Genomic DNA, 57,174 nt, shown 5'->3' with positions numbered 1-57,174 from the left:
GATTTTTCTTCTTCATTTACTTGAACATCTAAAACTTTCGAAGGACTAAGTGCATTTGCAACGAAAACAATAGGATCTTCTGACCATTCAACAATGTCAATTTTTTCTCCACTTAGTTCGTTTACAATCGTTTGAACACGAGCACCTTTCGCACCTACACATGAGCCAACCGGATCAATTTCTTCGTTATGTGCAAACACAGATATTTTTGAACGATCTCCAGCTTCACGAGCGATAGATTTAATCTCTACAATACCTTCGAAAATTTCAGGTACTTCCATTTCAAATAAGCGACGAAGTAATCCTGGATGTGTTCTTGAAACAAACACCTGTGGTCCACGAGTTGTTCGTTCAACCTTTGTAATATACACTTTGATACGATCATGGGGACGATATGTTTCAGTTGGAATTTGTTCGTTTACTGGTAAAACAGCTTCCACTTTCCCTAATCCTACATATATATTACGCGCATCTAGTCGTTCAACGATACCATTTACTATATCATCTTCACGATCAACATACTCTTCGTATATTAATCCTCGTTCAGCCTCACGGACTCTTTGCGTTACAACTTGTTTCGCTGTTTGTGCAGCAATGCGACCGAAATTACGTGGAGTAACCTCTTCTTCCACTACATCTCCAATTGCATAATGTGGATTAATAGCTTGTGCATCCTCTAAAGAGATCTCTAAACGACCATCTCCTACTTCTTCCACTACATCTTTTCTTGAATAAACGATCATCGAACCATTCGCTAAATTAATGTCGACGCGAACATTCTGAGCTTGATTGAAATTTCTTTTATAAGCCGTAACTAAAGCAGCCTCGATTGCCTCGATTAATACATCTCTTGAAATCCCTTTTTGTTTCTCTAGCGCTGTTAACGCATCTAATAACTCACTACTCACAGCCACCACTCCTCAATATACATTATGCAGAGAAATCGATTGCTAAACGAGCTAGCGCAATTTTCTCTTTTTCAATTTGAATTTTTACTCTTCTTGTTTTGATGCGAATTTCTATTAAAGCGCCTTCTTCTGCAGTATAAGAAAGTAATGTTCCTTCAAACTCTTTTGCACCATTAATCTGCTCATAAGTTTTAATAAAAACATATTTCCCTACAGCTGCAATAAAATCAGCTTCTTTTTTCAATGGACGCTCTGCCCCTGGAGAGGAAACTTCTAAAAAGTAATTTTCCTTAATAGGATCTTCTTCATCCAGCTTTTCGCTTAGTTTGTTGCTTACTTGTGCACATTGCTCAATATCGATTCCACCAGTTGGTGTATCGACATACACACGTAAAAACCAATCGCGACCTTCTTTTACATATTCAATATCAACGAGCTCTAAGTTCATTTCTTGTAAAATCGGTAAAACAAGCTCTTCCATTTTACTAGTTATATTACTCATAAAGGCCTCCTTACAAAACCGTGATTTTCTATATAACAACAGAAAAGAGCGGGAAATCCCACTCTTTCGTCACAGAACTATGAAACATTGGTAGATTTATCTTACCATACCATAGGTTTGTTTGCAAATTAGTGACTAAAACAACGAAAGCTGATTTGCTTCAGGAAGCCCTTCTAGGCAACCCATTGCATCTAAATAATCAATGATTGTTTTGGATACTTTTCCTCTTTGCTGTAAATCCTCTTTAGAGAGAAATTCACCATTTTTGCGAGCATTAACAATTTGAACTGCTACATTTGTCCCTAACCCTGGTACTGCATCAAAAGGTGGTATTAATGTATTACCTTCTATAGTAAACTCATGCGCCTTGGATTTATAAAGATCAATCTTTTGCATCTTAATTCCACGCTCTGACATTTCTAGGGAAAGCTCTAGCACAGTAGCTAAACTTTTTTCTTTGTTAGATGCTTCTAATCCCTTAGCATTAATCTCATCTAACTTAGCTCTTATCGTATGAGAGCCATTTACAATAGAGATCAAATCAAAGTCTGACGCTCGTACTGTAAAATATGCCGCATAATATAGTATTGGGAAATGAACTTTAAAATATGCAATACGAACAGCCATTAAAACATAGGCAGAGGCATGCGCTTTTGGGAACATGTATTTAATCTTTTTACACGATTCAATATACCAGTTGGCTACGCCTTTCGATTTCATCTCTGCTTCAAACTCAGGTGTTAAACCTTTCCCTTTACGCACAGACTCCATAATTTTAAAAGCAAGTGATGGCTCAAGTCCCTGATAAATCAAATAGACCATAATGTCGTCACGACAACCGATAACATCAGAAAGCTGACAGGTGCCTGCTTGTATAAGCTCTTGAGCATTGCCTAACCAAACATCCGTCCCATGGGACAGCCCGGAAATCTGAACAAGCTCGGAAAAAGTAGATGGCTTTGTTTCTTCAAGCATTTGTCTAACGAAACGGGTCCCAAATTCCGGGATACCAAGGGTTCCAGTTTTACAATCGATTTGTTCTGTTGTAACACCAAGTGACTCTGGCCCACTAAATATTTTCATCACTTCAGGATCATCTGTTGGAATTGTCTTAGGATCAATTCCAGATAAATCTTGGAGCATACGAATGACCGTTGGATCATCGTGACCTAATATATCCAGCTTAAGTAGATTATCGTGAATGGAATGGAAGTCAAAGTGTGTTGTTTTCCATTCAGAATCTTGAGCATCTGCTGGGAACTGGATTGGTGAAAAATCATAAATATCCATATAGTCAGGTACAACAATAATACCGCCGGGATGTTGCCCTGTAGTTCGTTTTACTCCTGTACATCCTTGTACGAGGCGATCGATTTCAGCTCCACGTAAATTTATATTGTTATCATTCATGTAGCCTCTGACGTACCCATAAGCAGTTTTCTCTGCAACAGTTCCTATCGTTCCCGCTCTAAAAACATATTCTTCCCCAAACAGTTCCTTCGTATAATTATGTGCGATTGGTTGATATTCTCCACTAAAGTTTAAGTCGATATCTGGTACCTTATCGCCTTTAAATCCTAAGAATGTTTCGAATGGAATATCTTGTCCTTCTTTTACATAAGGTGTATCACATTTTTCACAGTTGGCATTTGGTAAATCGAATCCAGAGCCGACTGAGCCGTCTTGGAAGAACACTGAATGCTTACAGTTTGGGCAGACATAATGAGGAGGCATAGGATTGACCTCTGTTATATCCATTAATGTTGCTACAAGGGACGAGCCTACAGAACCACGAGAACCAACTAAGTAACCATCATCTAAAGATTTCTTTACTAGCTTATGAGAGATCAGATAGATAACGGCAAAGCCATGTCCGATAATTGAGGTAAGTTCTTTTTCTATACGAGCTTCCACAATCTCAGGTATATTCTCTCCATAAATTTCTCTTGCTTTGGTATAGGTCAGTTCTCTAACCTCTTCATCCGCACCTTCAATTTTTGGAGTATATAAATCGTCTTTAATCGGTTTTATGTCTTCGATTGAGTCCGCAATTTTATTAGGGTTTGTTATAACTATCTCTTTTGCTAGCTCTTCCCCTAAGAAGGAGAAGGCATCAAGCATTTCATTTGTCGTTCTAAAATGTACTTTAGGAAGCTCATGCCTATTAAGCGGGTTTGCCCCCCCTTGTGAATTGACAAGGATTTTTCGGAACATTGCATCATTCTCATGTAAATAATGTACGTTACCTGTCGCTACTACTGGTTTTCCCAGCTTTTTCCCTACTTTAATTAATTTACGAATAATATCTTCTAGATTCCACTCATCTCTTACTAGTTCCATTTCTATTAAATGAGCATAGACTTCTTTCGGATGAACCTCCAGATAATCATAGAAACTCGCAATCTCCTCAACCTTTTCTAACGGCTTTTGCATGAGTCCCTCAAATACCTCACCTCTATCGCAGCCAGAGCCAATGATCAATCCAGCTCTATGCTTTTGTAGTACTGAACGCTTAATACGTGGAACTCGATAGAAAGTTGTTGTATGTGACAAGGACACTAGCTTAAATAGATTTTTAAGCCCCTCATCATTAACAGCTAAAATTGTGCAGTGAGATGGTCTAGCTCTTTTGTATGAATCACCTTGACCGATGTGCTTGTTAAAGTCATCATGATAATGAATATTCTTTTCTTCAGCTTCTTTTAGTAGGTGAAGAAGTAAATAGCCAGTTGCTTCACAGTCAAAAATTGCTCGGTGGGCCTGTGTTAATTCAATATTAAACTTTTTGGCTAGAGTACCTAGTTTATGTGTTTTCATCTCTGGATGTAAAAACCTAGCCAGCTCTAACGTATCAATTACTGGATGATCAAAGTGATCAATGCCACACTTTCTATACCCCTCGTATAAAAAGCCCATATCAAACGATGCGTTATGGGCAACAATTATGCCGTCTCCAATAAACTCATGAAAATCCCGTATAACGTCTTCTATTTCTGGTGCATTGCGAACCATATCATCTGTGATACCTGTAAGCTCAATTGTTGTAGCTGATAAAGCATGATGTGGATTCGCAAATCTTTCAAACTTATCTATAATATTGCCATTTTGCATTTTAACTGCAGCAAGCTCAATGATTTTGTCATATGTGGCGGATAAACCGGTTGTTTCTACGTCAAAAACTATATAAATTGCATCCTCAAGTGGGATATGCTGCTCGTCATAAGCTATTGGAACACCGTCATGAATTAGATTAGCTTCTAGTCCATATAAAATTTTAATGCCATTCTTTTTACCAGCAGCATACGCTTCCGGAAATGATTGCACATTCGCATGGTCCGTTATGGCTACTGCCTGGTGGCCCCACTTTGCTGCTTGAGAAACTAACGCCGATACAGAAGAAACCGCATCCATTTGACTCATCGGAGTGTGCATATGTAACTCGACTCTTTTTTCTTTTGCAGTATCATATCTTAGTACAGGGTTAATCTCACACATATCTTGAGCCATAATGATTAAATCACGCACAAATGTATCGTTTTGAACTGATCCTCTTACCTTTATCCACATTCCTTTTTTAAGGCGCTCCATCATTCCAGCGTCTTCTTTGTCGCGAGAGAACATTTTTACAAGAATAGAATCTGTGTAGTCAGTGACCTTAGCCGTCAATAGAGATCTACCACTTCTCAGCTCTTTCACCTCGACATCAAACACAAAGCCTTCGATCGTTACACGACGCTCTTCATCTTGGATAGAACGTATCTCCACACTTGCCTCTTCTTTTTTCAGTGGAGTACCTAGCTGGAATGGACCATCTTCGCTGGCTTCACCACTATCCTGACGAGAGTCTCTCTTTTGCATATCTTCTAAAGCCTTTTTCCCAAGTTGCTCTTCTTCCATTCTTCGTTGTTCTAAAAAAGCTACCTGTGCTTCAGCTAAAGCCTCTGTATCCTCGACTAACTTAAAATCTATCGCAAGTTTAGGAAAACCAAAGCTCTCATATACACTTGCAATTTGATCAATATATTTCTTTTTAAAAGTACGTTGTTGTAATTCTTGTCCGCATGTCAGCTGAATCATCTGACCATTCCACTCGGGCTCTTGACCAAGTAGACAATCTTTTAAAGGAGGAGCCATGTCGCTCAATTCTTTAAGTACACTTGTCCAATAAGCTTTTATGAGCGATTCTGTTACTTCTGGATGCTCACAATTGATTTCTAAATATATTGTAGCAATCCCTTGAAATTTTTCTTCTAGTCTTGATTGGAATTGGTTATAGACATCGATAGGAAGAACGGCAGCTATATTGATTTGAAAATGCCATTGTCTTTGTTTTTTATGAACTGTAAATCTTGTAATAGAAGCATTTTCGAAATGCTTAACAACAGTGTCTTCGGTCAACTCTAGCTGTTGCAACAATAGATGCATTCTCATTTTGCCATCTTGCATATTACCTATCCCCCCTTATTTTAAAAGTTATTCTATATATTTTATTTGTTATGTTGAATGAGATTAATCTATAAGACATCCTATACATTAACGATTGGTATGGTACCCCAACGAAAAAGCATTTCGGGAGAGCGGAAATCAATTCTATTTCCTTTGAATTGCATTTAGATTTCATTAATTATTCTTTTTCTTAATTGAGTTACTTTTATAAAAAGTACCTTACTACTTAAACCAGATTACTTTCTCCGTGTTTATCGTAGCGGTAGGCGGCGACTCCTACGGGATGAGTGAGACAGATAAGACATCACACCCAAGCGCGTAAGCAATGGCTGATGGCTTATCGCTCACCCCGCGGAAAGCGTCCGCCAAAAGCGGAATCAACTCTACTTTAAGCATATTAAACATTATTATAGATAAAACTCAACCATTAACAGAAAAAGAAAGGAAGTTCAGCTACTCGAACTCCCCCTCTTACATATTCTATCAAATCTATAAACAAAAAGATTACCCAGTATTCACCAAGTTATTCTATAGGAAGAATCTTTGTATATCATTCCAGGTAACTACTACCATCAATACCATTAGAAGCATGATTCCGACAAAATGAACCATTCCTTCCTTCTGTTTATCAATTGGTTTTCCTCTTACTGCTTCAAATAGGAAGAACAATAATCTACCACCATCCAAGGCAGGTAATGGCAACAAGTTCATAATCCCTAAGTTTATACTTAACAGTGCAGCCCAATGCATTAACTTAAATACGCCTAATTGTGCTACTGTATCAGTTGCTTGATATATTCCAACAGGACCAGACAAGTCATCTATACTAAACGATCCAGTTATTAATGTACCTAAAATAGTAAATATTTGTTTCGTCATCTCATAGGTTTGTTCAGCTCCAAAGGCTATTGCTCCGATTGGATTTTTCTCTAAAGGACTCGAATACATGACGCCGATTTGTGTGACTTTCCCTTCTTTTGTAGATACTTCTATTGGGGTAATCATCAATTCTTCCGTCATACCATCTCGTTCTACGACGAAAGTCATCGGCTCATTCGCACTTTCTCTCACAGCATTTGATAGTTGCTCCCATTCTGTAATTTGCACTCCGTCGATTTCTTTGACTAAATCGCCGTCTTTCATGCCTGCCATTTCAGCTGGGCTATCATCCACTACTGTCGTAATAATAGGCTCATTAGTTGGAATACCTTGTATCAGTCCTAGAGCTAAAAATATAAAGAAAGCTAATATAAAGTTAAACAAAGGTCCCGCAAAAATCGTTAGAGCACGTTGTCCAACTGTTTTTGAACCAAATTGTCGATCGTAAGGGGCTATAAATGTTTCTGTATTATTCTCAATGATAACAGCGTTTCTTGCCACTTGATAACGAACTAAACGCTCTTCTTCATCATAGCCTTCAATATACATGTCCTTCATCAAATCTGATCTTTCTACTTCTAAAAAGAGCATATCAGGAAACTGTTTATTTTGGTTAAGTACGATTTGATCGATTTTGTTATCCTTGTTTACGCGAATACCTAGACGATAACCAGGCTGCAATTCAACAGAATCTAAATCTTCTCCAGCCATCCGTACGTAACCACCCATTGGTAATAAACGGATTGTGTATAGAGTTTCGCCTTTAGTCATACCAAATATTTTAGGCCCAAAGCCAATAGCAAACTCTCGAACCATTATTCCAGCTCTTTTGGCAAAAATAAAATGCCCTAGCTCATGAAAAAAAACAATACTTCCAAATATGATTATAAACGCAATGGCTGTTTCCATTATACCCCACCTTTTTCTCCTGCTTATCTTTCCTCAATACATTATTTTACCATGTTTTGAACAGTTTTTCTCGTTTGGCTATCAACAAATAATATAGTATCTAAATCTGGTGAAGAAATATTAGAGTGCTCGTCCATTGCCCGTTCGATTAATTCGTCAATTTCTAGGAATTTAATCTTTTCTTGTAAAAATAGACTTACTGCAGCTTCGTTAGCAGCATTCAAGACAGTCGTCATTGTACCTCCTGCTCGGCCTGCATCTATCGCAAGCTTTAAGGCGTGGTATCTCTTATAATCCATCTCTTGAAAGTGAAGTTTTCCAATTTCCGCTAAATTTAATCGTTGAGCATTTGAACGCTTCAATCGATCTGGATAGGACAAGGCATATTGAATTGGTACTCGCATGTCCGGTGTTCCGAGTTGAGCTATCACACTGGTATCTTTGAATTCAATCATGGAGTGTATGATGCTTTCTCTATGCAATAAAACCTCAATGTCATCATAAGAGATATCAAAAAGAACGTGCGCTTCAATTACTTCAAGGCCTTTGTTCATCATCGTTGCTGAGTCAATTGTGATCTTAGAACCCATCGACCAGTTTGGATGGTTCAATGCTTCTTTTACAGTGACGTTTTTTAAATCCTCGCGTGTACGGTCTCTAAAGCTACCACCAGATGCAGTAATGATTAATTTAGATACTTCAGATTTTTTCTCTCCATTCATTGCTTGAAAAAGTGCTGAATGCTCGCTATCCACTGGTAATATCGGCACATTATGTTCTTTAGCGGCCTGCATTACTAAATGACCAGCAGTAACTAATGTTTCTTTATTAGCGATCGCTATAGTAATACCTTTATTAATCGCTTCTAAAGTAGGTCTTAAACCTACGCTTCCTAGAACAGCGTTCACTAGAACATCTGCTTTCGTATGAGCAGCCACTTGTATTAAACCTTCATCGCCAAAAACAACTTCTACTTTTGGAAACTCATGTTGAAGTAAAATAGCATCCTCCTCTTTTTGGACAGACACAACCTCTACCTTGAACTCTTTTAGAATCTTTTTTGTTTCTTCTATATTTTTACCAACAGAAAATGCAACTAATTGAAATCTATTTGGATGCTCCCTTATTATATCTAATGTTTGTATCCCGATAGAACCTGTTGCACCTAATAAACTTATTCTTTTACTCATGAAATAATGTCGTCTCCCTTATATAAAATGTAAAAAATGCAATAATGGCAAGACAAAAAGAAGACTGTCGAAACGGTCTAATATACCACCATGCCCAGGAAGAAGATTACCTGAATCTTTTACATTAAAATGTCTTTTAATACCTGACTCTACTAAATCCCCAAGTTGCCCGAATATAGAGGCTACGATTGTAATCCCTATCAATATTATGTATGAAGATGTAAGCGGGCTGATCCATTGGATAATTAGTGCTGTTACTATTGCCCAAACTATACCCCCAACAAAACCTTCAACCGTCTTATTTGGAGATATTTCTGGCCAAAGCTTTCGTTTACCTAACTTTCTCCCTGTAAAATAAGCTCCAGAATCCGTGGTCCAAACGATTAATAAGGCAAAAATGACATATGCCAAACCACCTTCTATTGCTCGTGTTTCAATAAAGTAATAAAAGCCAATCCCAACATATAACGTACTTAATAGCACAAATGATGCATTTTCGAATGTAAATTTATTTTTCGTTAATACGGTAAATATTAATAAAATGAATACTGCTACGAATATCCATTCGAGCTTTGTATGCCCAGTAAGACTAACTATTTTCTCAGTATACGCAGAAGGGAATAATAGTAAGAATAAAAGAAGAATTGATATAATACCTGGAAAACTGATTAAGCTTATACCCTTCATTTTTAATATTTCATATAATCCTATTGCAGCAATCGCATAAATTAGAACAGTAAATACAGGTCCTCCTAGCAGAACAATAGGAAGAAAGAGCGCTAAAGCCACCGCACCCGTGATGATTCTTGTTTTCAATTTGTTTCTTCCTCCTTAATTCCACCATATCTTCTATTACGTTTTTGAAAAGTTTCAATCGCATCTAGTAAACAGCCTTCATCAAAGTCAGGCCATAATGTGTCTGTAAACCAAAATTCAGTATAAGCAAGCTGCCAAAGCATAAAGTTACTTAATCTAACCTCTCCACTTGTTCTAATAAGTAAATCCGGTTCGGTCAAGTCCTTTGTCATGAGATAATCATTGAACTTACTTTCTGATATATCTTCTACTGCCATGTTTCCTTTTTGCACATCACTAGCTAATTTCTTTATAGCTTGAACAATTTCATCTCTACTTCCATAATTTAAAGCAAAATTTAATATTAGGCCATTATTATTTGCTGTTTTTTCCATAGCCTTAGTTACTGCCTTTTTAGTATGCTCTGGTAGTAGTTCAATATTACCCATCATTCGTACTTGAACATTTTGTTCAATCAATTCTGGTAAATACGTATTAAGAAATTCCTCAGGCAATCGCATTAAAAATTCAACTTCGACTTTCGGTCTTTTCCAGTTTTCTGTCGAAAATGCATATAGAGTGAGCGTTTTTATTCCAACATCGTTTGCAAACCTCGTTATTTTCTTAACCGTTTGCATTCCTTCATGATGACCCGCGATTCGTGGTAGAGCTCTTTTTTTAGCCCATCTACCATTCCCATCCATTATAATGGCTATATGGTCTGGCAATTGTTCTTTTCGGACATTTTCAATCCGTTCATTTAAACAGTTACTTATCGCTTGATCATTTTTACGCATAAGTTTTTTTAGCATGCATTAACCTCCACTTTAAACCTTATCGAAGCATATATCTTATCATAACAAATAAAGACGAATATAAAAAGGCGTCCTACTAAAAGGACGCCTTCCTCGAATAAAAGTTCAACTGTAAGACTGGCTAGAAGTGCTTAAACTTCTAGAATTTCTTTTTCTTTGTCTTTCGTGATTGCATCAATTTTTTCAATATTTGCATCTGTGATTTTTTGAATTTCTTCAGTATAGCTTCTTAAATCATCTTCTGTGATTTCTCCAGCTTTCTCCAACTTTTTCAAGTCGTCATTTCCATCACGACGTACGTTACGAATATTTACTTTAGCTTCTTCTGCTTCTTTTTTCACTTGTTTCACTAAGTCTTTACGACGTTCCTCTGTAAGTGCAGGAATAGCGATACGAATTAGATTACCATCGTTTGTTGGTGTAATCCCTAAATCTGACTTCATAATCGCTTTTTCGATATCTCCTAATATGGATTTATCATATGGCTGAATCGTTAGTAAACGAGCTTCAGGTGTTGAAATACCAGCCATTTGGTTAATTGGAGTTGGAGCACCGTAATAATCTACAGTTATTTTGTCTAATAATGCTGCACTTGCACGACCAGCACGGATAGAAGCCAATTCTCTTGTATACACTTGAATAGTTTTAGCCATTTTATCTTTTGTTTGCTCTATTACTTGTTTCGGCATTATGAATTCCTCCTAACGACTGTACCGATAGATTCACCTAGGACAGCCTTTTTAATATTTCCGTTCTCCATAATTGAGAATACAATAAGTGCAATATCATTGTCCATACATAGCGTGGACGCTGTTGAGTCCATTACTTGCAGACCTTGTTGAATTACTTCCAAGAAAGACAATTCATCATATTTCACTGCTGTTTTATCCGTCTTAGGATCAGCAGAATACACACCATCTACATTATTTTTAGCCATTAAGATTACATCTGCTTCAATTTCTGCCGCTCTTAAGGCTGCTGTAGTATCAGTCGAGAAGTATGGATTTCCTGTTCCCGCTGCAAAGATTACTACACGTTTTTTCTCCAAATGACGAATAGCTCTTCTTCTTATGTACGGCTCTGCCACTTGACGCATTTCAATGGAAGACTGTACACGAGTTTCAACTCCACATTGCTCTAGAGAATCTTGTAGCGCCAATGAATTCATTACCGTAGCTAACATGCCCATATAGTCAGCATTCGCACGGTCCATACCCATCTCACTTCCAATTTTACCTCTCCAGATATTGCCTCCACCAACTACAACAGCAACCTCTACACCAAGATCCACTACCTCTTTCACTTGCTCAGCTACTGATTTGATAATTTCAGGTGACAATCCGAATCCTTTTTCTCCAGCTAATGCTTCGCCACTTAGTTTTAAAACGATTCTTTTATATGGTGTGCTCATAGATATCCTCCATCTCTTTTCTTGAAAAATAGGGAACACAAATTACGTGCTCCCTAGAGTTTTTCTATAAAATAAGAACTTAAAGTTCTTATTATTAGTTATTTCCTTTAACTTGGCTCATTACTTCTTCAGCAAAGTTGTCTTCACGTTTTTCGATTCCTTCACCAACAGCATAGCGAGTGAATGAAACTAGTTTACCACCAGTTGATTCAACAAAAGCACGTACTTTTTGGTCTGGATTTTTAACGAAAGATTGGTCTAATAAACACACTTCTTCAAAGTATTTACCAAGGCGACCTTCTACCATTTTTGCAACGATATTTTCAGGTTTACCTTCGTTTAATGCTTGTTCAGTTAAAATTTTACGCTCATGTTCTACTTCTTCAGCAGATACTTCATCACGAGAGATATATGATGGGCTTAATGCAGCAATGTGCATAGCAACATCTTTAGCTGCTTGATCATCAGTAGATCCTTCAAGAACAGTTAGAACACCAATGCGTCCTCCCATGTGTAGGTACGGTCCAAAAGCGTCTGCATCTGTTTTTGTTTCAATAACAAAACGACGTAGAGTAATTTTTTCTCCGATTTTTGCTACTGCATTAGAGATAGCATTTTCAACTGTAACGCCTTCTTGAATGTTAGAAGCTAATGCTTCTTCAACTGAAGCAGGTTCAGTAGCTAATAAGTGAGAAGCTACGTCTTTAACTAATGTTTGGAATCCTTCGTTTTTAGCAACGAAATCCGTTTCTGCATTCATTTCTAATAATACAGCTTTGTTTCCATCAATATGGATGTAAGTTGTACCTTCCGCTGCGATACGGTCAGCTTTTTTAGCTGCAGAAGAAAGACCTTTTTCACGTAAGAAGTCAATTGCTGCTTCTAGGTTTCCGTCTGTTTCAACTAAAGCTTTTTTGCAATCCATCATACCTGCGCCAGTTTTTTCACGCAATTCTTTTACCATTTGTGCTGTAACTGCCATTATAAATTCCTCCTAGTACGAATCATGTCGTTTCTCAAAAAAAGGTGATAAGTGGTTTGGCCGCTTATCACCTGTACTTACATGTGTCTTACTCAGCAGCAACTTCAGCTGAAGCTACTTCTGCATCTTCACCTTGTCTTGCTTCAAGTAATGCATCCGCCATTTTAGCAGTTAATAATTTTACTGCACGGATTGCATCGTCATTTGCAGGGATTACATAGTCGATTTCATCTGGATCACAGTTAGTATCAACAATTCCTACTAATGGAATGTTCAATTTACGAGCTTCTGCTACTGCAATACGCTCTTTACGTGGGTCAACTACGAACATTACATCTGGAACAGCTTTCATATCACGGATACCGCCTAAGAATTTAACTAGACGTTCGTGTTGTTTTTTAAGTTGAACAACTTCTTTTTTAGGAAGTACAGCGAAAGTACCGTCTTCTTCCATTTTTTCGATTGCTTTTAAGCGTGCAACACGTTTTTGAATAGTACCGAAGTTTGTTAAAGTACCACCTAACCAACGTTGGTTGATGTAGTAGTTACCTGAACGTTCAGCTTCTTCTTTAATAGCTTCTTGAGCTTGTTTTTTAGTTCCAACGAAAAGAACTTTCCCGCCATCTTGACCTACTTGGCGCATGAAATCATAAGCTTCTTCTAATTTTTTCACCGTTTTTTGAAGATCGATGATATAGATTCCGTTACGTTCAACAAAAATGTATTTTTTCATTTTTGGATTCCAACGGCGAGTTTGATGACCGAAGTGTACACCGGCCTCAAGTAGTTGTTTCATAGAGATTACTGACATTTTATTTCCTCCTGGTTTGGTTTAGTCTTCCGCATCCATCATTTGTCATTGGCTACTCTATTTCTAGAGCACCTGCCAAGTTCATCCGTAATGCGTGTGTATTCATACCGTATTGTAATATACCATAGTTATTTTATACTTTCAACTATTTATTACTTAAACTTTAAGAAAAGTTCTACTTCCGTCTTTCCTATTTGAAGTAATTTGGCTATTTCCATTGGACTTTTTCCTTCTTCACTATAATATAGTACCTTCTCTTTCATCGTAACTGGCTGTTTTTTTTCTGGCAAACTAGCAGCCTGGACATAGCTATTTGCTACCTTATGTTTGGATACGAGTGGTCTTGAAAGCACAAAGGACGGATCTATATCATTTTTTATAGTAGTAGAAACTTCTTCTTGTGCGGAAGCATGTTCCTTTAGAGGAGGAACAAAACTGTTTTCCTTTAATTCATATAGAAGGCGATCATTTTCATCCTTCATGTCTGCTAGATAAGCACTAAATGAATCTTCTATTTCTTTCATAGTTTGTTCTTGTCTGTCTTCCAAATCTTTATATTTTGATAATTTCATATTTAATAATGCAATGAAATAAAAGCTAATAATTTGGAGAAGAAACAGTGCTATTATAATAATTGTTGTCATTTTTTCTCCTATCCATTATAGTCCACAAAGTTCCCTTTAAAAGGATGCTTTATACTGTTGTTATCTTGTCCTTTTTTCCTATCTTTCTTCTCTTGCTCATCCTGCTCCTGTTGGTTTCCCTTTGCGTCTGCTTCTATATGATTAGATTTTATAACAGTTTCCCTGTTTTTTTCTATTTGCCTTTCTGTCGCAGCTTGGGCGTTGGCTTGGTTAACTAGGCTTTGCTGCTGCATCTGATCAGCCATTTTCCCTGCGTCCACGGTCTTTGGGATAGCTATTTGTAATTCCAAACCTTTAAGACTCATCTGTCCGCCCTCCACCCTTTAGGTATTCATCATTTCATTTACTAATAGCTTCCGAAGCTTAAAAAGTGCCTTAGAATGTATTTGAGATATTCTCGAGGTGGATAAGCCGAGCATCTCCCCGATAACAGTTAGGGTTAATTCTTCTGTATAAAATAAACTTAATACTAATTGCTCATTTTCATTTAAATGTTGGATTTGATTGACAAGGTCATTAATTAGCTCGTCCTTTACCAGCTTTTGTTCAGGCGTAGTTTGTGTATCGTCTCGAATCACAAAGGATTTGCTATCCATTTCATCCTGATCATGTAATTGCTCATCTATAGACAAAACATTAGAAAAGAAGTGTTCTTGGACAGTCTGATATACATCCTCTAAAGGGATTTCTGCAAAATCGGCCAGTTCTTCTGGTGTCGCATGTCGCATTAGTTTTTGCTCTAATTCTTCTATTTTCTGATCTAGTTTTTTAGCTTTTTCACGAGATGATCTAGGGAGCCAGTCTTCTTTTCTTAGCCCATCTATTATAGCCCCTCTTACCCGGAAGGATGCATACGTATCAAACTTCAAATCTCTAGAAGGGTCAAACTTATTTAATGCATCAAATAAGCCCATCATACCAAGGCTCTTGAGCTCATCTCTCGAAACATTTTGAGGTATACCCGCACCGATCCGTTGCACATGATACGTAACTAGTGGAGTATATTTTTTTAGAAGTAAATCGCCCGCTTGAGGATCCTTGCTTTCAGTCCATCTTCTCCAAAGGAGCTGCTCCTCTGTCAAGTTTTGTTTTGACACAAATATCCTCCTTTCGACACTGCATTCTATTATTTATGGATATTATACCAAAATTTCGTATAAAAAGGGGAGACGAAGAAAAATCGCCCCCCACTTAAGATTCCTCATTTATCATACCTTTTATAATTTCAGCGTACTCTTTTGATCCGACAACCGTTGTTTGAGAACTATCCTGGGTAAAAGGAACCTCGATTTCTATTTTTTTCATTCTATCGTCTAGGACATAAGATAAAATTGCACGTCCCCCAAAAGTTATAAAGAAAGATAGGATAGCCCACAAAATAATCGGTATAAGAATAATTGCCCCTTCTATAAATGGGTAAGAGAAGAGAAAAAGAATGCTAAATGTTAGCAACGCTATCCAAAAATTAGACATAATCGTTCCAACCATTAAATATTTTTCACCCCTTGGTTAACCGTCCGTACATTTAACAGCTTGGTTAGAGGATCAAACTCAATTGTTCTCCCGCTATTCCCTCCAGTATCTTCTGAAATTATTCGGATGGAGTATTTTTTTAAATATTCTTTTACTGCTTCTACGTTTCTAGGACCTATTCTCATCGTGTCTCTACTGGACGAAAATTGAAACATTTGTGCACCGCCAGCTATTTTAGCTCGTAGTCTATCACTACTTACCCCTTCAAGCTTTAAGAGGTTAATAAGCGCTTGAATACCCGTATCAGCAAACTTGGCCGCATTAATGTTTTCACCTCTACCTAAAGAAGAGTTAGGAAGCATTATATGAACCATACCAGCTATCTGAGATTTATCATCATATAAAACTACTCCAACACAAGACCCCAAGCCTGTGGTCCTTATAATTTGAGGAGCCTTTACAATGTTCATATCAGCAATTCCTACCTTCACCACCGCAGCCATTTGAGCTTGTTCCATCATATTATTCTACTCCTAAGGCTTGAAAAATCGTCTGAAATGATTCTGGATCTGGAAGTAAGAAGAAATGTCCGTGGACACTTTTTCCATTTTCCATTTCTTCCTCATTAATAGCTGTATCAATGACAATAACATAATCACTTATTTGTGAAAGCTCTACAAGACCAAAACTGATGATTGCTCCTACCATATCTACACACAATGCAGGAACAGATGGATATATATTTAGCTTTGTAAAATCAGAGAGAGCGGATAAATAAGAGCCTGATAATATGTTACCTAGTTCTTGAAGAGCAGATGCGCCAATCTCAGTTACTTGAGCCTTTTCGAAATCTATTTGGTCATCTTGAACTAATCTTCGAATAAATTGATTTGCTTGCTCCACTGGTAATACAAAGAACATACTCCCATTGACATCTCCAGCAATTCGAAGATATATACCTGCCACAACACTTTCTGCTCCGCCGGCTAGCTCCATCATTTCATCGAAGGTCACCATTTCTACCTTAGGAACATTCATGTCTATTTTTTTGTTTAATAGCATGGAGAGTGCAGTAGCAGCATGAGCTGCTCCAATATTCCCAATTTCTCGTAGGACATCCAGATGGACGGAAGTAATTTGCTTTTCAAACATTAGACTAAGCTCCTGTCTTAATAGGGTTTAAAACTAAATCTAGATGCAGCAATATTAATAGACGCTTGTCAATTTTAGTAACACCTGCTATAAAGTCTTGTTCTAATCCTCCAACTACTTCTGGCTGTGGTTCAATGGAATCCTTCGGAATATCTAATACATCATTTGCAGAGTCTACGATGACCCCTACATTCATATCATCTAATGAAATTATAATAATTCGAGAGGAATCATTTAAATTACTTTCACCTAAACCAAATCTGCTTTTCAAATCGATAATAGGTGTAACTACACCACGTAAATTTATGACACCCTTTACAAAAGAAGGAGTCTTGGGAACTCTTGTTATATGAATCAGTTTCTCAATTCCTTGTACTTGGCTTACTGGTATTACGTATTCTTTGTCTGCTAATTGAAAAACAACTACTTTTAAGTTTTCTGTTTCTAAAGCCTCTGTCATTATTTTTCCCCCTACCTTATTAAAGCGTTACAATCAATTATTAAGGCTACTTTCCCATTTCCTAGAATAGTTGCTCCTGAAATAGCAAAGACACTAGACAAGTATGTTCCAAGAGTTTTTAATACAATCTCTTGTTGGCCAATAAATGAATCAACAACTAAGCCAGCCATTTTATCTCCTTTTCTTACAAGCACTACGGAATGAAATTCTTCCTTTAGACGCTCATGAGGAACTTCAAATACTTCTTCTAAGAATACAAGCGGCACAACTTTGCCACGGAAATCGATGACCTTCTGATTGTGAGCATTTAAAATATCGGAAGAACGAATGATTGCGGTCTCAATAATAGAAGAAAGAGGGACAGCGAAAATTTCTTCTCCTAGTTCCACTAACATGACTGAAATAATAGACAGCGTTAAAGGTAACTGAATAGAAAACAAGGACCCTTGTCCTTCAGTAGAAGAAATCTCAATAGATCCTCCCAATGATTCAATCGTTGTTTTTACTACATCAAGACCTACGCCACGTCCTGATACATCAGAAATAACTTCCGCCGTCGAAAAACCAGATGATAATATTAACTCCGCAACCTGTTTATCACTCATTGCCGTTGCGGCCTCTGGTGTAACAATGTTTTTAGCTATTGCTTTTTTCAATACTCTTTCACGACTAATCCCTGCACCATCGTCCTCGATTTCAATAAAGACGTGATTACCACTATGATAAGCTCGAAGTATAACAGTACCCTCTTCAGGTTTACCTTTTGCTTTTCGAATTTCAGGACTTTCAATGCCGTGATCTAAAGAGTTTCTAATAAGATGAACAAGTGGATCTCCAATTTCATCTATTACCGTACGATCTAATTCTGTGTCTGCACCGATAACTTGTAGATTAATCTTTTTGTTCAAGTCTCTTGCCAGCTGTCTAACCATTTTAGGAAATCTATTGAATACTGTATCTACTGGTACCATACGCATTGTGAGAATAATATTCTGTAAATCACCCGTAATTCTTGCCATACGTTCTACCGTTTCCTCTAATTCACTATCATGAAGATTTTCAGAAATCGATTGAAGCCTACCTCTATCAATTACTAACTCTTCAAACAAGTTCATTAAAATGTCTAATCTCTCGATGTTAACCCGAATTGTTTTGTTGCCGTGGGTCTGGTTATTCTTTGTAGCTACTTGTTTTTCGCCGGAAGCCTTGACTTCTGTTGTTGGTTTCTCTTCTGTCTGTAGTTCTATGACAGTGCTTCCTTCTTTTTCAAATGCTTCACTTTGTCGTTTCTTTAATTGTTCCAGACTAACCGTGTTTACGATTACCTCCGTAACCTCTGATACTTTCATCAGCTTCTTCTGTACATCAGCTTGCGTCTCCGTCGTAACGAAGGCTACATAGAACTGCTCATCAAAATCCTCATCTTCGAGCTTTTCAACTGAAGGAGAAGATTTAATAACATCTCCCATTTTTTCAAGTAGCTCAAAAACCATATACACACGGGCAGCTTTAAGCAAGCAATCTTCACGAAGTTTGATAGAGATCTCATATGAAAAATAATTTTGTTCTGCAGATTGCTGTATGACAGTCATTTCATAATCGTCATAAGTTAAATAATTTTCTAGAGAGGTTGAAGAAACATTATTTACAACAGTAGCAGCAACTTCTATTTCTCCGGTTTCAATCTCATGAAGCTTTCTTACAGTCTCTTCTACATTCAGTTTTCCATCTCCGCCTTCAGCAATGTTAAAGACCATTTCTTCTAGCTGGTCCACCGCTACGAAAACTACGTCAAGAAGCTCTGGAGTAACATTTAAACGGCTATTTCGTATTTCGTCTAGAACGTTCTCCATCTTATGAGTAAGATTAGCTATGTCCTCGTACCCCATAGTTGCAGACATACCTTTTAATGTGTGAGCAGAACGAAATACTTCATTAACAATAGAAAGATCCTGGGGATTTTTCTCTAGTTCTAGTAAATGATCATTACATGCCTGTAAATGCTCCTTACTTTCTTCTATAAACATCTCTAAATATTGATTGATATCCATGAACTTAACTCCCCTTTAAGGTAAATACCGTGTGATTGTGTTTGCAATTCTCTCTAAATCTACGACTTCGTTCACTAATTTTGTCTCTACTGCTGCTTTAGGCATGCCATAAACAATACATGTATTCGAGGATTCAGCAATTGTTACTACATTACCAGCCTCAACTAACCGCTTCAGGCCTTTAGAGCCGTCCGAACCCATACCAGTCATAATGATTACGATTTTATCAAAGTCATTATAGCTGCTATTGTCTTCCAATAGAACGTCCACAGACGGTCTATGTCCTCCTCTAGGGGGCTCTACGTCATCTAGTTTTATCGTATAAGCGGTTCCTACTTTTTTTATGCGCATATGATATCCACCTGGAGCTATATAGGCATGTCCATTCCGAATAATATCTCCTTCACTTGCTTCCTTTACCTCTATCTCGGATAGTTGGTTTAAACGATCCGCAAGTGATTTAGTAAACCCAGGAGGCATATGCTGGACTATTAGAACAGGAGCCTTTAAATCTCCTGGTAAATTGGGTAGAACCTCTTGTAAAGCTCGTGGTCCCCCTGTAGAAGTACCAATCAATACCATCTTTTTTTTGTTTAGCAGCCTATGTGTAACAGATTGGTTCACCGCTACCTTTGGCTCTTCTCTTGTTGGTAGTTTTACTTTTTTTAATTTACTTATCGTGATTCTTGAAGCATGTTCTACTTTTTCAACTAATTCATCTTTAATCTTATGTAAATCTAAAGATATGGTGCCGCTAGGTTTAGCTACAAAGTCTACTGCACCATATTCCATAGCTAGTAAAGTACTTTCCGTACCCCGTTGAGTAGTACTAGAAAGCATAATGATTGGAACAGGAGAATCAATCATTATTTGTTTTAGTGCTTCTATCCCATTCATCTCTGGCATTTCTACATCCATCGTAATAACATCAGGACGTAGTGTTTTAATTTTTCTGAGGGCATCTGATCCATTTCGGGCTATACCTACTACTTCAATTGTTTTGCTTTCCTTAAAGAAGTCTCCGATTAATTTACGCATAAAAGCTGAATCATCCACGATAAGTAATTTTTTCTTTGGTCCCATCCTACTTACCGCCTCCTTTAAATAAGCTTTTCAATTTATCAATAAACTTACTCGGATTAGAAGGAACTACTTCCAACTGTTCTTCAGTAAACTTGCTAACAATAGAGGAAAGCTTTTTAGAGATTTCACTTTGCGGATATAAAATGGAAAAAGGTACCTGCTGTTGGACTGCTTTACGTACGGTGGGATCCTCTGGTAAGCTCCCTAGAACAACAACATCCTTAGAAAGGAATTTGGACATAGCCAACTTCAATCTAGCCGTCGTATCTTCTCCCTCTTCTTTTGAAAAAGCTCGATTGCATAAAAGAAAGAAGCTTTTCTGTGGATCTTTAAGATATATATATTTCATCATAGAGTAGGCATCCGTAATTGATGTAGGCTCTGCCGTTGTTATGACGATAATGTCATCTAATGCAACTAACAAGTCTAATGTTTGAGATGTTGCCCCAGCACCCATATCGAAGATAATATAATCATAGGACTTTTGAAGAAATTCAAACGCTTCAATTAGCCGTTCAAACATACTGTCCGACCACTCTAAGACTCCATTTAGCCCTGAACCTCCAGATATATATTTCAGTCCATTTGGTCCATCAAACATGACACTTTCTAATAATTTTTCTCCCACTAAATAATCTTTTAAATTATGAGGTGCCGATTTTCCAAGTAAAATGTGAATATTACCCATTCCAATGTCCATATCGATTAAGACTACTTTTTTCCCTTGCGCACTTAGCATCGATGTGAAGTTTGTAGAAAAATTACTTTTCCCTACACCACCCTTTCCACTAACTACTGCAATTGAACGGCCTAACTGACTATGATTGCTAAGCATTCTCAATCGTAATTCCTCAGCTTGATCTCTCATTATGAATCCCCTTTAATAGCAACTCGACTATTCCATCTTGACTAGCCTCTACAATATCTTCCGGTACTTCTTGCCCATCTGTATAGTAAGCAAGTCCCTTGTTATATTTAACCATTAAATTAATCATCGAGCCAATAGAATTTGTTTCATCGATTTTAGTAAATATCAGTTTTTCAATTGGAAACTCTGTAAATTGCTCTATTATTACTTCCATATCTCTTTCTTTAGAGGTAGAAGAAAGTACGAGAAAAGTTTCTGTGTTGTCCTTAAAATCGATTAACTTTTGTAAGTCCTCTACAAATTTAACTTCTTTATAGTTTCTACCTGCCGTATCGATAAAGACCAGGTCCAATTTCTCAAACTGATGAACAGCTTGTTGGAAGTCTTTTTGACTGTAGACAATTTCGATAGGTGCCTGTAGAAGACCCGCATATGTTTTTAATTGTTCTATTGCGGCAATGCGGTAAGTATCTGTTGTGATAAAACCTACTTTTTTCTTCTTTTCAAGAACTGCACGGGCCGCCATTTTCGCAATCGTCGTTGTTTTACCAACACCTGTTGGCCCTAGAACATTAATAAATTTTCTTTCGTAGGAGATTCCCCCAAATGAAAGGTCACTTAGGAGATTATTTAAATAGTTTTTTGTGAACTCTAATTGTTCATCAATCGTTTTTTTACCATGCACAAAAAGCTCATCACTTACTCGTGTGATAAGCTCCTCTGCTAGTTCCTGTTGCTTAAGGTGGTGAATAAGTGTATGAAGTTCTTCCGAATATTGTTGTTCCAACTGTGGACGTTGAATCGATTTAACCATATTCTTTATATCTTCTAATTCTTTTTTTATCTCTGAAGCTTGATTAGAATCTGGATCAAGTTGAACAGTCGGTAAATTTGGTGCTTTATTTGGAAGTTCTATACTATCCATTCCAGCTAAAACCTCAATGGATTTCTTTTTAAACATCCCTAGAAAACCCTTTGAGTATACAACCTTAGAACTCAAGATTACTGCTTCGTCTCCTAATTCTTTTCGAATAGCCTTCATTGCTTCAGGCATAGTGGCTGCGATATATTTTTTCATTTTCATTCAACATTCACCACCCCAACGCTTTGTACCTCAATAGATGATTCTAGTTCGTTATACGAAAGAATCGGGATTTGAGGGAAATATCTTTCGGTCATTTGTCTTAAGTACATTCTTACTGCTGGTGAACATAATATTATCGGCGACTGCTCCATCAGAGAAGCTCGTTCCACCTCTCTTGCCATAGATTCCAATATAGCTTGCGAATCAGTAGGATCAATTGAAAGGTAGTTACCATGCTCAGTTTGTTGAATACTATCAGCAACCATTTTCTCTACCTTACCAGACACCGTTAAAACTTTGAGTGTATTACTGCTCCCAGCATATTGAGAAGTTATTTGTTTTGCTAAAGCTTGTCTAGTGTATTCAGTTAATATATCGACATCGGATGTCATTTTTGAATAATCTGCAAGTGTTTCGAAAATAATTGGCAAGTTTCTGATTGAAACATGCTCTCTTAGTAAGTTTCCTAGTACCTTTTGAATCTCTCCTATCGTCATCGGAGTTGGAGTCAATTCGTCCACTAGAATTGGTGATGTTTCACGAATGTGATCAATGAGCTGCTTCGTCTCTTGTCTACCAAGTAACTCATGGGCATGGTTTCTGATAATTTCTGTCATATGAGTAGAAACAACGCTAGGTGGGTCTACGACTGTATATCCCATAATCTCTGCTTCTTCCTTGACCGCTTCAGTTATCCATTTAGCCGGCAATCCAAAAGAAGGTTCAATCGTATCAATCCCTTCGATCGTATCATCGTCTCCAGGACTCATAGCAAGATAGTGATCTAACAGCAATTCTCCTCGAGCCATTTCATTTCCTTTTATTTTGATGCGGTACTCATTTGGCTGTAGCTGAATATTATCTCGTATACGTACGACAGGAATTACTATACCGAGCTCAAGTGCAAGCTGTCTTCGTATCATAACTACACGGTCGAGCAAATCTCCGCCTTGTGCGGTATCAACAAGTGGAATTAGTCCATAGCCAAATTCAAATTCTATAGGATCTACATTTAATAGATTAATAACATTCTCAGGACTTTTCATGTTGTCCGTAGCAGCTTCCTCTTGGAATTCCTCTAGCTCCTCTGGATCTTCTTTTTCTGATTTCCCCATCATATAAGCACCAATAACAAGAATAATGGAAATAGGGAGAGTCAAAATTAGTCCTATCGGAGTCACAATTCCTAGAAGGGCTATTGTTGCAGCAGCAACGTAGAGCAGTTTAGGCTGATTTAATAGCTGACCAGTAATATCTCCACCCAAGTTTCCTTTAGATGCTGCTCGTGTAACGACAATACCAGTTGCAGTTGATATTAAAAGAGCAGGTATTTGAGAAACAAGTCCATCCCCAACAGTCATTGTAGAGAATAAAACGGCAGCCTCACCAAAAGGTAGTCCAAACTGAACTACACCGATGATAATACCAAATAGTAAGTTAATAATTACGATAATAATACCAGCGATCGCATCACCCTTTACGAATTTGGTTGCACCATCCATTGCTCCATAAAAGTCGGCTTCTCCACTTACCTTTTCACGTCTCTCTCTTGCTTCCTTTTCCGAAATCATTCCGGCATTTAAGTCAGCGTCAATACTCATTTGTTTACCAGGCATGGCATCCAAGGTAAAACGGGCAGCAACCTCTGATACACGTTCCGCTCCCTTAGTAATTACGATAAATTGGATTATAACTAAAATTGCAAAAACTACTAACCCAACTAACATATTCCCACCTGTAACAAATGTTCCAAACGTTTCTACTACTTTCCCCGCATCCCCTTCAGCCAAAATCGCGCGTGTAGTGGAAACATTAAGCGCAAGTCTAAATAAGGTTACTAATAATAATAATGTTGGGAAGACAGAAAATTGTAATGCCTCTTGCATATTCATTGCAGTCATTAAAATCAATAGAGCAATAGTAATATTAACAATGATTAAAAAACTCAATAACCAATGAGGAAGAGGTATCACGAGCATAGCCACAATAGAAATAACTGCTGCTAATACGGATATATCGCGGACTTGCATATACTTCCACCTCAATCTTTAAATTTTTTGTTTAATGCGATAAACGTAAGCTAATACCTCTGCTACCGCCTTAAAGAATTCATCGGGAATTCGTTGACCAATTTCAACTTGGTCATACATCCCTCTAGCCAGTGGCCGATTTTCAACCATTACCACGTCATTTTCCTTAGCAATCATTTTAATCTTTTGAGCAACGTAATCGGCACCTTTCGCCACTACGATTGGCGCTTCCATTGATTGGTCATCGTACTTTAGTGCAATAGCATAATGAGTAGGATTCGTAATGACAACATCAGCTGTAGGAATTTCCTGCATCATTCGACGCATGGCCATTTCTCTTTGCCTCTGCCGGATACGTGATTTAATAATAGGATCTCCCTCTGAGTTCTTATGTTCGTCCTTTATATCCTGCTTAGACATCTTCAAGTTTTTCTCGTAATCGAAGCGCTGATAGAAGAAATCTAAGATCGATATAAACAACAAGACAAGGGAAGCGACAATACCCATCATCCCTGTTAGCCAGCCTATAGTTGATAAGGTGTCCCAGGCAGTTTTGAAGGATAAAGAGAGCACTTGCTCAAGATTCATCCATAAAATCATCGTTGTGACAGATCCTATAAATGCAATCTTCAGAATGGATTTTAATAGTTCAATGACCGCCCTCATCGAGAAGATTCGTTTAAGTCCCTTTATCGGGTCTATTTTCTTCAAATCAAATTTCAAAGGCTCCGTCGTAAACAGCAAGCCAAACTGAAAGAAGTTTGCCGCAACAGCTGCTACTACAGCTACTAACATGATAGGGAGCAAAATCATCGCCATTTCCATTAGCATATCCTTATAAATTTCAATAGCTATGGGGATGGAAATTGAATCCATTAACATATACTTTGTAAAAGTAACATTGAAAAAAGTAAAAATCTCATTTCGTAAAAATCCTGCAAAGAAAAACATAAAGACGAAAACTGCTAGTAACACAATGGCACTTGTGACATCCTGACTTTTTAGCACTTGTCCTTTTTTTCGAGAATCCTGTCTTTTTTTAGGAGTAGCCTTTTCTGTCTTTTCTCCTGCGAAGTACTGTAAATTCAATCGGAGCATCAACATATTAGCCACCACCTAAAATTATCATTAAATCTCGCATAGCGATGATCATCATCTCGAATACTTTTTGCATAACAGCCAGTAAGACTCCCATCATGACTAATAACACAATAAATGTAACTCCAATTTTTATGGGGAATCCCACTACAAAAATATTTAATTGAGGAACAGTACGAGCTGTTATTCCTAATGCGATATCCACTAGAAATAGAGTCGCCACGATAGGAATAGACATCTGGAAGGCAACTGCAAAAACTCCCGCAAATGTTTTCATAATGAATTCCACATAATTTTCTTGTCCAAAAGCGAGCCAAGTCGTTTCCATAGGGATAAACTGATAGCTATAAAAAATTCCGTCTAAGAGCAAATGATGACCATTTAAAGCTAACAGTAATAAAAGTGCAATAATATTTAAAAATTGTCCTATCAACGGACTTTGGGCTCCAGTTTGAGGGTCTATTACATTGGCAATTGCAAACCCCATTTGGAAGTCGATAAATCCGCCGGCAATTTGAATTGCAGAAAGAATGATATAGGCTAGTAACCCTACAAATAAACCTACCATTACTTCCTTGATGATTAATAGTATGTATTCTCCGTTAATTTCAAAAGGACTCACATCCATCGTGTAATACATCATCCACGAAAGAATTACTGCAAAGGCAATTTTATGCGTAGCTGGAATAGTACGATGTGAAAACAGTGGCAATGTAATCATGAACGCTGAAACTCTTGCAATAATTAATAGTAATACAGTTAGGCTAGGTATGATCTCTTCCATTGAACTAACCAATATATCTCACTAAGTTTTCAAAAATATCTGCAGCATAGGAGGTCACTTGCGATAGCATCCATGGTCCAAAAAAGACGATAGCCACTAAAACTGCAATAATTTTAGGAACAAATGCAAGAGTCTGCTCCTGAATCTGTGTTGTTGCTTGAAAGATAGACACTGCAAGACCTGTTATTAAAGCCACTAACAAAAGAGGACCTGATGCAAGAAGAATGACCCAAATGGCTCTTTCTGCAATTGATATTACCATTTCATTACTCAATACAATCAGCTCCTAAAAACTTTGTAGGATGGACTTCATAACTAAATACCATCCGTCCACTAACACAAACAATAAAATCTTAAATGGTAAGGATATCATTACCGGTGGTAACATCATCATCCCCATCGACATTAGGACACTTGCCACAATCATGTCAATTACTAAGAAGGGGATAAAGATCATAAAGCCTATTTGAAAGGCTGTTTTAATTTCACTTAAAGCAAAAGCTGGTACCATCACTGTTAGAGGGATGTCATCAATTGATTCTGGCCGCTCTGCTTCGGTATATCTTAGAAATAGTTCTAAATCCTTTTGTCTTGTATGCTCACTCATGAAATCCTTAAATGGTCCACTAGCATTTTCATATGCCTGTTCTAACGTAATCTCCTCATCAAAGAGAGGAGTCAAGGCCGTTTCATTCACTTCCTGAAGCGTTGGTGCCATGATAAAAAACGTTAAGAATAAGGCTAAACCAACTAATACTTGGTTAGGTGGCATTTGTTGGGTTGCTAAAGCTGTACGAACGAAAGACAAAATAATCATGATTCTAGCAAAGGAAGTCATTAATATTAAAATACTCGGTGCCAAAGATAAAACCGTTAGTAAAAGCATTAATTTGATAGAAGTGGAGACATTTGACGGATCACTGTCCGAGAAGAATTGGACGAAATCATTCATTGTTTTTGCGCTCCTTTGTCTTCCAATCCTTTAATACTTCACTACGGTCTCTTTTTATATCATCTAGCTTCTTTTGAAACGTTTCATTAAATGAAGGATTTTCATTATTTTTTGTCTTATGAATCTTGTTTTTTGATAGTTTATTCATTAACTCCATAATATAAGGAAGCGTTTGAGCACTTCCAAGCTTATCCTCATATAGCTTTGTTAACTCTTCTATTTCTTGAGGATCTGTAATTTCTTTCAGTAAATTTATATTTTCTCCAATTCCTACTAAATACAGCGAGTTGCCAATTTGCATTAACTGAATTGACTTGCCTTGACCAACCCCAACTCCTCCAAGATTATGGATGAGCTGGTTATGCTGAAAGCTTCTATTTCGTTTATTGATGAAACGTAATAACCCATACAACAAAGCAATGACAAATACCAAGGCAAAAATCATTTTAATGTAATCCCAGGCTGTAATAGATACTCCACTTGAACTTGCTTCTTGTGGAGTATTTTCTTCCTGATCTAATTCTTTGTTTTCCTCGGGCTCTGCGTCTGGGGCAGTTCCCTTGTTTATACGTTCAAAACTCTCTTTAATACTCTCATTTGAATCTACAGCTGCCTCCGTGCCTAAAGGGACAGAGATCGATAAAAGAAATGCAATACAAATACTTAGGTAAAGCTTCCACATCATTTCTTACCCTATCGCTTTAGAGATTGCTTCAATTACTCGGTCAGCTTGGAAAGGTTTTACGATAAAGTCCTTTGCCCCAGCTTGAATAGCATCAATAACCATCGCCTGTTGTCCCATAGCAGAACACATAATAATAGTTGCACTAGGATCTTTTTCTTTAATTTTCTTTAAAGCCTCGATACCATCCATTTCAGGCATCGTAATATCCATCGTCACTAAATCAGGTTTTAGTTCAGCGTACTTTTCTACTGCTTGTACACCATCTGCGGCTTCACCCACTACTTCAAAACCATTTTTTGATAAAATATCTTTAATCATCATGCGCATAAATGCAGCATCGTCCACTATTAAAATTCTCTTCGACATATTATGTCTCCTCCATTACTTAACGTAAATTATTAATTCGTTCCGCCTGGCTTAGAATATCTGTAATTCGAACACCAAAGTTCTCATCAATTACAACGACTTCCCCTTTGGCAATATGACGATTATTTACAAGTATATCTACAGGCTCTCCGGCTAATTTATCCAGCTCTATGATAGAACCACTAGTAAGTTCCAAAATTTCCTTCACCGTTCTTCTAGTACGACCTAATTCTACTGTTACTTGAAGAGGAATATCAAGCAGTAAATTTAAATTTCTAGACTCATTAGGTGTAAGATTTGTTGCTTCAAAACTAGCAAATTGAGCTTGTTGCACCTCTACAGGTGGTGTATTACTTTGTCTTGGTTGATGCTGCGGTGCTACTGGCTGTTGAACTGGTGGTACAACTGATTGTTGAACTGGTGGTACAACTGATTGTTGAACTGGTGGTGCCTCATAATAGTCTGGCACAGGAGCAGATACGTGGTTAGTTTCTACTCTTTCCTCATATATCGTTGCTGCTGCCTCTGGCTGAGCATCTTCTCCCTCTCCCAGAAGTGTCTTAACAAGGCTTAAACCAAACTCTAATGGTATAAGCTGCATAATATTAGAATCTATTAAGCTTCCTACTCGTAGTCTAAAAGATATTTTAATAAGCAAGTCATCATTAGGGATCGCTTCCTCGCCTTCCCCTTCGATCAGATTTAAAATATCTATGGAAGGTGGAGAGATATCTACCTTTTTATTGAATACAGTGGACATTGAAGTAGCTGCAGAGCCCATCATTTGGTTCATAGCCTCTTGTACGGCACTTAATTGAATTTCACTTAGTTGAGGGCTTGGATCTATCCCATCTCCACCTAGCATTAAGTCAGCAATTACTGCAGCGTCTGACTGCTTAATAACTAGTAGATTCATACCTATTAGTCCAGCAGTATATTGGACTTGTACGGCGACATAAGGATGTGGAAATTCCTCCACTAACTTACTTCTATTAATCATGCTAATATGTGGAGTAGTAATATCCACTTTTTGACCTAATAAGGAAGATAGAGCAGTAGCAGAGCTTCCAAAGGAAATATTACCGATCTCCCCTAACGTATCTATAGCAAAAGAGTCTAAGTAATCTTCAATATTCGTTGTATTTATGTTTGCTTTTTCTTCCTTCACATTGTCAACCGTTCCACGTAGGAGGGCTTCAATTTCTTCTTGGGAGAGCATATCATCACTCATCATCATCCTCTCCTCCTTTCAAAGTTTCAATTATTTGTACTGCCATTTTCTTTTTAAGCTTACCGGGCTGTGCTTTAAACTTTGGTATATCTCCTACTTTAATTGTAAGAGCATCTTCCACTTTAGCATTTAATTGAATGACATCGCCCAACTGAAGATATAAAAGATCTTCCATCGTGATTTCAGTAGAACCTAATTCAGCCACGACTGGTATTTCTGCTGATTTAACACGTTTTTTAAGGACTGCTAATTGTTCCGGTGACACTTCTTTTTTATTCGTTTGCATCCAGTAGCGCACTGATAGGTTAGGTACAATTGGTTCTAATACTACATGAGGAATACAAATATTAATCATTCCACTGGTTTCTCCAATAACCGTATTAAACGATATGACAACTACCGTCTCATTTGGCGAAATCATTTGTAAAAATTGCGGGTTTATCTCTAATTCTGTTAAGATTGGATCGATATCCGCTATATTACTCCATGCTTCTCTTAAATTATCAAAGGATTTTTCAAAGAGATTTGTCATTATTTTTGTTTCTATTTCAGTTAGATTATCTACCTTTGTATGCGTCTGACCCTTCCCTCCCATTAACAAATCCAGCATGGAGTATGCGATATTGGGATTTATCTCCATTAGAATGTTGCCTTCTAGAGGCGGAACCTCAAACACATTTATGAGTGTCATATGAGGTACAGAGCGTATAAACTCCTCAAAAGGAATTTGGTCTACGGACACTACAGATATTTGAACATATGATCTTAACTGGGCAGAAAAAAATGTGGTTAAAAGACGTGCGAAATTTTCATGTATACGTGTCAAACTTCGTATTTGGTCTTTCGAGAAACGCAGAGCTCTCTTAAAATCATAAGTACGAATTTTCTTTGATTCCTGTTCGCTCTTCATTTCGTCCGCTGTCATTTCACCTGTCGAAAGGGCACTTAACAATGCATCTATTTCTGATTGAGATAATATATCTCCTGCCAATCTGCCCACCTCCATTCAAAAAAGTACTTTACTGAATAATATAAGAAGTAATATAAACCTGCTGTACTTCTCCTTCATTCATCAATTCATTTATTTTAGTTTTAAGCGAGGACTCTAAGGTTAGCTTTCCTTGCTTACCTTCTAAATCCTCTGGCGACATTTCTGAAAGCTCCGTGATCAAAATATTCTTCACTTGGAAATCACGTTTTGTAAGTTCCTCTGCCGCCTTTGTACTATCCGTTTGAACTTTCATAGAAATCCGGATAAATTTGTCGCCTGCTAAATTAGTTGTAATTTCCTGAATGTCTACAGAAGACTCGACAATCTCATCTATTGTAGGTTCGTTTGCTTCTTCACCTTTATTGAATTGAAAATATAGTAAAATTGCAACCACACCTACCAAAGTAAGAGAAACTAAAATAATTAGCATCATTGTTAATAGCTTGTTGTTATTCTTCATCCTGTTCACCTCTTAAATAAGGATTCGATAAAATATGTATTTCCTTGTAGAACTGAGCGATTTTTTCATACACATCTTCTCGTGATTCTAACGCCACATATTTATGACCGTTCGTTAGCGTTATCGTAGTATCTGGAAAAGATTCAATCGTCTCTATGTATAATGCATTTAACGAAAACTCTTTACCGTTTAAACGAGTTAAACTAATCATTTATTTAAGGGCCGGGCCATTCAAGGAACGGCCCACCCCTCCCTTACTGTCAAGCTGTTAAACTATTCTTTATCGTTTTAAGTTAACTAATTCCTCTAAGATTTGGTCTGAAGTTGTGATAATACGAGTATTAGCTTGGAATCCACGTTGCGCTACAATCATGTCTGTGAACTCTTCAGATAAATCAACGTTAGACATTTCTAGGAAGCCTGATTGGATTGAGCCTCTACCTTCTTCAAGTGGATTCCCATCAAGTGGGGCTCCAGAAGCAGGAGATTCCTTAAAGTAATTTGAACCTGCTTTTGTCAATCCACCGCTGTTTGGGAATTTTGCAATTTGGATTACTCCTGCATCCTGTAAAGCACCATTCTCATCCACAAAAGTTACGGTACCATCTTGTCCAATAGACATACTTTGAGCAGTAGTAGGGATACGAATCGGAAAAGTATCTCCTACAACGTATAACCCATCCCCATTAACTAAATCACCATTACTATCCATATAGAAGTTCCCTGCCCTAGTATAAGAAATATCTGTACCTGCATTATCAGTTAATTGAAAATATCCATCTCCCGATATACCAAGGTCTAATGTATTACCAGTTGATTGCAGTGATCCACCAGAGTGTATTGTATCAATAGTTGCTAGCTGTGAGCCTAATCCTACTTGTTTAGCATTAACTCCCCCTCTAGTGTTTGATGGAGCAGAAGCACCAGAAGTTGTTTGTGAGATCAAATCTTTAAAAACAGTACGACCTTTTTTAAATCCGTAAGTGTTTACGTTAGAGATGTTGTTACCTATTACGTCTAATTTTGTTTGAAAGTTTTTAAGTCCTGAGATACCTGAGTACATTGAGCGAATCATTGATGAATTTCTCCCTTCGATTTGTGTGCTAGCTTCAATCAGTCCACTGCACATAGCATCCTTTAAAGGTCCTGCTATCCTAGCACTATTGTGCCGTCTATATTGGTAAACAATTGATTGTTTGCTTCCTTGCGATCCATTGCAGTAATAACCGTGGCATTTTTTGCACTAACGATTAAGGCTGCTTGTTCCATCAATACTAATGAGTCCTTGACACCTTTGGAGCGCGCTTCTGATACTTTGTCACTTACAAGCTGCCACTGCGCATCTGAAATATGAATATTTCTTTCTAGTAATCGCTGATTGGCATGTTTGCTTACCTTTAATTCTGTTTTTACCGTGGCTTCATGTAAATGCTGTAAAAACGCCTGTTTGGGCGGTGTGACTTGCTTAGCGGTTATTGGTTGACGGATACCTGGCTGCATGGAGACACGGTTAATAGTAACTTGGTCCATTGCAAGTCTCCGTTCTATTTATTATTGAATAGAATTAATTTTATCTGCTGTTATCGTTGTACCACCAGAAAGATTAAATACAATCGCACCATCTTTTTTAGAGACGGATTCAACAACACCTGTAGTTTGTCCAGCTTCAGCAGTATAACCAATAGTTTTTCCAATCATCATGCTTGCCTCTACTAAACTATTAGAGCTTGCATTGCTTGATAATACTTCTGAAATATTGCCTGGTGTGATTTTCTTTCCATCAGATAGAGTAAATTCTACACTACCATCTACGAATTTAACTCCAGCTATAGAGCCAGTTCCTTCATTCGTAATTGGCTTACCATCTTCATCTTTTTTATCTGTTAGCTCGTGCCATTTTACTTGCTTACCAACAAAATTGCTGTATTCAATCATTTGGGTTTGTTCTTGTGCCTGGGCAAACTTTTCAAAGGCATTCGTTAAGTTCGTCATTTGCTCTAAGGAAGAAAACTGTGCCATTTGAGCAATGAATTCGTTATCCTTCATTGGATTTGTAGGATCCTGATTTTGAAGTTGTGTCATCAATATTTTTAAAAATTCATCTTTTCCGAGCGTACTATTACCCGTTGTTTTTGTCGTTTTTTTAGATGACAGGTACATATTGCTTGTAATTGGTGTTAAATCAGCCATTTTTATACCTCTATTTCACTTAGGAATTCTTGGAACGTGGTTTGTGTATCTGAAACATCCGAGTCTTCTTCTTGTTCATCATGCTGTCTATGTTGTTTAAAAGTAGAGTCTTGGAAACCTTGGTTTTTCTCCTGTTTTGCTGCATCCTGCAAAGCCTGGGTAATTTCCAGCTTCTCTATTTGTATATTTTGGTTTGCCAGTCCTTGTCTTAATTGACCAGAATGCGTGTCAAGCAATTCTTTCCCTAAGGCAGTTGATGCAAGCATTTTTGCAGTTAAGATTCCATCCTTTTGTATCAACTCAATGCGGATTGTTCCAAGCTGTTCAGGATATAGCTTAATTACTAATCTATTGGCTCCTGCTGCTTGTCCAAATTGTACCCGATTCATCACCTTTTGAAGTTCTTTTAGAAACTCCTCTGACTGAGCAGACTTTTGTGTAGGGAGAGTCATGGACACTGTCTCTACTTTTGTTTGTACAGTGGTTGTCTGACCTTGATTTACAGAAGTGGTTTCTTTACTTTCTGTTACTACTTCTGTACTCATTCCTTTAGTTACTGATTGATGCATTACCACTTGTTGTATAAATGCTTTAGCTACGGGAGTAGAGTTTCTACCTTGTGTTAATGGTAAATTTGTTAAGTTTTCCTTTAAAGTTTCCAACGTTTGTTTTAGATCAAAAAGTGTCGTTTCTTGTTTGAATGTCAAATCACTTTTGTTTCCTATAAGTTGGACTATCTTTAAAAGTTCTACTGCTTGTTTTGCTTCCACTGGACTTGTAACATTATTCGATGCTTGCCCATTTAAAGTTAAAAGGATAGAGTCAACAAGCTTTTGAGGCTGTTCCATTACATTCGCAAGAATTTCCCAGACATCCTGTTTCTGATCTGGATTCTCCAAATCTTCAAGTTTGCTTAGCAGTTTATTTAACAATTGATGTAAGTCATTTGAGTCTACTAGTAGTTCATCCGTTTGAAGTAATTTCTGTGCATCCTCTATGGATTCGACATCTAATAGAGAAAGTAAATCTTGGATAAGACTTTGCTCTGTATTCACAGGACTTTCCACATTTACAGATGGTACAGACTGACTGGAAAGAATTTGTCCAAATACATTTCCAAAGGCTTGACTGTTACCTGTTGGTAACTCTGTTTTAGGTTGCACAGCTACAGGAGGTCTCATATTAACAATCGCTATGTTCATTTTTCTTTCACCTCCTCTCACATGCAAAACACGATTTACTGCTTGGTCATTAGCTCAGTATATTTAGCAGCATCCTGAGGTGACATTTTTTCATAAATTTTTGCAACAGTATCTGGTTTTAAACTCGCCAAAATTCTCATTGCCTCTGCGTCACTCATATTCGAGATAACGGGAGCTGCTGATTTTGCAGACATTTTTTCGAAGGTAGAAACTACCTCGGCATAATCTCTCTTTGATTGCTCATTTTGTCTCTTTAGTTCTTCAATTTCCTGCAAAAGGTTTTCCTGTTCTAACAACAGGGATTCTTGGGATTTCTCAGAGTTTTCTATTTCGTCATGAAGTTGATTAATTTGTACTTCTTTTTGCTGAATCTCTGCTTGCAGTGAAACAACTCGCTCTTCTAAGCGGATTGATTTTGTATTGTCATCCAATGGCTTATCCTCACCAAATGATGTAAGTTCTTTAGCTTTTTCAAATACATTAATATTTGTTATTTGGGCAAAAGTTAAAAGGAGAGCCAAAGCAAAGAGAAGCGGTATAATAAACAAATATAATATTTTCTTGCCTAAGCCGATTTTTCTTGGCCCGTTGTCCATCGTATGAAGGCTTTTCTTTTGATTATTCTTTTTTGCCATGCTTTACTCACCTAATCTCTTTGTTTTGAAACTTTAAGGAAGAAATCTCATCTAAAACAATCGCTTCTAAGCGATACTGTTCTTGTTGAAAACTTTCAAAATCCTTTTCTTTCATTTTTTCGAACTTCCGAACCTCTAAGCTTTTTTCCAACAGTTTTTCCTCATACCAGTTCATCTTGGATCTAGCCTGTATAACCTCTTTTTGTACAACTTCAATTCTTTTTTGTAGGCTCTCTAGAAAATTAGAATAATGATGTATTCCATCAATACTTAATCCATTGGACAGCAAATCGTTTTGAGTGTCTAGAGTAGACTCTCTTTTTTTCAAAAGATTGTATAGTTCCGTAGCAACCTGTTCAAAGGCATTAACTGATTCTTTGTATGCTATTTCTGTTTCTGACTTTTCCTGTTCACGAACCGTAAGCACCTTAGCAAATTTATATTGATAAGCAACCATCTTAAGCTCCTCCGCCTGATAACATCACTAATTCATGAACACTATTGTCCAAAGAAACTTTATCCAAATATCCTTGCTTTAAAAAAGCAGTAATTAAAGGTTCATATTGAATGGCCTCATCAATCTCTTTGGAAGTTCCTCGCTTGTATGCCCCTATATTGATCAAATCCTCTGATTTATTGTAAGTAAAGTAAAGCTCACGCAGCCTTTCAGCAGCCTTCACATGCTGTTCATCTGAAATATGGTTCATTAGACGACTTATACTTTTTAACACATTGATAGCAGGAAACTGCCCTTTGTTGGCTAGCGCCCTATCAAGCACTATATGTCCGTCTAGTATTCCTCGGACTGTATCAGCAATAGGCTCATTCATATCGTCTCCATCTACGAGTACCGTATAGAACGCTGTAATGCTTCCTTTTTCATTAGTGCCCGTTCGTTCTAACAGCTTAGGTAAAATAGAAAATACGGAGGGAGTATATCCTCTTGTAGCTGGAGGTTCACCAACTGCTAATCCTATTTCTCTTTGAGCCATCGCTACTCGGGTAACGGAATCCATCATTAGCATGACATTTAAGCCTTTATCTCGAAAATACTCTGCAATAGCAGTTGCAGTAAATGCTCCCTTAATACGCATAAGAGCTGGCTGGTCAGAAGTAGCAGCTACCACGATTGACTTTTCCAATCCTTCTTTGCCAAGATCCCGTTCAATAAACTCTCGAACCTCTCTGCCACGTTCTCCAATAAGGGCAATTACGTTTAAGTCAGCATTCGTATTTCTTGCAATCATCCCAAGTAGGGTACTTTTACCTACACCTGAACCAGCAAAAATACCAACCCTTTGTCCCTTTCCGACTGTTAGCATACCATCAATCGCCTTCACACCCACCTCAATTTGCTCATGAATAGGTGGCCTAGTTAAAGGATTTGGAGGATCTTGCTCGGTACCAACCGTACTTAAGCCTTTAGGTAGCACGGTTCCATCTATTGGATTACCCATGGAATCAAGTACTTTCCCAATTAACTCAGGACCTACTTTTATTTCTAAAGGACTGTTTGTTCCTTCTACTAAACACCCTGTGGAAATTTCACGTATATTTGTATAAGGCATCAGGACTACAGTTTCTTCTTTAAAGCCTACTACTTCAGCAAGAATGACAGATGGACCATTTTTAGCAGAATTAATATGGATTTTACATACATCTCCAATAGAGCTCTCGGGGCCTTGCGACTCAATCATTAATCCAACTACACGATTTACACGGCCGTACTTTTTAAAAGTAGAGACTTTTGGTATTTGTTGGATTAAATCGATTGCTTTCATTACTCTCACTCCATGCTTTCAAGAATATCAACAAGCTTACGTCTTAACTCTTTTACTTGTTCATCAATACTTACAACTATTCGACCATGATTTGTTTCAATATAACAATCTGTATCATTCATTTCCTCGTCCACGAAAATCATAAATGGCACGTCTATTGGGAAGATCGAAGCAAGCTCTTCTCGATTTTTAGACACTAGATTGAAATAATACGGGGATACATATATTTTTATTTCTTTCATTTCACGAGCTTCTTTTAAGCCCCTTTGAACAATAGACAAAAATAAATCGTGATTTTCCTCTAATTTAACCCCAATAATGCGCTCTGCATTTCGAATACTCAACTCAAGAATTACTTGCTCTTGTTGCTGTAAATAGGCAGCAGCATTTTCATATGCTGTTTGCATCGCTTCGTTTGCTGTTTTTAGTGAACTTTGCATGTCAGCTAGTGCCTTTTGCCTGCCTTCTTCTACACCTTGTGCAAATCCTTCTTCGTAAGCACTTTGTTGATAGCTAAGCTTTTGGTTATTCCATTCATTTAGTTCCTGTTGAATTTGTTGCCGAGTATTTTCCACTTCTAATTGCAGCTGTTTCTGTTTATTCGTTATTTCTTGGTTGACCTCTTCCAACATTTTGCTACGCTCTATATTGAAGTTTTCCTTTATAGCGAGCGGTGTTTCATCACTTGTCTCTTCTACAGTGAGATTTCTTATATGAATCGGACGAAATTTTTCAGCATTTCCATCCATTTGTACGTTTCGGAAAATTTTAGACAATAATGTCATCTCCTCCACCACGGGCAATGATAATTTCACCTGCGTCTTCTAAACGTCTAATAACCGATACAATTCTACTTTGAGCTTCTTCTACATCACGTAATCGAACAGGACCCATGACTTCCATTTCTTCTTTGAACGTTTCTGCCATACGCGTAGACATATTACGGAAGATAATATCCTTCACTTCCTCGCTCGATACCTTCATAGAAAGAATAAGATCTTCATTTTCACAATCACGTATAACTCTTTGAATAGAACGGTTGTCCAACGTAACAATATCTTCGAATACAAACATTCTCTTTTTAATCTCTTCTGCAAGCTCTGGATCTTGAATCTCTAGAGCATCCAAAATGGTTTTTTCAGTAGTTCGATCAACACCATTTAGTACTTCTACAACTGCATCTACACCGCCAGTTTCTGTAAAGTCCTGAGTTACAGTAGAGGAAAGTTTTCTCTCAAGCACTGATTCTATTTCACTAATCACTTCCGGTGAAGTAGAATCCATTGTTGCAATCCTTCTAGCGATATCTGCTTGTACTTCTTGAGGCAGGGAAGATAAAATAATCCCCGCCTGCTGTGGTTCAAGATAAGATAAGATTAAAGCAATCGTTTGAGGATGTTCATTTTGTATAAAGTTAAACAGCTGCGTTGGCTCTGCTCTTCTAGCAAAATCAAAAGGACGGACTTGTAAGGAGGACGTCAAACGGTTGATAATTGCTTGAGCATGCTCACTACCAAGTGCCTTTTCAAGAACTGTCCTTGCGTAGCCAATACCACCCTGTGATATATAATCCTGTGCTAGGGCAATATGATGAAATTCCTCTATAATACCTTCTTTTATTTCTGGTTCTACTTTTTTCACTCCAGATATTTCAAGAGTTAATCGTTCAATTTCTTCTTCATTTAAATGCTTATAAATGGAAGCAGACACTTCTGGTCCTAGAGAAATTAATAGGAGCGCGGCTTTTTGCTTACCTGTTAATTCTTTTTCTTTCTCTTTTTTACTCATAGCCGTCCCTCCTTAATCCTCTGCTATCCAAGTACGTAATAACTTTGCAAATTCCTCTGGCTTGTCTTTTGCCATTTTTTCTAGCTGCTTACGTCTTAAAGTAGATTCTGTTTCTTTTTCATTATTAATATCATCAACTTTTGGTATCTCTCTTGCCTCTTCAACAATTAGTAATTCTTCCTCTTCATCACTTCTTCTTGAACGAAGTAAACTAATGACTAGAAGAATAATGGAGACTAATAATATTCCACCAATTACATATATCCACCAAGGGATTGTTGGAGAAGATACTTCAGCAACCGAGGTTTTCCCTCTCAGCTCTTGAACCGAAACTACAATCTTGTCTTCGACTTGTTCCTCTGTTAGTTCTCCTACGCCCTTGTCGATAGAAGTTCTTACAATCGTAGCAAGCATCTGTTCGATGTCTCCTCGTATATCGTCCGGTAAGGATGCAACATCTTCTGCATCTGGTGGTTCAACCATTACTTGTATACCTATGTCTCTAATTTTATATGGGCTTTCGACAATTTCTTTTCTGATCCGATTTACTTCATTGTTTATTGTATCTTCCGATCTTTCGTAATCTCCATTAGCAGTAGTGCCTTCTACGTAATTGGTGAAGTTATCAGTAGCATCCTCTCCTTGAGGAGTACCACCAGCTACTGGATTATTACCGGTAAACGTTTCAGAAATACGCTGAGCACTAATTTCAATTCCAGCCATATTTTCTACATCGACTGGCTCTACGAGATTCTCTTCCCGATTTTCTTGTTTAAAATCGATATCTGTAGTAATGGATACTACTACTTTATCTTGACCCATTAATGTACCTAGCATGGTTTGCACTTGTCGTTGCAAGTCTCGCTCAATGGTCTTCTTCAATGTCATTTGATCTGTGACAGTTGTACCGCCAGAACCATTTGCCTGCTGGAGGTCGAAATATTCTAGGAATTGGTTTCTTATAACGATATCTTCAGTAGATAAGTTCGGTATAGATTTAGAAACTAAATTGTATAAGGACGCTATTTGTGTCTCTGAAAATTGATAGCCTGGTTCTGTGTTTAGCACGATAGAGGCACTTGCTGTTTCATTGCTTTGAGATAAAAATACCCCTTCTTCAGGTAAGGTAATCATTACCTTTGCTTCCTTAACACCTTCCACGCTTTTAATCAAATTGGCTAGTTCAGTTTGAGTAGTAGCCAGCTTTAATACATTAAACTCGTTATCTGTCATCCCAAAGCCTGCATTTTGAGAGAAGAAGCTATAATCAATCATTCCTGATTGCGGAAATCCTTCTGCAGCCATTTGCACTAATAAAGTATCCTTCTGTTCCTTTGGAACTAATATAGAAGTTCCTCCAACAGCAATTTCATTTGGTATACCTTTAGAATCTAAATTTTCTTTTATACGTCCTACTTCAGAAGGTGTTACCTCTGAATATAAAGGAACCATTTCCGTTCTTGTTAGAAAAAAGGTCAGGACCGCAGCAAGAATTATTACACCTAGAAATCCGCCAATTATAGTCCCTTTTTGACCTTTAGTCCGACTCTTCCAAAAGGTTGTTATATCACTTTTAATTTTTGTTATACGCTCATTCATTTTTATCCTCCGGTTATGGTGAATATTTTAGCTCGATATATTACAATAACCGAGGTCTAAACCTGCATACGCATTATTTCTTGATATGCTTCTACGACTTTATTACGAATCTCTAATGTTGCATTTAATGCGATACTTGCCTTCTGTGATGCGATCATTACTTCATGAAGTTCAATGTTTCCACCACTTATTAGTTTGTTTGTTGCTACATCTGAAGCCTTCTGTGTATCATTTACCGAGTTAATAGCACTTTGAAGGAAATCACCAAAGTTTTCTTGTGCTTGAGATGGACTCAACTTATTTGTTGCCAAAGGTGCATTTACTTGGCCAACATTAAACATAGATACTGATTCAATAGCCATTAAGCGTTAAACCTTCTTTCTATTTTCCTATTTCAAGTGCCTTTGAAAGCATTGCTTTATTTGCATTAAAAACAGTGACATTCGCTTCATATGAACGAGTAGCAGAGATAAGATCAACCATCTCTCTTAAAGGATCGACATTAGGCATTGCTACATATCCTTCCTCGTTAGCATCAATATGTGTAGGATCATATACAAGTTTAAAAGGTGTTTCTGCATCCTCTTTAACTCCCGACACCTTTACCCCATTTCCTACCCCACTTTTACTAGAAGTTCCTCTTGCTACATTTAAAATGCTAGAAAAAGAACCTTCGATTGGTTGTAGAGTTACCGTTTTCCTTCTATATGCCTGCCATTCCCCATCGACCATTTTCGCTCGTGTCGTTTCTGCATTAGCCATATTAGAAGAAATAACATCCATTCGTAAACGTTGAGCTGTAAGTGCCGACGCAGTAGTGTTCATCCCATGAAATATAGACACTATCAACCGCCTCCTTTAATAACTGTTTGTAGACTATTTAACTTACCGCTAACACGATCGACTAAAGCATTATAGTATAGCTGGTTCGTCGCTAAATTAGCCTGCTCCTTATCCATGTCTACCCCATTACCATTACTGCTATATCTTAAATTGGAATAATCAAATGCTCCAGGTGAGGCTTGACTAGCTTGAAAGTTAAAATGCTTTTCTTCCGTGCGGTAGGCAGATATTGAAGACTTCTTAGCATTTTCTAAAAAATCATTAAAGTTAACACTTTTTGCTTTGTAATTTGGAGTGTCAACATTCGCTATATTTTGCGCTATAGTCTTTTGTTTCATAGATGCGAAATTCAAACCTCGTTCTAAATTCTCAATAGTACCGTTAAAAATTCCCAATTCTTTATCCCCCCTATCTACTTTTTATGAGTCATTTTTATTAATTTTCTATTAAAATCACAATAATCTTATTGTAAAGAAAATGTAACACAGTGTCTATTCTATTTCTTGAAATTTCATAGGACTTTTATCCTTTTTTTATAGACAATCGACAAAACAACTGTCACATTTGTAGAAATGTGTCTTATCCTGGAAAAAATATATCCATCTAAATCCATTTTTAGAATAAAAAAAGAACCTACTCTAGAAATTTCTAGAGTAGGTTCCATTTATTAGGTTATTATCGCATTTTAAGTTGTGCAAGTTCTGCTAAAAATTTATCATTAAGAACTTTTATATAAGTTCCTTTCATACCAAGAGATCTTGATTCGATAACTCCAGCACTTTCCAGTTTACGAAGAGCGTTAACAATTACAGAACGAGTGATTCCTACACGGTCAGCAATTTTAGATGCTACTAAAAGTCCTTCGTTTCCGTCTAATTCTTCAAAGATATGCTCAATAGCTTCTAATTCACTATATGATAATGAGTTAATAGCCATTTGTACTACTGCTTTGCTTCTAGCTTCTTCTTCAATTTCTTCTGATTTTTCACGTAGGATTTCCATACCAACTACAGTAGCACCATACTCACCTAAGATTAAATCATCGTTTTGGAACTCATCTTTAAGACGTCCTAGAATAAGTGTACCAAGACGTTCTCCACCACCGATAATAGGAACAATTGTAGTTAAACCATCTTTAAACAATTCTCTATTTTCCTCAGGGAATACAGAGTGTTCACTATATACATCTAAGTTAGATGACGTTTCACTAACGTGGAAAAGATTTTTTGTATATTCCTCAGGGAATTGACGCTCTTCCATCATTTTAATGATACGATCATTTTCGATTTGTTGGTGTACTTCGTGTCCTAATAGCTTTCCTTTTCTGCTAACGATAAATGCGTTACATTCTATTACATCACTTAATGTTGCAGCCATTTCTTTAAAGTTAACTGGTTTCCCAGCAGATGCCTGTAACATCGAGTTAATTTTGCGTGTTTTGTCTAATAAATTCATTTAAATAAAGCCTCCATTGTAATTTTCCTATTTATTTTAATATTCTAAAGGTTTTTAATTGTTTTTGAAAGTAATAAGAATCGGATTTTAAAGTATAAATTGTGATAAATCTTTGTTTTTCACAATATTGTCAAGTTTAGAGTCAATATAAGCAGGAGTGATCTGTATTTGAGCAGGTGAAATATCTGAAGCCTCGTAAGATAGGTCTTCTAAAATTTTCTCCAAAATCGTGTGAAGACGTCTTGCTCCGATATTATCGGTTTCTTGGTTTACCTGATATGCTATATCCCCAATTCTTTCAATTGCCTCATCTGAAAAAGAAATAGTTACTTCTTCAGTTAATAACAAAGCCTCATACTGCTTTATTAGCGACTGATGAGGTTCCTTTAGAATTCGGACAAAGTCTTCCTTCGTAAGCTTCTCAAGCTCTACACGAATTGGAAAGCGTCCTTGAAGTTCAGGGATTAAATCAGAAGGCTTAGACATATGGAAAGCACCAGCAGCAATAAACAATATGTAATCTGTTTTTACTGCTCCATATTTTGTCGTAACTGTTGAACCTTCTACAATTGGTAATATATCTCTTTGTACCCCTTCACGAGATACATCAGCAGAAGAGCTTCCACCATTTTTGCTAGCGATTTTATCCATTTCATCTATAAAAATAATACCTGTTTGCTCCGTCTTTTCAATGGCAATTTGTGACAACTCATCGTTATCTATTAATTTACCCGCTTCTTCTTGAATTAATACTTTTCTAGCGTCTCTTACTTTCATTTTTCTTTTTTTCTTTTTCTTAGGCATTAAGTTAGAAAGAGCGTCTTGCATATTCATGCCCATGCTTTCCATTCCTCCACCTTGTAGGGCGTCGAATAAAGATGGTGACTGTTCTGTCACTTCTACCGTTACTATTTCATCCTCTAACTTACCATCTCTTAAATCTTCGGCAATTTGTGAACGTTTTATACGTACATCTGTATCCTCGGTGTCTGATGAATCATCTTCAGGCTTTCCACCAAATAAAGCTTCAAATGGATTTTGTCCCGCATTCTTCTTTTTAAGAGAAGGTACAAGAAGCTTTACAATAGCATCATTGGCTAAACGTATAGCCTGATCCTTAACTTCTTCCATTTTTTCTTCTCTTACAATACGAATAGCAGCCTCAACTAAGTCTCTAACCATAGACTCTACATCTCTACCTACATACCCTACTTCTGTAAATTTAGTCGCTTCTACCTTTACAAAAGGGGCTTTTGTTAGCTTGGCAATCCTTCTTGCAATTTCAGTTTTCCCTACACCTGTAGGTCCAATCATCAAAATATTTTTCGGGATTACTTCTGCTTTCATTTCTTCGTTTAACATTTGTCTTCTATAACGATTGCGTAAAGCAACGGCTACAGCCTTCTTTGCTGTTTCTTGGCCTACAATATATTTATTTAAGTGCTCTGTTATTTGTTTAGGGGTTAAGTTAGTTTCCTTCATGTTCACCTAATACCTCCACAATTATTTGATGGTTTGTAAACACACAAATGTCTGCAGCTGTGTTCAAAGCAGCCTCTGCAATTTCCTTTGCAGTCAACTTGTCTCCAGCGTATTGTTTTAATGCTCTTCCTGCTGCTAATGCATAATTTCCACCTGAACCTATTGCCAAAACACCGTCATCGGGTTCTATAACCTCTCCGGTACCAGAGACAAGCAACAAGTGCTTTTTATCCATTACTAAAAGCATCGCTTCTAATTGGCGAAGCATTTTATCTCCACGCCATTGTTTAGCTAACTCTACTGCTGCTCGTTGAAGATTACCATTGTACTCTAACAATTTTCCTTCAAACATCTCGAAAAGCGTAAAAGCATCTGCAACAGAACCTGCAAAACCTGCTATAACCTGACCATTAAATAATCTTCTAACTTTTTTTGCTGTATGCTTCATTACCACTTGATTTCCTAAAGTAACTTGACCATCGCCTGCCATTGCATAGCTTCCATTATGACTAACTGCAAATATAGTAGTTGCATGAATTGAACCCATTGTATGACCTCCTGTAGTTATGCCCTTGGGTGGGCATTCATATATGTCTTTCTTAAATGCTCTTTCGTTACGTGAGTATAAACCTGAGTCGAGGAGAGATGAGCGTGCCCTAGCAGCTCTTGGACACTTCTTAAATCAGCACCATTGTTAAGTAGGTGAGTAGCAAATGTATGGCGAAGCATATGGGGATATATAGTTGTATGCATAGAAGCTTTTTTAATCATACTATTCAAGATATAACGCACCCCATCAGTAGTAAGGTGCTCACCTCGATTGTTCACAAATAAGTATGGATGAGAAGTCTTTTTCATCAGCTTAGGTCGGCTAGTGTGCATATACTCTTCAACTGCAGCAAGTGCATAGTCTCCCACTGGTATGTATCTCTCTTTTCTTCCTTTACCCATAACCCGCACTACACCATAACTACTATCTATATGACTGTTTTCAATGGAAATAAGTTCGCTCACACGCATCCCAGTTGCATATAATAATTCAAGTATGGCAATATTTCGAACAGACAATAGATCTGTCCCTTTATTTTTCTCGAATAACTTTTCCATTTCCTCTTCATAGAAAAATTGTGGTAATCTCGATTCTTTTTTCGGATGATACAAAGATTGAAAAGCATCGTCTCGAATACTATATTCCTTGTTTAAAAATTTGTAATAAGATCGGATTGACGAGATTTTCCTAGAAATAGACGTTCTTGCTAAATTTTCATCATACAATTTAGTAATATACAACCGAGCATGAATATATTCAACGTCATTTAATTCTTGGACACCCTCCGCCTCTATAAACTTTAAAAATTGAATAATATCTTTTTCGTACTCTCGAACTGTTAGATTAGAATAATTTTTTTCTAATTGTATATGTGCAATAAAAGAATGAAGTTCCTCTTTACCAATCACAAGTAACCACTCCAATTCATCTATTGTAAAAGCCTCTAAAAGTATACAACTTTTTAGAGGCTTTTAGCAATTATATCGATGTACTTTTCATAAAATTTTGAATCGTTGTTAGTGCTCGATTAGCCATCTGCTCTGTGCGTACTTTCTTATCTCTTACTTTAGGTTGTAGCTCTGGGAACAAACCAAAGTTAATATTCATTGGCTGGAAATTTTTCGGGTTGGCTTCTGTTATATAACGGGCCATGCTCCCTAGAGCCGTCTCGGCTGGGAATACAACTAGTTCTTCACCTTTTGCCAATTTTGCAGCGTTTATGCCAGCTAATAACCCACTTCCAGCTGATTCCACATAGCCTTCAACACCTGTCATTTGACCAGCAAAAAAGATTTGTTCATTAGCTTTTAGCTGATAGGTTGGCTTTAAAACATATGGCGAATTAATGAACGTATTGCGATGCATTACTCCATATCTTACGATTTCTACATTTTCTAAGCCAGGAATTAGCTTTAGTACTTCTTTTTGTGGACCCCATTTTAGATGTGTTTGAAACCCTACGATATTATAAAGAGTGCCTGCAGCATCATCTTGTCTTAGTTGGACTACAGCATATGGTCTTTTGCCTGTCTTAGGATCTTCTAGGCCTACCGGCTTCATAGGACCAAATAGCAATGTCTTTCTACCTCTTGCAGCCATGACCTCTACTGGCATACAGCCCTCGAAATAAATTTCCTTTTCAAATTCCTTCAAAGGTACAACCTCTGCCTCAATAAGAGCATCGTAGAAGCGATTAAACTCTTCCTCCGTCATAGGACAGTTCAAATAGGCTGCTTCCCCTTTATCATAGCGAGATTTTAAGTATACCTTATCCATATCAATACTATCTTTTTCTACAATTGGTGCAGCTGCATCATAGAAATAAAGGTAATCCTGACCTGTAACCACTTTTACCTTCTCTGCTAGGGCCGGGGATGTTAAAGGACCTGTAGCGATCACCGTAATGCCCTCCGGTATTTCGGTTACTTCTTCATTTACAATCTCAATTAATGGATGGCTTCTAATAGAATCAGTAACTCTACCCGCAAAATCATGTCTGTCTACGGCAAGTGCACCGCCTGCAGGAACACTACTATTGTCCGCTGAGGAGATGATCAGAGAATCCAACATACGCATTTCCTCTTTAATAACCCCAACAGCATTAGTTAAGTTATTTGCTCTAAGAGAGTTTGAGCAAACAAGCTCAGCAAATTTATCTGTATGGTGAGCTGGAGTCTGTTTGACAGGTCGCATTTCAAAGAGACGTACTTTAACTCCTCTGCTAGCTATTTGCCAAGCAGCCTCACTTCCGGCTAAACCTGCTCCAATAACGTTTACTATTTCAGTCATGTCGTATCCTTCTTTCTAGCTTTGCGGATCTTCCTTATAATCACACGCAACACATTGTATTTGTATTCCTTTTTTCAACTTCTTCTCTACTAGCATTTCATTACATTTTGGACACTGTCTACTAATTGGCTTATCCCAAGAAAGAAACTCACATGTAGGATACTGATTGCAGCCATAGAATAAGCGTTTTGTTTTACTTTTACGCTCAACAATTTGCCCTTCCTCACATGATGGACATTTCACACCAATTTCTTTAACAATTGCTTTTGTATTTCTACAGTCCGGGAAATTACTACAAGCCATGAATTTTCCATAGCGCCCTAGCTTGTATACCATTGGAGAACTACATTCTTCACAATCCTCACCAGTAGGCTCATCTTTTATAACGATTTTTTCCATTTCAGCTTCTGCGTGTTCCAAGTGTTTTTCAAACTCAACATAAAATGCATCAATAATTTTCTTCCATTCAACTTGACCTTCTTCTACACTATCCAAATCTCGTTCCATTTGAGCAGTAAACTCAATATCTACGATTTTCGGAAAGAACTCTGATACAAGCTGATGAATAATAGTACCTAACTCTGTTGGAACAAATCTCTTCGTTTCTAGAGCTACATAGCCTCTTTTTTGTATTGTATCTAAAGTTGGAGCATATGTAGATGGTCTACCTATGCCTAGTTCCTCTAAGGTTTTAACAAGTCGCGCTTCGGAGTATCTTGGTGGTGGTTGAGTGAAATGCTGCTTAGGCTCGATCTCTGTAGCACTTACTTTATCTCCAACTTCCATAACAGGCAACAATTTATCTTTGTCGTCTGTTTGGTCATCTGAGCCTTCTACGTAGACCTTCATAAAACCAGCAAATTTCACTTGAGAACCGTTAGCTCTAAAAATGACTTCTCCATTTTTCAAATCTACTGCAACTGTATCCAAAGTGGCTGGAGCCATTTGACTTGCAACGAATCTTTCCCATATAAGTTTATATAAACGGAAAAGATCTCGAGATAATATTGCCTTTAACGAATCAGGTGTTCTTAGTACGTTTGTAGGTCGAACAGCTTCATGCGCATCTTGGGCTTTTTTATCTTGCTTCTCCGCTTTCTTAGTCGAAAGAAACTCTGATCCATATTCACTTTTTATAAATTCAGCAGCGTCTGCCTTAGCTGTATCCGAAATTCTAGTAGAATCCGTACGCATATAAGTTATAAGACCAACAGTACCTTCTTTTTTACCAAGGTCAATTCCTTCGTAAAGCTGTTGAGCAAGCATCATTGTTTTTCTAGCTCTAAAGTTTAATTTTCTAGCTGCCTCTTGCTGTAGTGAGGAGGTAGTGAATGAAGGCGCAGGATTACGCTTTCTTTCTTTTTTAGTAACATTAGTAACGTCAAAATTTTTGCCTTTCATGAGATTTAATACAGCCTTAACCTCATCTTCATTGGTAAGCTTTGCTTTTTCTTTTTCTTTGCCAAAGTAAAGAGCTTCGAATGCTTTTTTACCTTTTTCAAATTTACCCTCGATAGACCAATATTCCTCTGGGATAAATTTTTCAATTTCTCGTTCACGATCAATTATTAGTCGCAAAGCAACGGATTGTACACGACCTGCTGAAAGACCTTTTTTAACTTTCTTCCATAGAATAGGACTGATATTATATCCTACTAGACGATCTAGAACTCGTCTTGCCTGTTGGGCATCTACTAAATCCTTATCAAGCGGTCTAGGATGCTTAAATGATTCTAGTATAGCATCTTTTGTTATTTCGTTGAATACAACACGACAGTCTGACTCTAAATCTACGTTTAGAGATTTTGCTAAATGCCAGGCGATTGCTTCCCCTTCTCTGTCGGGGTCAGCCGCGAGATAAACTTTCTTTGCTTTTTTGGCCGCATTTTTTAGATCCTGAAGGACTGGCCCTTTACCACGTATTGTAATGTATTTTGGTTCGTAATTGTTTTCTACATCGACACCCATTTGACTCTTTGGTAAATCTATAACATGTCCTATCGATGCTTTTACTTTATATTTCTTTCCTAAATATCGCTCAATCGTTTTTGCCTTCGCTGGCGATTCTACTATAACTAAATAATCCGACATAGATGTGCCTCCTTATAGAAGGTAACTCGCTTCAATCTGCAAAACAAATACCTGTTGCAAAATGTATAACAGTTTCTTAGTAATTGCAAGACTTTTCAATTCTAAATTTAAAATTTTATACTTTTTATCTCATTTCCTCGAGAATTTGGTGGCCATCCCAAATAGGCTTTGCCCCTTCTAGTATCAAGTGATGTGGGCCTTCTGATAGGTCTGAATGAATAGATCCTGGAACTGCGAAAATTTCTTTTCCATTTTCTAAGGCATGCTCCATTGTAGAAACTGTACCACTCTTCTTATGTGCCTCTGTAATAACGACACCTAACGACAAACCACTAATAATCCGGTTTCTCATGGGGAAATTCCACTTTTTTGGAGTAATATAGGGAGGGTATTCAGTTACTAGTAGGTGACTCTTCGACATAAAGTTCGCTAAATCCTCGTTTTCTTTTGGATAAATATTAGAAAAACCTGTGCCTAATACCCCAATAGTTTTTCCGCCCATTTCTATTGTTTTTCTATGGGCCAGCGTGTCCGCACCTCTCGCAAGACCACTTACAATAACATAATTTTGTTGAATTAGAGGGGGTAGTATTTTTTCTATACTTTTTTCTGAATAGGAAGTTGCCTTTCTAGAACCAATTATAGCAATCTTTTTAATGTTAGCTAGTAAGCTTACATCTCCTTTAGTATATAAAATCACTGGAGGATCATATAATTTCAAAAGACTTTCTGGGTAATAATTATCATTGTAAGCGATTGGGAGAATATTATGTTTCTCATAGGTTTCAAGAAGAGGGTGATAAACTAACTCTTTATACATATTTTTCAAGTGAATAGCTCTTTCAATGGGAATATTACACAATTTAGCAAGAAGGGTTGGTTGGATGTTTTCTAGTTGGGATAGGTCGGGATCTATTTTTAGAAGTGGAATTACTTTAGGGAGAGGTACAGGAAATACATAATGTAGAGCGAGTAATCTTCTTTGGAAAGTTTGTTCTATCATCAATTAACCCCTTTTATGAATTTTTTTATACGAAAAGTATGAGCATATGTATGCCCTAACAGGTAAATGGGTAATTATTAGTTTATAAAAAGTACGACCCATCATTCGATGAGCCGCACTTTTTTAATTAATGTGTTTTACAAGCGTCGTAAATTCCTGCTTCTTTAATAGCTTCGATTAACGTTTCGCCAATTACAGATGGAGTAGCAGCCACTTTCATACCAGCAGCTTCCATTGCTTGAATTTTGCCTTCTGCCGTACCTTGGCCACCAGAGATAATTGCTCCAGCGTGACCCATACGTTTTCCAGGAGGTGCAGTTTGTCCACCAATAAATCCTACTACTGGTTTCTTCATGTTAGCTTTGATCCATTCAGCAGCCTCTTCTTCAGCAGTACCACCGATTTCTCCGATCATTACTACAGCATAAGTATCTTCATCTTCGTTAAATTCTTTTAACACGTCGATAAAGTTTGTACCATTTACAGGGTCTCCACCAATACCTACAGCAGTCGTTTGACCGATGCCTGCTTGAGTCAATTGATGAACCGCCTCATATGTTAACGTACCAGAACGTGAAACTACGCCTACATGTCCTTTTGTATGGATATATCCAGGCATGATCCCGATTTTACACTCATCAGCTGTAATAACACCTGGGCAGTTTGGTCCCACTAAACGTGTTTTCTTGCCTTCCATATAGCGCTTAACTTTTACCATATCCAATACAGGAATATGTTCAGTAATACAAATAGCCATATCTAGCTCAGCGTCAACAGCTTCCATGATTGCATCAGCAGCAAATGGAGCAGGTACGTAGATTACAGATACATTAGCTCCTGTATCTTTAACAGCATCCGCTACTGTATTGAATACAGGTACGCCTTCTACTTCTGTTCCACCCTTACCAGGAGTAACCCCAGCAACGATTTTAGTGCCGTATTCTAGCATTTGTTTTGTATGGAAAAGAGCAGTTGAGCCCGTAATTCCTTGAACAATTACTTTAGTATCTTTATTAATATATACGCTCATTTTATGTCCCTGCCTTTCTTATCCTACAAGATTAACGATTTTTTGAGCACCGTCTGCCATTGAATCTGCTGCAACAATATTGATGCCTGATTCATTTAATAATTTCTTACCTAAATCTACGTTTGTACCCTCTAAGCGAACAACTAATGGCACTTGAAGTCCAACTTCTTTTGCAGCAATGATAACACCTTCTGCAATTACGTCACATTTCATAATACCACCAAAGATATTAACAAAAATACCTTTTACATTTTTGTCAGCTAAGATAATTTTGAATGCTTCTGTAACCTTTTCAGCTGTAGCACCGCCCCCAACGTCCAGGAAGTTAGCGGGTGAGCCGCCGTAGTAGCTAATTGTATCCATTGTTGCCATAGCTAGACCTGCTCCATTAACCATACATCCGATGTTTCCATCTAATGAAATATAACTTAGGTCATATTTAGATGCTTCGATTTCTTTTGGATCTTCTTCATCATAGTCACGTAACTCTAAGATGTCCTTGTGTTTGTATAAAGCATTACTGTCAAAGTTAAACTTAGCGTCTAATGCTAATACATTGTCATCCTCAGTTACTACTAATGGATTGATTTCAACGATAGAAGCATCTTTTTCATTGTAAACTTGGTAAAGGCCAAGCATAAATTTAGCTGCTTTATTTACAAGTTTAGCTGGAATGTTCATATTGAAAGCCATTCTACGAGCTTGGAAACCAGTTAATCCTACTACAGGATCAATTTCCTCATAGAATAATTTTTCTGGAGAATTTGCTGCTACTTCCTCAATGTCCATACCGCCTTCTTCAGAGCCCATTAATGTTACACGAGATGTTGAGCGGTCTAAAACTAAACCTACATAATATTCTTTTTTTATTTTACTACCTTCTTCGATAAGTAGACGCTTGATCTCTTTACCTTCTGGTCCTGTTTGGTGAGTTACTAAAACTTTACCTAAAAGCTCTTTTGCATATTCACGTACTTCGTCTAAATTCTTTGCAATTTTTACCCCACCAGCTTTACCGCGTCCACCTGCGTGAATTTGGGCTTTAACAACAATAACGTCAGAACCTAATTCCTTAGCGGCCTCCACTGCTTCTTCTGCTGAAAAAGCAACGATTCCGTTAGAAACTGCTACGCCATATTGTCTAAGGAGCTGTTTACCTTGATATTCATGGATATTCATTTATACATCCTCCCTCAAACTTATGTCACTATTTGCTACCTTTATCATTGTAATAAAGCTGTCACAAATTGTCCATAAAAGTATTATAACTACAAAAAACATAGAATATTCAATCTTTAGAAATCGACAATACACTTCCTATTTTGCTAAAATATTTGTTCAAAATAAGCTTGTACGACACCGATTTACAAAAAAGATTATTTTCTATCCGTAGCTTCTAAATCTTTTATAGAACTTTCTCTTGCATAATCTATTCTGTGATAAAAAGGACAAAATATTACTTCTCTCCTCTTTCTTTATCTACCCTATACACAAATGCAAAAACCTCTGCAACCGCCTGATAAAGTTCTTCGGGTATGGATTGGTTAATATCTAGCTTTCCTAGCAGTTCTACTAGACTAGCATCCTCTTGTATAGGTACAGAATGCTCCAATGCCTTTTCTAATATATTTTCTGCTATTTTCCCTTTCCCCTTAGCTACTACAGTAGGAGCATCCGATTGACCAGGCTTATATGTTAAGGCGATAGCTTCTTTCCTTTTAAACTTACCTTCTGTCATATCCTAATATCCACTCCTTGCTCTTTGGAAGAAGATGAGTTATTTGGCCATAAGCTCGACATTTTTTGTTGTGCAAAGGTTTTTATAAAAATCCCAGACAATTGATAACCAGCAGTTGCCAATCCCTCCTTTAATGTAGGCTTAAGTTTGTTAGCTATCGTTTCAATCGTCTGATCATCATTAAAGAGGTTAATCGTCACTATTTTATTTTGGACTTGCATATCTACTACAGTTTCTTTAAGTGAATCTAATTGAAGGTAAAACATTATTCGAGCAAAATCCGAATCTATTTTCCCATCTTCCTTCATTCTCCCATTCCATTCAAGAGTTGCATCCATTCGCTTACCTAAAAATTCTAAAGGAACTTGCATTAATAATTGATGTTGGGGACCATTTTCTCCCGACAAGAGCTGCAAACCATTCATTCGACTAATAATCGATTCGGCTCCATCTCTGACAGTAGCCGATATATTAGGCATTTGTAGCAGTTCTACAAGTTGCGGTTTTAGCTGGCTTGCTAGTTGACGCACTTCATCTTTCCCGCTTGCTAACTTTCCCTCATAGCTATATCCAAGCATTTTTAGCGTTTCTTTCATTGCCATTTCAAAAGCTTTACCATCTAGTTGACTTAGTACTGTTTGCTCTGCTTGGTTTCTAAACTGGATAAGAGGAGAGTCCTTATTAAGATTGGTTAATTGCTCTAAAGTTTGATTAATGGAATTAATAGTCATTCCTTTTCCCAATAGAGACACTAAATGATCTTTTGGTGTAAGACCGTTTGAGTCGATTTTAAAAACTGCTTGCTGGCTTTGCTCAGAGAAGACCTTAACTAATGAATGAGTTACTAGATTAGGTTTTGCTTCTCCTTCTTTAATATTCATTAAAACTTGTTCCTTTTGAGATGATGATAGCAAAGGCTGATTTTGAATCCAGCTTCGCAACTGCTCAACAACCAGTTTATTTTCTATATTTGGCTGCATTAATTTGCTAATGATAATGATTTCTCCTGCCGTTTGTTTTAATGCTGGGTTATTTGAAATTGGCACTGGATTATTCAATGTCGCCTCAGAAGGTAAGATAGAAGCGTTTATAAGCTGTTGTAATATAGGTAAACGAACAGCAGATGGAAGCTGTGTATTTAGAAGAGTTTGTAATTGTTTACCTAATAGAGCACCTGCTACAGGAAGATGAAAAGGTTCCCCTATCTTCTGTAAGTTTTGGACAATAGCTTCTTTTTGTGATGGAGAAAGTTGTTGTTCCTGCTGTAATGCAGTTTTCAAATTAGTTATAAGTGAAGGAAAACCAGTAGTAGTTTTACCACTCAATAAAGTATCAAACATTTTAGACGTCATTGGAATTTTTAACTCTATCATTTTTTGAATTGCTTCTAGTCCTCCTTTTAAAGTGGCATTAGGAGGTAAATTCTTAATCAGCTGTTCAGCCTGTATAAGTATTTCCTTAGAGATAGGTAATTGTTCTTTTATAAAAAATTGAATGATTGCCTGCATCTCACTTGATTTACTTAAATTCATTGCCTGGAGCAATTGCTGAGACTGATGGGCAAGTGAATTTCCTCCACTTAAGGGACCAGTCACAACTTTGAGCTGAATTTCAGGTGCTGCCTTTGTTACTTGAAAGAAATGAGCATCCCCAGTTTTTAAAGGGGTTTCAAGTTTTGCGATTATCTTTTGGTTCCCTATTTGAACTTCTGCTGTTTGATTTGGGAATAGGTTTTTAATTGTTCCATGTATGACTTGTCCTTCTTTCATAGGGACTGATACCTTCGATGAAATAACATTTGGTGCGTTCAATTGGATGGACGAAAAAGAAGGTCCACTCATACTTTCACCTCGCTTTTTAATATAGATTTAATCGGTTCAAAAGTTTTTCGATGATGCTCACTTGGACCATGCTGCATAATCATTGCTATATGCTCCTTTGTACCATAGCCTGCGTGTTTATTGAAAAGATAGACAGGATACTCCTCGTGAAGTTTATCCATATATTCATCTCTTGCTGTTTTTGCCAAAATAGAAGCAGCTGCAATTGCTAAACTTTTAGCGTCTCCTTTAATAAGGGAGTGATTTTCTATATCTATTGGTAGTTTCATAGCATCTACCAATACAACACTCGGTTGGATTTTTAAGCTAAGCACAGCTTCTGACATCGATTGTTTTGTTGCTTCATATATATTTAGCGTATCAATTTTTTCAACTGATTGAAAATGTATGAAGTAACTAATAGCATTCTCTTTTATTTTCAAAGCTAATTCATTTCTTTTTGCTCTGGATATTTGTTTAGAGTCATTTAATCCTATTAAGTTATTTGTATCTTCTCTTAAAATAACCGCGGCAGTTACAACTGGACCTGCTAGCGGCCCCCTTCCGGCCTCATCTACGCCCGCTATTAGTCCACTTCGATTAACATCAAAACTTTTATCAAACATTACCTTCTCAATATGAGCTTCTTTTTCTAGTTTTTGGACTTGTTGTTTTCTCTTCCAGCTTTCCAATAATTTCTTTGCTCCAGCCCGTTGATCTTCTTCAAGTTCTTTAAACCAGTCTTCTGTGCCATCTGCAACTATTAATTTTTCTTTTATTTCTTGTAAACGTAACATTAAAATCACTTCAGCTTTCTTTTGCTTTCTGTATGTATCGGTTAAAAATATTATAAATCGAGAAAACCCTCTTTACCAGAAGGTAAAAAGGGAATTTTTTCACTCATATTCATCTACAAAATCGAAGGTCAGCTTACCTAATTGCTGATTTCTTATATCACGAACAATTAGCTCAGCCACTTGATCATAATCAATTTCACCGCCGGATGCAAAGCATCTTCTGAGTTTACCAATATGATCAAAAGTGTCTACTAAATCCTCACTGATTTTTGTAATATTATATCGCTCTTCCATTCTCTTTGGATAATGTTCTTCTAAAAAACGTAGCCCATATACTGCTAAGTCTTCCATGTTGATAACAGCATCCTTAATGGCGCCAGTTAAAGCAAGTTTATAGCCTATTATTTGGTCTTCAAATCTAGGCCATAAAATACCCGGCGTATCTAATAGCTCTATTTCCTTTTCTACTTTAATCCATTGCTGTCTTTTGGTTACACCTGGAGTGTTTCCGGTTTTAGCAATATTCTTTTTGGCAAAGCGATTAATTAAAGTAGATTTTCCAACATTCGGAATGCCTACGATCATAGCTCTAATTGGTCTAGGTTTAATCCCGCGTTCTTTCATACGGTCCCATTTAGGCTTTAAAAGCTCTTTAGAGGCTTTAAAAACCGCTTGGAGACCTTTCCCTTCCAAAGAGTTTATTGCAACAGTAGGGTGCCCTTTTGACTCGAAATAAGCTATCCATTTTTTGGTTTGCATATCATCAGCCATATCCACTTTGTTTAGAATAAGTAGCCTCGTTTTTTGATGGACTACCTCGTCTAACATAGGATTTCTTGAAGACAATGGTAAACGTGCATCTATCAGTTCAAAAATAATGTCTACAAGCTTTAGATTCTCGGTAACTTCTCTTCTTGCTTTGGCCATATGACCTGGAAACCATTGTATTGTCATATTGCACCTCCTTCTTAAAGCACTAGCTATTTTCTAATAGCCGGGAAGAAGAATCACCTTCTTACGCACTACTTTGGTTATTTTACAAAACCAGCCTCACCAATTGGCCAAAATACTAAATTTGTTTTCCCTATAATTTCATCGATTTCAATTAAACCGATCATTCGGCTGTCTTTACTGTATAAGCGGTTGTCTCCCATAACGAAAACATATCCTTCTGGGATTTTTTTGTCTCCAGTGATACTTTCAAGCGTAAAGTCCCCAGTTAATGTTCCTTCTGTTAACTCGCTCTTTTTTTGTTCTAAGTAAGGCTCAGCAACTTCTTTTCCGTTAATGTAGAGCTGGTCGTTTTTATACTCGACATGATCGCCAGGAAGCCCTATTACACGTTTTATATAGTTTTTCTGCTCAGGAGCATGAAAAACTACGATATCAAATCGTTTTGGTTCACCGACCACGTAACCAATTTTATTCACTAACATACTATCCCCATTTTCTAAGGTCGGCATCATAGATTCTCCGTCCACAATTATAGGGGTAAATAAAAAGAGTCGAATTAATGCTGCAAGTCCAAAAGCTATTAATAAAGCTTTCGACCATTCCCATAACTCATTCTTTTCTTTTTGTGCTTGTCCCATTCACTTGCCCCCTTTATATACTCTTATATTGTACAAGGAAAATGTAAGAGTGGCAAAATAAAATCGTCTAAATTCAGGATATATAGAGAAAATATCTAAAATAAAATGATCATTGGAGATGATTTCATAATTCCTTTTATAAAAAGGCTATGTGGATGGCTTATCGCTCACCCGGAGGAAAGCGTCCGGCTGGGGCGAAAAATCAATTCTACTCTCTGATTTAAGATTT

60 protein-coding genes are annotated in these 57,174 nt (G+C 37.2%); all 60 read right to left on the bottom strand.

Annotated features, from left to right (window positions below):
* The coding region (gene nusA / locus Q0371_RS11520; protein ID WP_298471189.1) for a transcription termination factor NusA at window positions 1-908 on the bottom strand (908 nt) is incomplete at its 3' end.
* A gap of 22 nt (window positions 909-930) precedes the next feature.
* Window positions 931-1,410 carry a ribosome maturation factor RimP gene (gene rimP / locus Q0371_RS11515; RefSeq protein ID WP_169358627.1) on the bottom strand — a complete coding sequence of 160 codons (480 nt, stop codon included), beginning with the start codon at window positions 1,408-1,410 and terminating at the stop codon, window positions 931-933.
* Between the two features lie 135 nt (window positions 1,411-1,545).
* The gene (locus Q0371_RS11510) at window positions 1,546-5,865 is read right to left on the bottom strand and encodes a PolC-type DNA polymerase III (RefSeq protein ID WP_298471198.1); all 4,320 of its coding nucleotides are present in this window, start codon (window positions 5,863-5,865) and stop codon (window positions 1,546-1,548) included.
* Window positions 5,866-6,384: 519 nt separating this feature from the next.
* Entirely contained in the window at window positions 6,385-7,644 is a 1,260-nt protein-coding gene (rseP, locus tag Q0371_RS11505; protein WP_298471187.1) for an RIP metalloprotease RseP, read from the bottom strand.
* A 41-nt stretch (window positions 7,645-7,685) separates the two neighbouring features.
* Window positions 7,686-8,834 (bottom strand): 1-deoxy-D-xylulose-5-phosphate reductoisomerase, encoded by a 1,149-nt coding sequence (gene dxr, locus Q0371_RS11500; RefSeq protein WP_298471185.1) that lies wholly within the window; start codon window positions 8,832-8,834, stop codon window positions 7,686-7,688.
* Window positions 8,835-8,852: 18 nt separating this feature from the next.
* On the bottom strand, window positions 8,853-9,650 hold the full coding sequence (locus Q0371_RS11495; protein WP_298471184.1) for a phosphatidate cytidylyltransferase: 798 nt from the start codon (window positions 9,648-9,650) through the stop codon (window positions 8,853-8,855).
* Window positions 9,647-10,441: an isoprenyl transferase gene (locus tag Q0371_RS11490; RefSeq protein ID WP_298471181.1), complete on the bottom strand. Its 795-nt coding sequence runs from the start codon at window positions 10,439-10,441 to the stop codon at window positions 9,647-9,649. The genes Q0371_RS11495 and Q0371_RS11490 overlap by 4 nt, the downstream gene beginning before the upstream one ends.
* Window positions 10,442-10,575: 134 nt before the next feature.
* Window positions 10,576-11,133 carry a ribosome recycling factor gene (gene frr / locus Q0371_RS11485; protein WP_169358622.1) on the bottom strand — a complete coding sequence of 186 codons (558 nt, stop codon included), beginning with the start codon at window positions 11,131-11,133 and terminating at the stop codon, window positions 10,576-10,578.
* The gene (pyrH, locus tag Q0371_RS11480; RefSeq protein ID WP_169358621.1) at window positions 11,133-11,855 is read right to left on the bottom strand and encodes a UMP kinase; all 723 of its coding nucleotides are present in this window, start codon (window positions 11,853-11,855) and stop codon (window positions 11,133-11,135) included. Before pyrH ends, frr begins: the two co-directional genes overlap by 1 nt.
* 94 nt (window positions 11,856-11,949) lie before the next feature.
* Window positions 11,950-12,837, bottom strand: coding sequence for a translation elongation factor Ts (tsf, locus tag Q0371_RS11475; RefSeq protein WP_251552892.1), 888 nt, complete (start codon window positions 12,835-12,837; stop codon window positions 11,950-11,952).
* 88 nt (window positions 12,838-12,925) lie between these two features.
* Window positions 12,926-13,648 carry a 30S ribosomal protein S2 gene (rpsB, locus tag Q0371_RS11470; protein WP_169358619.1) on the bottom strand — a complete coding sequence of 241 codons (723 nt, stop codon included), beginning with the start codon at window positions 13,646-13,648 and terminating at the stop codon, window positions 12,926-12,928.
* Between the two features lie 152 nt (window positions 13,649-13,800).
* Window positions 13,801-14,292 (bottom strand): hypothetical protein, encoded by a 492-nt coding sequence (locus Q0371_RS11465; protein ID WP_251552893.1) that lies wholly within the window; start codon window positions 14,290-14,292, stop codon window positions 13,801-13,803.
* Between the two features lie 8 nt (window positions 14,293-14,300).
* A complete protein-coding gene (locus tag Q0371_RS11460) occupies window positions 14,301-14,597 on the bottom strand; it encodes an RNA polymerase subunit sigma (protein WP_298471177.1) in 297 nt (98 codons plus the stop codon).
* A gap of 18 nt (window positions 14,598-14,615) precedes the next feature.
* Entirely contained in the window at window positions 14,616-15,389 is a 774-nt protein-coding gene (locus tag Q0371_RS11455) for a FliA/WhiG family RNA polymerase sigma factor (RefSeq protein ID WP_169358616.1), read from the bottom strand.
* Between the two features lie 94 nt (window positions 15,390-15,483).
* A complete protein-coding gene (locus Q0371_RS11450) occupies window positions 15,484-15,780 on the bottom strand; it encodes a hypothetical protein (protein WP_298471175.1) in 297 nt (98 codons plus the stop codon).
* The gene (locus Q0371_RS11445) at window positions 15,780-16,283 is read right to left on the bottom strand and encodes a chemotaxis protein CheD (protein ID WP_169358715.1); all 504 of its coding nucleotides are present in this window, start codon (window positions 16,281-16,283) and stop codon (window positions 15,780-15,782) included. Before Q0371_RS11445 ends, Q0371_RS11450 begins: the two co-directional genes overlap by 1 nt.
* Window positions 16,284-16,287: 4 nt before the next feature.
* Window positions 16,288-16,917, bottom strand: a complete 630-nt coding sequence (locus Q0371_RS11440) for a chemotaxis protein CheC (RefSeq protein ID WP_169358614.1) — start codon at window positions 16,915-16,917, stop codon at window positions 16,288-16,290.
* 4 nt (window positions 16,918-16,921) lie between these two features.
* Window positions 16,922-17,377, bottom strand: coding sequence for a chemotaxis protein CheW (locus tag Q0371_RS11435; protein WP_169358613.1), 456 nt, complete (start codon window positions 17,375-17,377; stop codon window positions 16,922-16,924).
* A gap of 11 nt (window positions 17,378-17,388) precedes the next feature.
* Window positions 17,389-19,428 carry a chemotaxis protein CheA gene (locus Q0371_RS11430; protein WP_298471170.1) on the bottom strand — a complete coding sequence of 680 codons (2,040 nt, stop codon included), beginning with the start codon at window positions 19,426-19,428 and terminating at the stop codon, window positions 17,389-17,391.
* 15 nt (window positions 19,429-19,443) lie between these two features.
* Window positions 19,444-20,511 (bottom strand): chemotaxis response regulator protein-glutamate methylesterase, encoded by a 1,068-nt coding sequence (locus Q0371_RS11425; RefSeq protein WP_169358611.1) that lies wholly within the window; start codon window positions 20,509-20,511, stop codon window positions 19,444-19,446.
* Between the two features lies 1 nt (window position 20,512).
* Window positions 20,513-21,379, bottom strand: a complete 867-nt coding sequence (locus Q0371_RS11420) for a MinD/ParA family protein (RefSeq protein WP_298471166.1) — start codon at window positions 21,377-21,379, stop codon at window positions 20,513-20,515.
* Window positions 21,363-22,463 carry a flagellar biosynthesis protein FlhF gene (gene flhF, locus Q0371_RS11415; RefSeq protein WP_298471164.1) on the bottom strand — a complete coding sequence of 367 codons (1,101 nt, stop codon included), beginning with the start codon at window positions 22,461-22,463 and terminating at the stop codon, window positions 21,363-21,365. The genes Q0371_RS11420 and flhF overlap by 17 nt, the downstream gene beginning before the upstream one ends.
* Window positions 22,460-24,493 carry a flagellar biosynthesis protein FlhA gene (gene flhA, locus Q0371_RS11410; protein ID WP_298471162.1) on the bottom strand — a complete coding sequence of 678 codons (2,034 nt, stop codon included), beginning with the start codon at window positions 24,491-24,493 and terminating at the stop codon, window positions 22,460-22,462. The genes flhF and flhA overlap by 4 nt, the downstream gene beginning before the upstream one ends.
* Before the next feature lie 18 nt (window positions 24,494-24,511).
* The gene (gene flhB, locus Q0371_RS11405) at window positions 24,512-25,597 is read right to left on the bottom strand and encodes a flagellar biosynthesis protein FlhB (RefSeq protein WP_298471160.1); all 1,086 of its coding nucleotides are present in this window, start codon (window positions 25,595-25,597) and stop codon (window positions 24,512-24,514) included.
* Window position 25,598: 1 nt separating this feature from the next.
* Window positions 25,599-26,375 (bottom strand): flagellar biosynthetic protein FliR, encoded by a 777-nt coding sequence (gene fliR / locus Q0371_RS11400; RefSeq protein WP_298471196.1) that lies wholly within the window; start codon window positions 26,373-26,375, stop codon window positions 25,599-25,601.
* Between the two features lie 4 nt (window positions 26,376-26,379).
* A complete protein-coding gene (gene fliQ / locus Q0371_RS11395; RefSeq protein WP_144538065.1) occupies window positions 26,380-26,649 on the bottom strand; it encodes a flagellar biosynthesis protein FliQ in 270 nt (89 codons plus the stop codon).
* Between the two features lie 12 nt (window positions 26,650-26,661).
* The gene (gene fliP / locus Q0371_RS11390; RefSeq protein WP_169358606.1) at window positions 26,662-27,327 is read right to left on the bottom strand and encodes a flagellar type III secretion system pore protein FliP; all 666 of its coding nucleotides are present in this window, start codon (window positions 27,325-27,327) and stop codon (window positions 26,662-26,664) included.
* Window positions 27,320-28,009: a flagellar biosynthetic protein FliO gene (locus Q0371_RS11385; protein WP_298471153.1), complete on the bottom strand. Its 690-nt coding sequence runs from the start codon at window positions 28,007-28,009 to the stop codon at window positions 27,320-27,322. The genes fliP and Q0371_RS11385 overlap by 8 nt, the downstream gene beginning before the upstream one ends.
* 6 nt (window positions 28,010-28,015) lie before the next feature.
* Window positions 28,016-28,378: a response regulator gene (locus Q0371_RS11380; RefSeq protein WP_169358604.1), complete on the bottom strand. Its 363-nt coding sequence runs from the start codon at window positions 28,376-28,378 to the stop codon at window positions 28,016-28,018.
* 19 nt (window positions 28,379-28,397) lie between these two features.
* Entirely contained in the window at window positions 28,398-29,609 is a 1,212-nt protein-coding gene (gene fliY, locus Q0371_RS11375; RefSeq protein ID WP_298471194.1) for a flagellar motor switch phosphatase FliY, read from the bottom strand.
* Window positions 29,602-30,600 carry a flagellar motor switch protein FliM gene (fliM, locus tag Q0371_RS11370; protein WP_169358603.1) on the bottom strand — a complete coding sequence of 333 codons (999 nt, stop codon included), beginning with the start codon at window positions 30,598-30,600 and terminating at the stop codon, window positions 29,602-29,604. The genes fliY and fliM overlap by 8 nt, the downstream gene beginning before the upstream one ends.
* Before the next feature lie 28 nt (window positions 30,601-30,628).
* The gene (gene fliL, locus Q0371_RS11365; protein WP_298471149.1) at window positions 30,629-31,060 is read right to left on the bottom strand and encodes a flagellar basal body-associated protein FliL; all 432 of its coding nucleotides are present in this window, start codon (window positions 31,058-31,060) and stop codon (window positions 30,629-30,631) included.
* Complete coding sequence (locus tag Q0371_RS11360) at window positions 31,050-31,271, bottom strand: flagellar FlbD family protein (RefSeq protein ID WP_169358601.1); 222 nt, start codon at window positions 31,269-31,271, stop codon at window positions 31,050-31,052. Before Q0371_RS11360 ends, fliL begins: the two co-directional genes overlap by 11 nt.
* Window positions 31,272-31,340: 69 nt before the next feature.
* On the bottom strand, window positions 31,341-32,135 hold the full coding sequence (gene flgG / locus Q0371_RS11355) for a flagellar basal body rod protein FlgG (protein ID WP_298471146.1): 795 nt from the start codon (window positions 32,133-32,135) through the stop codon (window positions 31,341-31,343).
* A gap of 74 nt (window positions 32,136-32,209) precedes the next feature.
* Window positions 32,210-32,590: a TIGR02530 family flagellar biosynthesis protein gene (locus Q0371_RS11350; RefSeq protein WP_169358599.1), complete on the bottom strand. Its 381-nt coding sequence runs from the start codon at window positions 32,588-32,590 to the stop codon at window positions 32,210-32,212.
* A 21-nt stretch (window positions 32,591-32,611) separates the two neighbouring features.
* Window positions 32,612-33,250: a flagellar hook assembly protein FlgD gene (gene flgD, locus Q0371_RS11345; RefSeq protein WP_169358598.1), complete on the bottom strand. Its 639-nt coding sequence runs from the start codon at window positions 33,248-33,250 to the stop codon at window positions 32,612-32,614.
* A 2-nt stretch (window positions 33,251-33,252) separates the two neighbouring features.
* Window positions 33,253-34,452: a flagellar hook-length control protein FliK gene (locus Q0371_RS11340; RefSeq protein WP_169358597.1), complete on the bottom strand. Its 1,200-nt coding sequence runs from the start codon at window positions 34,450-34,452 to the stop codon at window positions 33,253-33,255.
* A gap of 35 nt (window positions 34,453-34,487) precedes the next feature.
* The gene (locus Q0371_RS11335) at window positions 34,488-35,087 is read right to left on the bottom strand and encodes a hypothetical protein (protein ID WP_169358596.1); all 600 of its coding nucleotides are present in this window, start codon (window positions 35,085-35,087) and stop codon (window positions 34,488-34,490) included.
* Window positions 35,088-35,094: 7 nt separating this feature from the next.
* Entirely contained in the window at window positions 35,095-35,544 is a 450-nt protein-coding gene (fliJ, locus tag Q0371_RS11330; RefSeq protein ID WP_298471141.1) for a flagellar export protein FliJ, read from the bottom strand.
* Window position 35,545: 1 nt separating this feature from the next.
* Complete coding sequence (gene fliI, locus Q0371_RS11325) at window positions 35,546-36,868, bottom strand: flagellar protein export ATPase FliI (protein ID WP_169358594.1); 1,323 nt, start codon at window positions 36,866-36,868, stop codon at window positions 35,546-35,548.
* A gap of 5 nt (window positions 36,869-36,873) precedes the next feature.
* Window positions 36,874-37,653: a flagellar assembly protein FliH gene (gene fliH / locus Q0371_RS11320; RefSeq protein ID WP_169358593.1), complete on the bottom strand. Its 780-nt coding sequence runs from the start codon at window positions 37,651-37,653 to the stop codon at window positions 36,874-36,876.
* The gene (gene fliG, locus Q0371_RS11315) at window positions 37,637-38,656 is read right to left on the bottom strand and encodes a flagellar motor switch protein FliG (RefSeq protein WP_169358592.1); all 1,020 of its coding nucleotides are present in this window, start codon (window positions 38,654-38,656) and stop codon (window positions 37,637-37,639) included. The genes fliH and fliG overlap by 17 nt, the downstream gene beginning before the upstream one ends.
* Window positions 38,657-38,668: 12 nt before the next feature.
* A complete protein-coding gene (fliF, locus tag Q0371_RS11310) occupies window positions 38,669-40,255 on the bottom strand; it encodes a flagellar basal-body MS-ring/collar protein FliF (RefSeq protein ID WP_298471137.1) in 1,587 nt (528 codons plus the stop codon).
* Window positions 40,256-40,311: 56 nt separating this feature from the next.
* Entirely contained in the window at window positions 40,312-40,617 is a 306-nt protein-coding gene (gene fliE, locus Q0371_RS11305) for a flagellar hook-basal body complex protein FliE (RefSeq protein ID WP_298471135.1), read from the bottom strand.
* Between the two features lie 19 nt (window positions 40,618-40,636).
* A complete protein-coding gene (gene flgC / locus Q0371_RS11300) occupies window positions 40,637-41,098 on the bottom strand; it encodes a flagellar basal body rod protein FlgC (protein ID WP_169358589.1) in 462 nt (153 codons plus the stop codon).
* Between the two features lie 2 nt (window positions 41,099-41,100).
* Window positions 41,101-41,493 carry a flagellar basal body rod protein FlgB gene (gene flgB, locus Q0371_RS11295; protein WP_298471132.1) on the bottom strand — a complete coding sequence of 131 codons (393 nt, stop codon included), beginning with the start codon at window positions 41,491-41,493 and terminating at the stop codon, window positions 41,101-41,103.
* Between the two features lie 280 nt (window positions 41,494-41,773).
* The gene (gene codY, locus Q0371_RS11290) at window positions 41,774-42,553 is read right to left on the bottom strand and encodes a GTP-sensing pleiotropic transcriptional regulator CodY (protein ID WP_169358587.1); all 780 of its coding nucleotides are present in this window, start codon (window positions 42,551-42,553) and stop codon (window positions 41,774-41,776) included.
* Between the two features lie 87 nt (window positions 42,554-42,640).
* Window positions 42,641-44,035, bottom strand: coding sequence for an HslU--HslV peptidase ATPase subunit (gene hslU, locus Q0371_RS11285; protein WP_169358712.1), 1,395 nt, complete (start codon window positions 44,033-44,035; stop codon window positions 42,641-42,643).
* Window positions 44,022-44,582, bottom strand: a complete 561-nt coding sequence (hslV, locus tag Q0371_RS11280) for an ATP-dependent protease subunit HslV (protein ID WP_169358586.1) — start codon at window positions 44,580-44,582, stop codon at window positions 44,022-44,024. The genes hslU and hslV overlap by 14 nt, the downstream gene beginning before the upstream one ends.
* A 17-nt stretch (window positions 44,583-44,599) precedes the next feature.
* Window positions 44,600-45,490, bottom strand: a complete 891-nt coding sequence (gene xerC / locus Q0371_RS11275) for a tyrosine recombinase XerC (RefSeq protein ID WP_298471191.1) — start codon at window positions 45,488-45,490, stop codon at window positions 44,600-44,602.
* A 73-nt stretch (window positions 45,491-45,563) separates the two neighbouring features.
* Complete coding sequence (gene trmFO, locus Q0371_RS11270) at window positions 45,564-46,874, bottom strand: FADH(2)-oxidizing methylenetetrahydrofolate--tRNA-(uracil(54)-C(5))-methyltransferase TrmFO (RefSeq protein WP_169358585.1); 1,311 nt, start codon at window positions 46,872-46,874, stop codon at window positions 45,564-45,566.
* Between the two features lie 15 nt (window positions 46,875-46,889).
* Window positions 46,890-48,965, bottom strand: coding sequence for a type I DNA topoisomerase (gene topA, locus Q0371_RS11265; RefSeq protein ID WP_169358584.1), 2,076 nt, complete (start codon window positions 48,963-48,965; stop codon window positions 46,890-46,892).
* Window positions 48,966-49,089: 124 nt separating this feature from the next.
* On the bottom strand, window positions 49,090-49,968 hold the full coding sequence (dprA, locus tag Q0371_RS11260; RefSeq protein WP_298471129.1) for a DNA-processing protein DprA: 879 nt from the start codon (window positions 49,966-49,968) through the stop codon (window positions 49,090-49,092).
* 127 nt (window positions 49,969-50,095) lie between these two features.
* Window positions 50,096-50,998, bottom strand: coding sequence for a succinate--CoA ligase subunit alpha (gene sucD, locus Q0371_RS11255; protein WP_169358582.1), 903 nt, complete (start codon window positions 50,996-50,998; stop codon window positions 50,096-50,098).
* Between the two features lie 18 nt (window positions 50,999-51,016).
* Complete coding sequence (gene sucC / locus Q0371_RS11250) at window positions 51,017-52,177, bottom strand: ADP-forming succinate--CoA ligase subunit beta (protein WP_298471128.1); 1,161 nt, start codon at window positions 52,175-52,177, stop codon at window positions 51,017-51,019.
* Between the two features lie 277 nt (window positions 52,178-52,454).
* Entirely contained in the window at window positions 52,455-52,736 is a 282-nt protein-coding gene (locus Q0371_RS11245) for an EscU/YscU/HrcU family type III secretion system export apparatus switch protein (protein ID WP_169358580.1), read from the bottom strand.
* A complete protein-coding gene (locus Q0371_RS11240) occupies window positions 52,733-54,577 on the bottom strand; it encodes a hypothetical protein (protein WP_298471127.1) in 1,845 nt (614 codons plus the stop codon). Before Q0371_RS11240 ends, Q0371_RS11245 begins: the two co-directional genes overlap by 4 nt.
* Window positions 54,574-55,353: a ribonuclease HII gene (locus tag Q0371_RS11235; RefSeq protein WP_298471125.1), complete on the bottom strand. Its 780-nt coding sequence runs from the start codon at window positions 55,351-55,353 to the stop codon at window positions 54,574-54,576. The genes Q0371_RS11240 and Q0371_RS11235 overlap by 4 nt, the downstream gene beginning before the upstream one ends.
* Before the next feature lie 99 nt (window positions 55,354-55,452).
* Window positions 55,453-56,307 carry a ribosome biogenesis GTPase YlqF gene (gene ylqF, locus Q0371_RS11230; protein ID WP_169358577.1) on the bottom strand — a complete coding sequence of 285 codons (855 nt, stop codon included), beginning with the start codon at window positions 56,305-56,307 and terminating at the stop codon, window positions 55,453-55,455.
* A 77-nt stretch (window positions 56,308-56,384) separates the two neighbouring features.
* The gene (lepB, locus tag Q0371_RS11225) at window positions 56,385-56,945 is read right to left on the bottom strand and encodes a signal peptidase I (protein WP_169358576.1); all 561 of its coding nucleotides are present in this window, start codon (window positions 56,943-56,945) and stop codon (window positions 56,385-56,387) included.
* Window positions 56,946-57,174 lie beyond the last annotated feature (229 nt).

Source organism: uncultured Psychrobacillus sp. (genome assembly GCF_938022135.1).
In the GTDB taxonomy this organism is placed as follows: domain Bacteria; phylum Bacillota; class Bacilli; order Bacillales_A; family Planococcaceae; genus Psychrobacillus.
The sequence above is the reverse complement of the archived record's forward strand: the minus strand, read 5'-3'. Positions and strand labels throughout refer to the sequence as shown.

What these genes read in the sequence shown, in the direction of transcription:
- rimP (WP_169358627.1), bottom strand. Translation starts at nt 1,410, where the DNA reads ATGAGTAATATAACTAGTAAAATGGAAGAGCTTGTTTTACCGATTTTA.
- rseP (WP_298471187.1), bottom strand. Translation starts at nt 7,644, where the DNA reads ATGGAAACAGCCATTGCGTTTATAATCATATTTGGAAGTATTGTTTTT.
- dxr (WP_298471185.1), bottom strand. Translation starts at nt 8,834, where the DNA reads ATGAGTAAAAGAATAAGTTTATTAGGTGCAACAGGTTCTATCGGGATA.
- Q0371_RS11490 (WP_298471181.1), bottom strand. Translation starts at nt 10,441, where the DNA reads ATGCTAAAAAAACTTATGCGTAAAAATGATCAAGCGATAAGTAACTGT.
- frr (WP_169358622.1), bottom strand. Translation starts at nt 11,133, where the DNA reads ATGCCGAAACAAGTAATAGAGCAAACAAAAGATAAAATGGCTAAAACT.
- pyrH (WP_169358621.1), bottom strand. Translation starts at nt 11,855, where the DNA reads ATGAGCACACCATATAAAAGAATCGTTTTAAAACTAAGTGGCGAAGCA.
- tsf (WP_251552892.1), bottom strand. Translation starts at nt 12,837, where the DNA reads ATGGCAGTTACAGCACAAATGGTAAAAGAATTGCGTGAAAAAACTGGC.
- rpsB (WP_169358619.1), bottom strand. Translation starts at nt 13,648, where the DNA reads ATGTCAGTAATCTCTATGAAACAACTACTTGAGGCCGGTGTACACTTC.
- Q0371_RS11465 (WP_251552893.1), bottom strand. Translation starts at nt 14,292, where the DNA reads ATGACAACAATTATTATAATAGCACTGTTTCTTCTCCAAATTATTAGC.
- Q0371_RS11460 (WP_298471177.1), bottom strand. Translation starts at nt 14,597, where the DNA reads ATGAGTCTTAAAGGTTTGGAATTACAAATAGCTATCCCAAAGACCGTG.
- Q0371_RS11450 (WP_298471175.1), bottom strand. Translation starts at nt 15,780, where the DNA reads ATGGTTGGAACGATTATGTCTAATTTTTGGATAGCGTTGCTAACATTT.
- Q0371_RS11445 (WP_169358715.1), bottom strand. Translation starts at nt 16,283, where the DNA reads ATGGAACAAGCTCAAATGGCTGCGGTGGTGAAGGTAGGAATTGCTGAT.
- Q0371_RS11440 (WP_169358614.1), bottom strand. Translation starts at nt 16,917, where the DNA reads ATGTTTGAAAAGCAAATTACTTCCGTCCATCTGGATGTCCTACGAGAA.
- Q0371_RS11435 (WP_169358613.1), bottom strand. Translation starts at nt 17,377, where the DNA reads ATGACAGAGGCTTTAGAAACAGAAAACTTAAAAGTAGTTGTTTTTCAA.
- Q0371_RS11430 (WP_298471170.1), bottom strand. Translation starts at nt 19,428, where the DNA reads ATGGATATCAATCAATATTTAGAGATGTTTATAGAAGAAAGTAAGGAG.
- Q0371_RS11425 (WP_169358611.1), bottom strand. Translation starts at nt 20,511, where the DNA reads ATGGGACCAAAGAAAAAATTACTTATCGTGGATGATTCAGCTTTTATG.
- Q0371_RS11420 (WP_298471166.1), bottom strand. Translation starts at nt 21,379, where the DNA reads ATGAGAGATCAAGCTGAGGAATTACGATTGAGAATGCTTAGCAATCAT.
- flhF (WP_298471164.1), bottom strand. Translation starts at nt 22,463, where the DNA reads ATGAAAATGAAAAAATATATCGCAGCCACTATGCCTGAAGCAATGAAG.
- flhA (WP_298471162.1), bottom strand. Translation starts at nt 24,493, where the DNA reads ATGCAAGTCCGCGATATATCCGTATTAGCAGCAGTTATTTCTATTGTG.
- flhB (WP_298471160.1), bottom strand. Translation starts at nt 25,597, where the DNA reads ATGTTGATGCTCCGATTGAATTTACAGTACTTCGCAGGAGAAAAGACA.
- fliR (WP_298471196.1), bottom strand. Translation starts at nt 26,375, where the DNA reads ATGGAAGAGATCATACCTAGCCTAACTGTATTACTATTAATTATTGCA.
- fliP (WP_169358606.1), bottom strand. Translation starts at nt 27,327, where the DNA reads ATGAATGATTTCGTCCAATTCTTCTCGGACAGTGATCCGTCAAATGTC.
- Q0371_RS11385 (WP_298471153.1), bottom strand. Translation starts at nt 28,009, where the DNA reads ATGTGGAAGCTTTACCTAAGTATTTGTATTGCATTTCTTTTATCGATC.
- Q0371_RS11380 (WP_169358604.1), bottom strand. Translation starts at nt 28,378, where the DNA reads ATGTCGAAGAGAATTTTAATAGTGGACGATGCTGCATTTATGCGCATG.
- fliY (WP_298471194.1), bottom strand. Translation starts at nt 29,609, where the DNA reads ATGAGTGATGATATGCTCTCCCAAGAAGAAATTGAAGCCCTCCTACGT.
- fliL (WP_298471149.1), bottom strand. Translation starts at nt 31,060, where the DNA reads ATGAAGAATAACAACAAGCTATTAACAATGATGCTAATTATTTTAGTT.
- Q0371_RS11360 (WP_169358601.1), bottom strand. Translation starts at nt 31,271, where the DNA reads ATGATTAGTTTAACTCGTTTAAACGGTAAAGAGTTTTCGTTAAATGCA.
- flgG (WP_298471146.1), bottom strand. Translation starts at nt 32,135, where the DNA reads ATGATTCGCTCAATGTACTCAGGTATCTCAGGACTTAAAAACTTTCAA.
- Q0371_RS11350 (WP_169358599.1), bottom strand. Translation starts at nt 32,590, where the DNA reads ATGGACCAAGTTACTATTAACCGTGTCTCCATGCAGCCAGGTATCCGT.
- flgD (WP_169358598.1), bottom strand. Translation starts at nt 33,250, where the DNA reads ATGGCTGATTTAACACCAATTACAAGCAATATGTACCTGTCATCTAAA.
- Q0371_RS11340 (WP_169358597.1), bottom strand. Translation starts at nt 34,452, where the DNA reads ATGAACATAGCGATTGTTAATATGAGACCTCCTGTAGCTGTGCAACCT.
- Q0371_RS11335 (WP_169358596.1), bottom strand. Translation starts at nt 35,087, where the DNA reads ATGGCAAAAAAGAATAATCAAAAGAAAAGCCTTCATACGATGGACAAC.
- fliJ (WP_298471141.1), bottom strand. Translation starts at nt 35,544, where the DNA reads ATGGTTGCTTATCAATATAAATTTGCTAAGGTGCTTACGGTTCGTGAA.
- fliI (WP_169358594.1), bottom strand. Translation starts at nt 36,868, where the DNA reads ATGAAAGCAATCGATTTAATCCAACAAATACCAAAAGTCTCTACTTTT.
- fliH (WP_169358593.1), bottom strand. Translation starts at nt 37,653, where the DNA reads ATGACATTATTGTCTAAAATTTTCCGAAACGTACAAATGGATGGAAAT.
- fliG (WP_169358592.1), bottom strand. Translation starts at nt 38,656, where the DNA reads ATGAGTAAAAAAGAGAAAGAAAAAGAATTAACAGGTAAGCAAAAAGCC.
- fliF (WP_298471137.1), bottom strand. Translation starts at nt 40,255, where the DNA reads ATGAATGAGCGTATAACAAAAATTAAAAGTGATATAACAACCTTTTGG.
- fliE (WP_298471135.1), bottom strand. Translation starts at nt 40,617, where the DNA reads ATGGCTATTGAATCAGTATCTATGTTTAATGTTGGCCAAGTAAATGCA.
- codY (WP_169358587.1), bottom strand. Translation starts at nt 42,553, where the DNA reads ATGAATTTATTAGACAAAACACGCAAAATTAACTCGATGTTACAGGCA.
- hslU (WP_169358712.1), bottom strand. Translation starts at nt 44,035, where the DNA reads ATGAAGGAAACTAACTTAACCCCTAAACAAATAACAGAGCACTTAAAT.
- hslV (WP_169358586.1), bottom strand. Translation starts at nt 44,582, where the DNA reads ATGGGTTCAATTCATGCAACTACTATATTTGCAGTTAGTCATAATGGA.
- trmFO (WP_169358585.1), bottom strand. Translation starts at nt 46,874, where the DNA reads ATGACTGAAATAGTAAACGTTATTGGAGCAGGTTTAGCCGGAAGTGAG.
- topA (WP_169358584.1), bottom strand. Translation starts at nt 48,965, where the DNA reads ATGTCGGATTATTTAGTTATAGTAGAATCGCCAGCGAAGGCAAAAACG.
- dprA (WP_298471129.1), bottom strand. Translation starts at nt 49,968, where the DNA reads ATGATAGAACAAACTTTCCAAAGAAGATTACTCGCTCTACATTATGTA.
- sucD (WP_169358582.1), bottom strand. Translation starts at nt 50,998, where the DNA reads ATGAGCGTATATATTAATAAAGATACTAAAGTAATTGTTCAAGGAATT.
- sucC (WP_298471128.1), bottom strand. Translation starts at nt 52,177, where the DNA reads ATGAATATCCATGAATATCAAGGTAAACAGCTCCTTAGACAATATGGC.
- Q0371_RS11245 (WP_169358580.1), bottom strand. Translation starts at nt 52,736, where the DNA reads ATGACAGAAGGTAAGTTTAAAAGGAAAGAAGCTATCGCCTTAACATAT.
- Q0371_RS11240 (WP_298471127.1), bottom strand. Translation starts at nt 54,577, where the DNA reads ATGAGTGGACCTTCTTTTTCGTCCATCCAATTGAACGCACCAAATGTT.
- Q0371_RS11235 (WP_298471125.1), bottom strand. Translation starts at nt 55,353, where the DNA reads ATGTTACGTTTACAAGAAATAAAAGAAAAATTAATAGTTGCAGATGGC.
- ylqF (WP_169358577.1), bottom strand. Translation starts at nt 56,307, where the DNA reads ATGACAATACAATGGTTTCCAGGTCATATGGCCAAAGCAAGAAGAGAA.
- lepB (WP_169358576.1), bottom strand. Translation starts at nt 56,945, where the DNA reads ATGGGACAAGCACAAAAAGAAAAGAATGAGTTATGGGAATGGTCGAAA.